Genomic DNA, 57671 nt, shown 5'->3' with positions numbered 1-57671 from the left:
CAGCTTCAATGCGTCCATCTTTCATCACGATAATGTGATCTGCTTTGGAAAGTGCTGCCCTGCGGTGAGAAACTGCGATGCAGGTGACATCCGGCTCTTGGAACAGCCCTTCCCATACTTGTTGTTCTGTCTCCACATCCAGTGCACTGGACAGGTCATCAAAGATAAAGAGGTCCGCCTCCGTCATTAACATGCGTCCTGTGGCCGCGCGCTGAATCTGCCCGCCTGACAGCATCACCCCTCTTGGACCAACCGGGGTCTCAAGCCCCTGATCCAGATGTTTGATATCCTTCTCCATCACAGCCAGACGAATGGCTTTTTCAAGGGCTTGCTCAGTGTTCCCCTGTTTGCCCTGGACGATATTTTCTTTCAACGTATCACTAAACAGTCTTGGCACTTGCGGGGTATACGCAGCTCTAGGCGGCATCAGGAACGTGGCTGGATCAACAGCTGCTCCATTCCAGTGAATGTCCCCTTTTTGCTTGGGTAACAGTCCAAGAAGTGTGCGTACAAGTGTTGATTTACCTGACCCGATCCTTCCCGTAATAACAAGAAATTGTCCACGTTTCAGACGGAAACTGATCTCTTCTATGCCATTTGCAGAATTCGGATATTGATAAGTCAGCTTATTCACCTCAAGAGATTGCAACTTCTCCTTAGGGTCCCTCTGTTCACTTACAAGCTCCGGCGGATCTTCATACAGATAGATTTCCCTCGAATCCATGATCTGGTCTTCTTCCCCCGGGCGGAATAGCTTACGCATACGATCATAGGATACCTTGAGCCTTTTGTGCTGAAACACCATATAACCAAACAGTGAGATGCTAAATCCGATATTGGCCAGATAACTGGTGAATAAGGCAAAATCACCTACGCTAAAGTTCCCTGCTTTCATCTCAGCTGCACACATCAGTAGAATCAATCCGGTACAGATACTTAGAACATGCTGATTCATCGATCTCATCCACTGCTTGAACAGATTGTCTCGAAGTGCAGCCTGGCGACGATCTTCATTCAACTGGTTGAAACGTGAAGAGACATGCTCTTCGGCCTGACCCAGTTTCAGGGCTTGCACTGCTCCAAACGTTTCCGCAATAAAACTGGTAATTCGCCCAGTCGCTTCACGATTAACCTGTGCATACTTCCGAGCCCGATTCCCGGACAGGTTGTTGAGTAAGGTCACGACCACCAATGGCAGCACAGCAACCAATGTGATCTGCCAATTAATGTTCGCCATAATGACGATGGACACAACAGCAAATACAAGTCGTCCCCAGAAGTCCACCCATGATTCTACATACTCGACGACTTCATCGACATCATCCCGAAAGCGACTCATCGCCTCTCCTGGTGAAGCCGGAAGATTACGCCCAGGCCAGCGCATGATCGCTGCGAGCATGTTGGTTCGCAAAATCGCCTGAACATGATACAGATACGTAACCCATGCATAGAAGGCTACAAAAAATGTGCCCACCCGTGCCATTCGGACCAAAGCAATAAAGATAAGCGGCACAGCAAGCCACATGTAGTCATTGGACCCCACTGTTGTGCGATCAAAAAACCATTGCATTCCAATACCAATGGCTAGCGGTAAGGAGTGAAATATACACCATAACAATCCATTGATTACAAATAACAAAGGCCTGAATCGAAACAAACGGCCTATAAATCCTGCTACAGTCATGCCAATTCCTCCTCTCGGCCTGTAATCAGCAGTCTGGCATAGTGAGATGCCGGGTTACTGGCAAGTTCTTCTCTCGCTCCAAATTCCAGTACCTTCCCATCACCTAGCACCATAATCCGGTCCACTTTCTCCAGCGTAGCCAGTCGGTGAGCAATGATGACTCCTGTGGATTGTTTCATTAACTGGTCAATTGCAGATTGCAGCATACTTTCGGTCGCAGCATCCAGACGTGACGAAGGCTCATCCAGAATAACCAGACTCGGTTCGGTCAGGAATACGCGGGTTAAGGCAAATAACTGTGCTTCCCCTGCGGACAATGAAGCCCCACCTGCTGCCAGATACGTATCAAGCCCTTCTGGTTGTGAATTAATCCATTGGCTAAGTCCAAGGCGATCCGTCGTCTCCTTGATCATCTGATCCGATACATCCTCATTGAACAGGGTCAGATTGTCACGCAGCGTGCCATCAAACAATTGCACGTCCTGTGTCACCATGCCAACGCGGCGATAAAGCGCTTGTAATGAAAGCTTTGTGATATCCGTTCCACCTACACGGATCGTGCCCCGATCCAGATTATACAGCCGGAGAAGAACACGACTAAGACTCGATTTGCCGCTACCTGTGCGACCGATGATTCCCAGACGTTCACCAGGCTTAATAGCAAAATTAATGTCCTGCAATACCGGTTTATCCTGGTTATAACTGAAGTGCACCTGACTGAATTCCAATCCAAGCGGTCCTTCCGGCAATTGCTCCTCTGTGCCCTCTTCAATCACACTATACATAGACAACAGCTCTCTGGAGCGCAGCATGCCTGATTTTGCTTTTTGAAACTCCTGTACCTGATCTCCAAGCATCTCAATCGGATCATTCAGCATCTGTGTATATTGGTAGATCAGAAATAATGTTCCGATACTAATTAGACCTTCCATATAATAATGCACACCCAGCAAAAGCACCGCAGTGACCGCCAGAGCAAACAAAACTACAGTGGTATTCCACGGAATAACCCGCAGCAGCCAGGCTTTTCTTCCCTTACGGAATACCGTGCGCATTGTGCGGTAAAAACGGTTCATCACATACGGCACATGACCATTTGCTTGCACATCTTCAATCCCGGCAATGCGTTCTTCAATTAATCCGAACAGGGAAGCACTGGCCGCCCGCTCATTTTTGGAAGAGTCAACTCCCAGATTCCGTATGAACACCATGAACAGGATCGATAACAATGTAAACACGGTCATAACCAAAGCAATGGGCACATTGACACTGAACATGAAACCGAGAATTCCGGCCAGCAGTACAAAACTCCCGATCACTTGCACAATGAACATCGCGAAAAAATTGGAGATACTCGTTACATCACCATCCACACGTTCAATCATCTCTCCAGGTGTTTTCACATTATGAAAACGCATATCAAGACGCAGGCAGTGCTTCAGCAGATCTCCGCGCAGTTGATTCGTGGCCCGCCAGGCCACGTCGTTCCCCAAATAACTGACCGCTACCGTGATGAGTTGATTAAACACGGCAACAACCAGAAATATTCCTGCGAGCTGAACAAGATTGGTGAGGACTCCCCCACTTGCTGCTGTATCGATAAAACGTTTGATAATCTGTGGATTCAAGAGCTGAAGCCCCGTTGATGTGAGCAACATGATTAAAAGTAAGGCCAGCCGTCCTTTAACTGGTTTTAGATAACGCAGCAGCCATGACATGGAGATTTTCTCTGTTTTGGGCACAGGTCCCACCTCTTTATCGGTTTATTTATATCAAATGAAATAAAGAACATTACACTGTAACTATGATGACAGAATAACCTTTCGATCGCAGTTACCCCCACTAGGATGAGTCATACATAATGACATTAAAATCGGGATTTCCCGCCCATAATTGATATGTAGAACATATATTGACCATTGTACATTCTCCTTTTTAACAAGTTAGTTTTTTATAAAATAACGCTCCAAACGCTCCTTTCCATGTGAACGAATTGGGTGGAATGCATGCAAAAAAGCCATAGATGAACTAATGTTCATCTACAGCTTGTAGCCAAAAGAGATCGAATGAAATGCAAAGCATTTCCCGTATCTCCTCTGCATCGCAATAATGATGAGCGTCCACGACAGAGGTGCACAAACATGACTGTCCCAACGCGATCATGCAAAAAAATTGGATTAATGTCACTATGCTCATGCGTATTCAGTTATCGATTCGAAATCTGTATAGGCATAAACATAATCATCATCCCACCCGTTTCACATATTTGTTGTTTATTGTATTCGCTGGACTAACATCCGTCAAGATAATTTTAACTGAATTGTTATTTAATTCATGTCATTAATCTTTTCTATTCTCGCTACATACTTACTGATGTGGACTCGGTTTGCTTCTCTCTAACAACAAGACGTCTATGTGCGATCAGAAGAAAAGGTACTCCCAGGGCAGTCGTCAGTGCAATCGGTAGAAAGACAGCGAGCCCATTCTCCGCTCCAAATTGACTTAATAACACCCCTCCCATGACAGGAGCAATGACACTACCGATATTATTGAATCCGATGGTACCGAAATACGTCCCTTTCCATTCCGGCTTCGCAATCCGGTCAATGAGCATATCCATCATGGTGAACAACAACACTTCCCCAATGGTAAATAGTATGACACTCATCATCATCATGAGTACACCTTCAGCGATTCCAACCATCATCAGACTGGTTGCCACCAGCAGGTTACCCACAATCAGAGGGACAAGCGGTGGGAAGTTTCGGAAGGTTCGCACAAGAGGATACTGAATAATCAGTACCGTCACGGCATTCAGGGAAAGCATGTACGAGAACATCTGACTTCCATTCTCAAAGATCGGACTCCTTGCCAAGTACTGTGCCAACGTGGAACTGAAATGCCCGTAACCCAGCACACAAAATGTGGTACCGATTAATACCGGCAGAAATACCCGGTCGCGACCAGTGGTCATGAGTGCTTCACGCAAACGTGGGGCGGTAGCCTGGTGACGCTCCGGCAGATTGGCATGCTGTAGCTTGAATTGCAGAAATAATACAAGTCCATAGGCTATGTATACCAAGCCGGAGATCACAAACGGAAACGTCGATTCAGATGATCCCAGCTGAAATCCGATAATTGGCCCAAAGACCACGCCGAGATTAATTGCAGCATATCTGAGGTTGAACACCAGCAATTTGTTCTCCGGAGAAGTAATATCCGATAACAGTGCTCTGGAGGTGGGCTCAAATACTGCACGGCATAATCCGTTTAACGTATTGGCAACAAAGAACACCCATAGATGCTCTGCTGCTGAAAAAATGAAAAACACACCTGCCCAGCTAAATACCGAGATTAACATCACAATTTTGCGACCGATCCGGTCCGAAATATAACCTCCATAAAAGCTGACCATGACACCTGCCAGCGAGCTAACGGCCACAGTAATACCGGTCTGGGTCGGTGTAGCATCTAGCACACGTGTCAGATAGATGGATAGAAACGGGATACTCATTGACGTTACAAGACGTCCAAACATGGTTCCGATAATAATTGTCCATGCCAAGGGGTGAATTTGTCTTAAATATTGCTTCATGCGAACTTCTCCTATTCTTTCTAGATGCTTCAATGCGGGGTGATTTAACAGCCTCTTCTAATGAGTGTTCAAAAAGTCCGGTTTTCAGTACCGAGAAGATGGGATGAAGCTAGAAATGGAGTAGCGGAGCGTAGGGAAAACTACGTGAGCAACGGACATTTCGGCTGAATTCCATATTCGATGCTGATGATGCCTTTAGGCATCTTTCGTAATCAAAAGCGGACTTTTTGAACTACATCTTCTAATGTATAATTGTAAGGATAAAAGGGGGAAAGAAAAGTGTAAACATATGATCACACTTTTCACCTTTAATAGAGGAGTCATGGCCATGGATACCCTACATACACACTTTATAAGGCTCGCAGGTGCCGAACAACTTTCATTCAAACTTCATGAACCTGTAGCGGTAACGATTGATAGCCTGTCCGCTGCCTTGTGCTGCACCCCTCGTAATGTGAAATTCATTCTTAGAAAATTGGAGGAACAAGGCTTTATCCATTGGCAGCCCGGGCGTGGTCGTGGACATCATTCGGCGTTAACGATGCTGCGTAGCATGAATGAAGCGCTGGAAGCGAGTTTTACCGAACTTTTAGGTAAAGGCAAAATGAAAGATGCCATTGAACTCATTGGAACTGTTCAGGTGGATGATACATTGCGAGAACAGCTCATGCTTTCCCTCCATCAACAGATGGGATTTCATAGCCACGATGAAACTGCCTCTGGTCAGGATATTCTGCGCATCATGAGGTCACGCCAGTTAGGTGATTTGGACCCAGCCTTTGTGTATACTGCATTTGAAACCTACCTATTAAGCCAGGTCTGTAATACGTTGATCACTTATGATGCCAAGACGGAATCATTCCTGCCAGCACTGGCTCACATGTGGGAGTGCAGCGAGGACCATCGCTTATGGACCTTCTATCTCCGAAAAGGTGTGCGTTTCCACAACGGCCGTGTCATGACGTCCCGGGATGTGCAAGCGACGTTGCAACGATTGATTGATGTACATAGTCCGTCCATCTGGTTATATCGGGATATCGAACGTGCAGAAGTAGCTGGTGATTACTGCATCAAGTTTGTTCTCCATCGTCCTAATCGATTCTTCTTGCATCTGTTCAGTTGTATTCGGATGACAATCCTGCCCTATGATTACAATGTAACCAATACATTAATTGGTACCGGTCCTTTTCTGATCTCTGAGCTGAATGAGGATGTGCTGGAGCTTACTGCTTTTGATGCTTACTACGGCATCCGGCCACATCTGGATCAAGTCCATTTCTGGTTTGTGCCTGACCTGAGTCCGAATGATCGCTATTATGAGCTACCGGGGACAGATCGATTGAGTCTCGCAACAGGCTGTGATCAGACGAACAGTATCAATTATCCGGCGCTGGGTTGTCAGTATATGCTGTTCAATTTTCACAAGGAAGGCATCCATCATCATCCCTCATTTCGACAAGCCCTGCGTATCGTCTATGATGCGGTCGCGCTTGTCCGAGATCTCGGCGGGAATCGGATCACACCGGCCAGCAGCTTTCTGCCGTGGAAAAGTGCAGCCCAAGACTGGACCGTTGCCTCTCTTGAGCATGCTCGTGAATTGCTGCATAACTGTGGGTACCAGGGTGAGACGGTAACATTATCGTATAAACATAATAAGGATGCAGACGTTGCGGAGTGGTTCCAGTGTCGGGCAGAGTCCATCGGTCTGAACATCAGCATGCAGGCCGTTGTGGATTATTTCAACTCAGAGGAAACCACAAACGCGCAATTGATCCTCGCTGAAGAGATCCTGGAGGAAGATTGGCAGTACGGCATGATTCACTTTTTCAAAAACCTGTCCAACCATTTTCATATGTGTATGTCTCCTGTATTCCAGTCTCAATTGGATGACAAACTGGATCATTTCGCAACGCTTCATCGGGCAGACCGTACTGCGCTGCTGGATGAAGCTGAAACCTTGCTACGTGATCACTGCTGGATCTTGCATGGCTGTCACATGAACAAGCAGGCCGAACTGGATCAGAGCATCTTCGGCATGCAGGTAGCAGAATTCGGTTATCTGGACATCTCCAAATTGTGGATCAAAAATCCTTAGAGATTTGTGCATAAAAAAGCTGCTAGCCTATTTATATAAGCTAGCAGCTTTTTGCTCATGAATCCATTTTAGCGCGCTCAGAGGTTATTTTTGATGTAATAGGTCTCCAATGCTTGCATAATGGACTCAATTTTTATCGGTTTGCTGACATACGCATCCATGCCTGCCTTCAAGCAGTTTTCCATGTCTCCTCTTACGGCATTTGCAGTCACCGCAATAATATATGGACAATCCTCAGAGGACTTTAATTCTTTAATCATTTTTGTCGCTTCGAATCCATCCAGTCTTGGCATATGCACATCCATGAAGACAATATCGTATGCATTGTGTTTGACCGCCTCAACCGCCTCAACACCGTCCACGACATGATCCACAACATGTCCTTTTTTCTCGATTATTCTGCTAAGGACGAGTTGGTTCACTTCATTGTCTTCTGCAATTAAAATCCGCAAAGCGGATGTTCTGTTCTTTTTCTGTTGTTGATCTAACCTGTTGCCCTCTTCACCGTTCGTTAATTTAAAGCGTGCAGTAAATACAAATATTGTACCCGGTTCATCCGATTCCTCGATCCAGATATCTCCCTGCATAAGCTCCACCAATTTTTTGCTAATGGCAAGGCCAAGACCCGTGCCCTGAGGTTTGCGAGTCATGAAATTCTCCAGTTGGTAGAATGGCTCAAATAATTGTTGTTTTCTCTCAACCGGAATCCCAATACCCGAATCCTTCACTTTAAAATAAAGCTGTACGGTATTGCCACACTTCTCCTTAATGCCAACGTCAATTTCAACGCCGCCCTCTGAAGTGAACTTAACCGCGTTGCCAATGATATTGGTAAGTACCTGTTTAAGACGGTAAGCATCACCATACACAGGAGTCGGAATGGCGTCATCTACGCACATACGAACATCCAACTTCTTTTCGCGAGCCAGTGGTTTTACGATTTGCACGGTCTCTGTGACGATTTCTGCGAGATCAAAAGGATCATCTACCAGATCGGTTTTGCCTGACTCAATTTTGGAAAAATCAAGAATATCATTAATGATGGCGAGTAAGGAATCTCCGCTCTTCTGGATGATTTCGATATATTCCTTCTGTTCCCCGCTAAGACCAGGGGTATCCAGAAGCAAATCCGTCATCCCAATTACACCGTTCATTGGTGTACGAATTTCATGACTCATCATCGCAAGAAACTCACTCTTGGCCTTATTCATTCTCTCGGCTGTCTCTTTGGCAACTAGCAGCTTCTTCTGCTCCGTAATATCCTTTGCAATCAAGTAGTACCCGACATTAGAGTTATTAATAATGATCGGAGCAAGCGTAGCCAAGACTTCTGTCTCGGTTCCATCCGTATGACGAACAGCATTGATTTCCTTTTCGGCCAACTCATTATTACTGCGCAGGATCAGACCGAGATTACTCGCCCCAATAAATCTGCTTATGCTTGTATCGATCATTTCAGCCACGGGACAACCCGTCAGTTTCACCGCTACTGGATTCGCATTCATAATATTACCATCCATGTTAAACGAGATAATGGCGTCATGATTATATTTCTTAAGTGAAGTGTATCGCTCCACAGATTCCTGCAATTTAAATTCAATACGTTTACGTTCAGTGATATCCTGTAGTGTTCCGTTCAGCTGAACTGGTTGCTGATATTCATCGAGCGTGATCAGCCCGCGTAAGTGAAGATACTTCTCACTTCCATCAGAGCTACTGTGCTTGTATTCAAAATCAAGCGGTTTTCCTTGTTTTACCCATTCCATTTGTTCTTGTAAAGAAGCTATGTCTGCAGCATTCATAACTTTAAAAACATCATTTGCACAGTATGATTTACGGGTGCGCTCAAGCTCAAAAATCTCAAAAATCTGATCGGAAAGCGCGATCTGGTCTTTGACCATATCCCACTCCCAACTGCCAATTAAAGCGATGCGTTCAGCCTCTGCACTGATGTCTTTATGTTTTTTTCGTTCGGATACATCTCGTCCAATCGAAAGAATCTGCTGTCCATGCTCAGCATCACCAAAGACCTTGTATGTGGTCTCGAACCACAGATAATGTCCCTCTTTATGACGGACCCTGATATTCAACAGATTTCCTTTAGTCAAGTCCATCTGTGAGATCCGTTCCACATCTTGTGGGTGAAAATATGCATCATTATTTTGACCAATTACTTCTTCTGGCGAATAACCCAACAAACGTTGGACTGAGGGAGAGCAGAATCGACAAACGCCCTCCTGATCTGCAATATAGATGATCTCCTGAGCATGATCTGTAATAAGTTTGAACATCTCTTCACTATGCAGAAGTTTTTGTTCAGACATTTTGCGGTCAGTTATGTCAACAATATGGCAAATGAAGTAAAGAGGTTCATCCGTAATTTCGCTACGAACTAATGAAACATGCAACGAAATCCATAAGATGTTACCATTTTTATGGATATAACGCTTTTCATATTGATACTCTTTCGATTTACCTTCGAATAGCTCGCAATTATAGATCACATCTTGTGGTGAATCATCCGGATGCGTAATATCCTGGTAGGTGAGCTTCGTTAATTCCTCATACGTATAACCCAGCATACAGCAAAATGCGGGATTCACTTTTCTCCATTCTCCTGTCGGAGCAACGAGTGCAATTCCAATAGGTGCTTGGTTGTATATCTGCTCGAACAATTCGTGATGGTCGACCTTTTGAACCTGCATTGTAAACTCTCCTTTTGGCATATAAACTCATGTTATAAATAGTCGAAAGTTAATTTTAATTGGAAGGAAGTTGTTCCACAAAGGATCGGTTTGTTTTAAAACCACAATACCAGCTTAGTACCCAAAAATTGAGTTATTGAAACATATATTTTCAAAAGTTTGGTGTCTACAAAGTCAAACAAGGCCTGGAATCCATCCAATGGAATCCCGACTTTTGTCATTATATATCATAATAAGTCATATGCAACATGGAATCGTTAGTAAAACAGGTTAGCGCTCGCGACCAATAAGATAATCCAATAAATGTCTCAGGAAGGGAATAGGTTTCGGCATCTCGTTCAATGCATCTGTAGCAAGACAATAATGCTCCCACATCGCTTTCTTCGCGCCTTCATCACCCAGAATAGACACAAAGGTTGAATTGTTGTTCCGCTCATCCTGACCTGAAGGTTTCCCAAGAATGAGGTGATTTCCCTCGAAATCCAGCAAGTCGTCCTTGATCTGGAAGGCGATCCCTGCATGATAAGCGAACTTTTTCAGCGCAGCCATCTCCGGTTCCTTCACTTGGGCAAGTATCGCTGGCATAACCAGGGCAGCTTCGAAGGCAATGCCAGTTTTGTAAAAACAGATCATATTCAACTGCTCCAGCGTCAATGCCTTGCCTTTGGAGTTCAGATCCATCGCCTGCCCCATACACATATCCTCTGCTTTTTCAGCTGAATATTGAATGAGCGTGAGCACGGTGGCCGCATCAAAGCGATTCAATGAGGATTGCTCACCAATTGCCTTCTGAATGAGAAACAGACCCGTGAGCTCCGCTGTGGCGCTATTGTGTACCTGATGCAGCGTGGATCGTCCACGCCTTGTCGAAGCATTATCCTGGGTGGGCAGATCATCAAAGATCAGGGAAGCAGTATGCATGTACTCCAGCGACCTAAGCAGTGGAACGATGGAGGCTTCAGGTAAACCATACTCGCGCACACCCATAACCCAAGTTAATATCGGACGTAGTCTTTTTCCGTCGCCCTGCAAGCTGTAATTGGCCGCATCGATCAGCGTTTCTTTCATCTCATGAAGTCCACCTGGCTTGGCTATCTGCAACTCCACATTAATCTGTTCGCGAACCGTTCGAATGGTCTGCTTGAACTCCTCTTTCTCCTGCTTGTCATTTCTCAATTGAAGCACGACCTGATCCCGTAACAATTTATCGAGGAAATCAACGTCATCCGCTTTTCGCACCATCTGTTGAACCAGTTGATTGAATTCAGGCTGCCCAGAGGCAAAGATCGTCATCACTTCATCATATTTTTGCTGCCCCAACCGTTCTTTACAACGCTTCAGCCCGTTGATGGCACGATCCAGTATAACCTCACGGGTCTTGGCATCCGAGTTGTAAACATCATGGATTAGATGTGAGATGACTGCCCAGTACAATTCATAAGGATTGATCAAGTCGGGACGCAAATCTCGATACTTCAAATAGTACGTATATGGAGTTACTGCCCCTTCTTCCATATCGTCAAACATATCGGCAAAATCATCTGCCAACTGATTATATATTCCGTAATAGAACGTCCGCAGATCAAATCCCTCATCCTCCGGCGCACTGAGAACAGACCGGACGATTAATCGGGAAGAAGAAGATTTGATAATAATCGGAATGTACAATTCTTCATTGCTATAATTCGCATTGGCTAATTTCTTGTTGCGATCGATCTCCTGAGACTGAAAGAACACATAGGATTGCTCTAAAAACGTGCGCTGTTTCTCTGGATGCTGGTAGTTCTTGATGTACTCAAATGCTTCCCGAAGCTCGGAATGTACATATTCAATTACTTCAAGATTGCTGCCTTTCCACTCCACCAGATCAGGGACGACCCCGGTAAGAAGTGCATCGCGTATCATCAGGGAATATTGTTCTTTTTCCTGAACAGTCAAAGCTTGAGAATCCAGCAGATCATCCACAAATGGATACGTCAAACCGTACGAATAACCAAGTCGAATCGCCGCATCAAATCTCCGGGCACGTTCTTCAGGTGGTGTCTGCTCATTCATCTCATCGTCCACATGAAGGACCACGCCGAGAATGATCTTGATGAGCTTCCGCTGCGCCTGCTCTGCATCCAGCTCCTTCGGGATGTTGGATGCTACATTCTTTAATTTGTTCATCACCCAGATGACAGCCGTTTCAATGTGCTCCTTCTGTCCCCAGCGGTACAACGCAGCCAGACTGATATAATCAGGCTGTCCTTTGCGCCCAGTAGCGGAGCCCATAAAGTATTTTTTGGTATTCTGGACAACGTCCTGAATTCGGGCCTGCGTACCCGGAGAATCAAGGGCTTGCCCCAGATCCCGCATATAAATATAGGAGATACTCCGATCCAGGTAATCATCCAGCTTTCCTGTAGTATTCAGCCAGTGGATATATCTATGAACATCCCGGGGATCCGGTTTTCTTTTGCTAGGTGATAAAAAAGAAAGCCAGGCAAAACGATGAATATGTTTTTTTTGCCATACATGAATATCTTGGGTAAGTGCTGTCGTATACGTATTATTCATAAGTTGCTGCCTAAGAGAAGTGAAATACTGAGATGCTTTCTGCTCAGCTAGCCGATATCCTGCATCAGCCTGTTCTGTAAGTACGTTATTCATAGGGTGGATACCTCAACTTCTATTAATGTTAAACATGTATCCATGAAAGGAGATGAGGTGCTCCATGGACGAAAACTGAACTCATTTGATCGTGTATCCAACGCTTCAGCTCATGTTCATAACCTTTATACGGCGATCCAACCGTTTGGTTACGAAATCGTCACTGTTCATTCCCATATACGTGGTTTTACAGAATGGATGACCAGACTTTGACCGCTGTAATGGCGATAAGTACGATTAATGCATATCGAAGTACCCTCACATTGATCATCGAACTAACCCGTGAACCAAGGGATGCCCCGAGCAAACTGCCGATCACCGTATAGATGATGGGTTCCATCGGAATGTCTTCACCCGTAATTTTCCCTATAACGCCGCCGATTGCGGAGATAAATACAATCGCCAGTGAAGAAGCAATCGTCGTTCGTACGGGGATGTTGAGAATCGTCAGCATGATAGGAATAAGGATAAAGGCACCACCCGCACCAACAATTCCTGATACAATACCTACTGCAAAAGCAGTGCCTGCTGCAATCCATCGGTTAAACACCAGTGGAGCTGAGGTATCAAGCTTTCCCTTTCCGGGAATCAGCATAAGCACAATCGCCATGATCGCCAGAATGCCATAGATCAGATTAATAACCCTTCCGTCCAGATGACCGGATATGAACCCGCCGATCAGACTGCCAGCAAGAATGCTGGAGCCCATGTATAGCACCAAACCGCGGTGAACGATCGCCCCACCACTTCTACCCGTTCGTACTTTTCTGCGGAATGCAATCACACCGGCAAGTGAAGCGAAAAACACTTGAAACATACTAATCGACGATACCTGATGTGCTGAGAACGGCTCCAATCCCATCCAGGATGGAACATATAACAGCAGCGGATAATTGATAATGGCCCCACCAATACCCAACAAACCGGAGAAGAATGAACCGACCAGACCCAGTATAAACATGATGACAAAAAGCAGAAGATCCATCGGTTATGCGCTTCCTTTCGTGCAATATAAATCTCATTTCGATACCACTCAAAAGTGCTGTACACAGCGAATATTATCCGTTATAATAAAAACCAAGTAAATTAATCCGAAATGAGTGATTAAGCATGTTTAACGTGTTGAAGACTCTTTTTGAAAATAAATGTCCACAGTGCAACGAAAAATTACAAGTTCATAACGATGCGTTATGTTCGACCAAAACCTGTTCTCAATGTCATTACAAAGAAGAGAGTTATGGCTCTCTTGGCGTTCGAATTGTATATGACACCACAAAATGATAAAAAGCTATAGCCTTGTTAATTGTATCACGATCTCTGAATTTTCGGGATAATTCGACAAACTTATTTCCCTCTCACATGCTACGATTACTTTATAGTGAAAATACAAAAACGGTGCAAAACGAATAAATCGTTCTGCACCGTTTTTTTCTGTTTTTTTGAGATGAGTTTTCTTAACTTTAGAAGGTTATTTATTTGGTTTTGAAGCTGAGGAATCCATCATCCACGGCTACGGTTGTCCCGTTCACTGCGCTGGCTGCATCACTGAACAGGAAGGTAACCACACTGGCTACTTTCTCCGGTTGAATGAGCTCTCCACGCATATGTTGAGTAGCAAGCGCATCCTTCATGGCTTGGTCATCACCCAGAATTGGTGTTTCGATAAAACCAGGTGCTACACCAACTACACGAATTCCATGCTCAGCAAGTTCAAGTGCACCGGATTTGGACATCATAACAACCGCAGCCTTGGCAGCGTTGTAGTTGAAGCTGCCTACTGCAGCAACACTTCCATAGATCGAAGCTGTATTTACAATAGTACCTTGTACATTTAATTCAACCATTTTTTTCGCGCCATAATACATACCGTAGTATACACTGTGCTGATCTACATCAATGACTCTGTGATAAGATTCCGGGTCCATCTCCAGAAATGGCTTCACAAGTCCAATACCTGCGTTATTGAAAATACCGCTCAATGTACCATATTGCTCTACGGTCCAGTCGATCAGGGCTTTGATCTCGTCCCCCTTGGATACATCCACTTTGTACGCGCCCGCTGTTCCGCCTGCTGCTTCAATCTCTGCCGCAAGCTTCTTCGCTCCGTCTTCATTATAGTCAGCGACAACAATAGTCGCACCTTGATCCGAAAGTTGAAGTGCTGTCTCTTTACCAATACCACTTGCTCCACCTGTAATAATGATTACTTTTCCATTGTGTTGAGTCATGACACCGTTCTCCTTTGGCAAAATATATTTAAAGGCAGTTCAGAACTTATAGTAAGTAACTATATTTTATTAACTTATATACTTATCATACGCCTCTGTCCCAACCTTGTCAAACCATAGATCATCTTCACATAAATATGAGATAAATGTCATATACATCTCCTATTTACATGATATAGTCTAGCTCCTGTGATATTAAATATGCATCCGTTTGGGAAATAAAAAAGCGAGCATAACGGTAATTCAATCATTCCGATATCTCGCCCTTATAAAATATTGAAAATTAATTCAACTTATTCACCCTGAAGTCCGCTAAGCGGATCTTTCAAATTATTGATGTTCGTGATCAGTTCAGGAATGCCTGTCTTCTCCCAATTTTCTGCCGTAAAACCTTGTTCTGCAATTGTATTCTCGAAATTGTCCACGACTTCTGTTAATTGTGTATTATAACTAACCAGATTCTCATGAATGCTCTCTCCTATTGCAGGAGCAGTCAACTGAGAAAATTCACTTGCTTCTGCTTGGATCAGATCGATTTTCTCCTGAATCTGCGTTGTAATCTCCGGATTATTCACCGCACCCGATGCGAGCTCTTGCAGATCAGCCCCGGCGTTTGATACCTGTTCTATATAATCAGTAGCCCCACTCACATAATTTAAACTTTGATTAGCTTGTTCCACGACTGAACAGGCTGAAATCAAAAGAATACTTGATGCAATAAGACCTGTCATCATTAATGTGTGCTTTCTTTTTCTTATGAACATGATCATCTCCCTTTCTCCTAATCGGAATCCTTGTTCCAAGTCCATGATACCTGTTCAGACTGCTTCATTGCAAATGGGTCTGCAGCCAGCGTTATTAACATGTATAATAGTAAAATCACACGGTAAAGGGATGTCATGATTATGCTTCAAGCCTTGAACCAACGCTTGAACCGCATCATGCCACTGATTACCCCAATCAGTATTATTATTGGCGTGTTATGCGGGAGTTTTGTTTCTTCTTATACCTTTTTATCCCCTTGGCTTTTTGCGTTCATGACGTTCGCTGGAAGTATCAGTCTGGGGATACGGGATTTTGTGAACGTGCTGAAGAAGCCGTTCCCCCTGTTTGTATGTCTGTTTATTTTGCATTTGGCGATGCCTCTAATTGCTCTTGGTATGGGTCATTTGGTTTTCCCTACAGATGCGTATACCATAACAGGACTTGTTCTGGCAGCCGTGATTCCGACAGGAATAAGCAGCTTCATCTGGGTCAGTATATATCGGGGCAATATCGCACTTACGCTATCCATCATCCTGATTGATACCATGCTTGCTCCTTTTGTAGTGCCAGGAGTGTTATCCCTGTTAATCGGAACCAGTGTCACACTGGATACGGCAGCCATGATGAGCAGTCTGTTCTGGATGATTGTTGTGCCATCCCTGCTCGGTATGCTGCTGAATGAGTGGACCAAAGGCGCCATTGTCCCGGTCTGGGGACCGAGGTTGAATCCGTTGTCCAAATTGTTCATGGCATCAGTCGTCGCGATTAACGGATCTGTCGTTGCACCTTACTTGGCTGATTTCAACTGGAAGTTGGCTGGACTTGCGGTCATCATTATTTTCCTGGCATCAGTCGGTTATGCACTAAGTTACTTCATCGCCCGATTGTTGGGCTGGAATGAGGCTGATCAGGTCGCACTGGTGTTCAATGGAGGGATGCGTAATATCAGCGCAGGTGCAGTACTCGCTGTTTCGTATTTTCCGCCACCAGTTGCTGTCCCGGTTGTGCTTGGCATGGTATTTCAACAGATGCTTGCTTCATTAACAGGTTATCTGCTCGGTCGTCGCTCTCAGCTTCTGCAAAAGTCGGATAAGACATCTGCGGCCTAACAAAATACTGGAATGTAAAAAAACGCCGACACAATTGTCGGCGTTTTTCGTTACTATAACCCTCTACTGTTATCTCTGCTGTATTCTCTGTAGTCTCTTTAATTTAATTCTGCCCATTCTGGTCCCTGCCCACAATAGAAAAAAACCATCAACGAGTGATGGTTATTTTTCTAATCATTTTTTTCAAAAATCTGCTGTTGCTCATGGTACTTAGTACACTTATTTCGGCTGAATATATCCTTCAGCTTTAAGCAGTTCTGCGATCAGAACCGCACCACCTGCCGCTCCACGGAGCGTGTTGTGGGACAATCCCACGAATTTGTAATCATAGAGTGAGTCTTCGCGCAGTCGGCCTGTGGAGACACCCATTCCGCGTTCGATGTCACGATCCAGTTTCGTCTGTGGTCTGTTTTCTTCTTCAAAATACGTAATGAATTGTTTCGGTGCGCTTGGCAGAGCCAGCTCTTGTGGACGGCCTTTGAACTGCAACCAACGCTCCAGAATTTCGTCTTTGCTTGGTTTTTTCTCGAAGTTTACAAACACCGTAGCCAGATGTCCATCCGTTACCGGTACACGAATACATTGTGTTGTAATTAATGGGGCAGATGCTTTGACGATCTGGTTGTTCTCAATGCAACCCCAGATCCGCAGTGGTTCCTGCTCACTCTTCTCTTCTTCGCCACCGATGTATGGAATGACATTATCAAGCATATCTGGCCAGTCCGTAAAGTTTTTACCTGCTCCCGAAATTGCTTGATACGTGGAAGCAACAACCTGAGTCGGATTGAACTCACGCAAAGCGTGCAGTGCTGGCACATAGCTCTGAATTGAGCAGTTTGGTTTTACAGCAATGAATCCGGTTTTTGTGCCCAGTCGTTTGCGTTGAGCTTCAATCACGTCCAGATGTCCCGGGTTAATCTCAGGGATTACCATGGGTACATCTGCTGTCCAGCGGTGAGCGGAGTTGTTGGACACGACAGGTGTGCCTGTTCTAGCGTAAGCTTCTTCGAGCGCTTGAATCTCATTCTTTTTCATATCAACCGCGCAGAAAATAAAATCAACCTGACTGGCAAAAGCCTCTACCTGGGAAGCATCCTGAACAACGATTTTCTTCACCGCTTCCGGAATAGGAACTGCGAGTTTCCATCTGCCTTGTACGGATTCTTCATATGTTTTACCTGCCGAATTGGCGCTTGCAGAAATAGCTGTTACTTCAAACCATGGATGCTGATCAAGCAGGTCCACAAAACGTTGACCTACCATTCCCGTTCCTCCGACGATACCGACTTTCAATTTTGCTGACATTCAATCATCATTTCCTTTCGGTTTGAGTGATTCTTCTCTTGAATCAATATCATAACTCACTAAAAACGTATTATGAAATGGACTCCTTAATTAACACTATTCAGGCAATTCCAAAGCGTGTAGTCACAGCCCCGGAAAAACCAAAAAATCCCATCCCCAAGACAATAAGTCTCAGGGACGAGATTGAACTCTCGTGGTACCACCCAGATTCGCCGATATGTCACCATATCCGCCTCTTCAAGTAAAGGTTTACAACCATGTTGCTAGCTGTAGACCGTTCATACTCTAGCTCTGTAACAGGAGCTCCTGTCACACCATCCCTTAATGCTAAGTTCCGATGTGCTGCTCTGAGTCTTTATTCAATAAAAGATTCTTTACTCCTTTTCAGCTGCCGGAGCTCTCTTTGAAAGAATGAATTTTATCTACTCGTCTCTTCGTCGCATTTGATATTGCGATTATAATATCAAAATTACTGTGATGAAGTAAACACATTTTTTTTAGATCATGGAATTTATATGTTTCCAGCAGAGCTGAACCATTGTTTATCGCAAGAAAACTTCAGCTAAATGCGGTCTGTCTTCTGTGAAAAGTACATGATAGACGTTTTTATTATAATATACTGCAAATAGCTATTTCCTTACTGCTTTTTGGCAACCATCGCATATGTTCCCAGAGGACTCCCAGGCCCCAAGGCATGATGTGTCCTAAGTAATTTCAGTTCGGACAGAAGAAGTGTTTTCACTTTGTCCGGGATCGGGAGCATTTGCAGTTCCACAGGCGCTTCTGCCAGTGTCATTTCGGTTTCCCAGTGACCGTCCTGTAGCTCGGGAGAATGGATCGAAGTCTCTTCCTTAATCGTCCAGCCTGCTGCAGAGACAAGCTCTTGGATATCCTCCGGTGTAAAAAGCGTGCGCACATTGGAGAAGCTGTTCTCCTTGTAACATTCGACCTGGGACTGAATCAGAACGGATAACCAATGTGAGAGCTGGCTCACATCTGTAACTCGCGCATCCCATTCTGCGAAACATAACTGATGCCCCCACGTCCTAACCTTGCTAAGAATCTGGGCGAGTTCGTCAAACGATCTCAAGTACCAAGAACAATGGGAAAGTACGATCACATCAAACTCATTCTCGGCAAATTGAGCCTGATCACTTAGAATGTCGTAGTCATAATCCATTCGAATCCGATCACCCAGTGGAGATCTCCGTAGCTTGGCTGCCGCTTCGCCTACGGTCAGTGGTGCACCATAATCCTCTGGTGCAATATCTACACCATGAACGTACCCATTCTCCCCCACCAGATGTGCAAGCACGGCCGTTGTATCTCCCTGACCACATCCGATTTCCAGAACGCGGCTGCCTTCCTGTATCCCCCAAAAGAGTCCCAGTTTCATCCGATGCTCGGTCTGAATGTATTGAATGGCGGCGTTGTCCTCCACGTCCATATACTTAATAAGGTCCCTGATGATAGATTCATTCATAATTCTTCACCCCTCAAACAGCAACTTAAATTTCTTGCTTATTGTAGCGTTACAGGCTGCATTGCACAATGCTAGAGTCTTGACAGAACCATGGCACAAACGAGATCCCGCCCTACAGTACATCTAAACCTCTACTATATATCAATTCCTATGCCCACTGGGTTGCAAGGCTCTGAAGATATGGTGTCAGCATGGGCTGTAATTCCTTGCGCATCAGTCCGATCTCCAAGATCGCCTGAATATATCCGAATTGATCGCCTATATCGTAGCGATGCCCCTCCAGTTCAAGGGCCAACAGTTCCTCCACCTGACTTACTTCTTTTAAGGCATCCGTTAACTGATATTCCCCTCCAGCCCCTCTCTCGATCTGATCCAGAATAGGAAAGATGGAAGGTTTCAGAATGTATCGTCCCATTACAGCTGTTCGGGATGGCGCTTCTCCAAGGGAAGGTTTTTCGACCAGATTGGTGACCCGGTGAACCCGGTCCTCTGCACCCTTCGAATCTATGATGCCATATTTGCTCACATTTGCCGCGTCTACCTGACGGACACCAATGATCTGGTTGCCTGTCTTTTCATAGAGATGGACCATCTGTGCAAGTGCAGGCGGATCAGACACCATAATGTCATCTCCCAGCAATACAGCGAAGGCATCATCTCCTACAAATTGCCGTGCGCACCCAATGGCATGCCCCAGACCCAGCGGTTCTTTTTGACGAATAAAATGAATATTGGCCATCTCGCTGATAGCCTGCACCTCTTCCAGTAAAGACTGTTTGCCCTTGGCATATAAAGAGTGTTCAAGTTCAACCGATTTATCAAAATGGTCCTCTATGGATTTTTTGTTGCGTCCGGTCACAATGAGGATATTCTCAATGCCTGATTGCACTGCTTCTTCAACAATGTATTGGATGGCCGGTTTGTCAACAATCGGTAACATCTCTTTGGGCTGTGCTTTCGTCGCTGGCAGGAAACGGGTTCCGAGACCCGCTGCCGGAATAACTGCTTTCTTAATTCGCATATCATCATAGACTCCTTTCATATGTTCGTTGTATGAAACACCCAATATCTGCTGGCCATATAGTTCAGAACCATCCCCATCAAGGTCGCCAGGATTTTACTCATCACGAGACTCCAACCCAGCATATCGTGCAAAGTCATCAGTATGAGAGCGGATAACGCGAGAACGATAAGATTGGTGATTAGAAAACGAATAAGTTTCGCTCTATCACTCCCTCCTCGTGCCGTATCTCGAAAAGTCCATCTGCCGTTCAGCCAATAACTGTTCGCAACACCGCAGCTGTACGAGATTACTTGAGCCATCAGAACCGGTACACCGACCACCGCAAGCAAAGCAAACACCACCGCATCCACTGCCGTATTTGCAACACCCACAATACCGAACTTGAAGAGTGTCACCAGACGCTTAGTCATGATGAGCAACTCGGGCTGTCAATCGGGATTGTGCTTGCTGGCCCTCGGCATGAACCACATCTCTCACAATGTATAGTGGACGCGCCTTGGTCTCATCATAGATCCGGCCCACGTACTCGCCCAGAATGCCCAGCATGATCAGGATGAATCCGTTAAACATCAGCATGATACTCACAATAGATGGCCATCCCTTAATGGTTGAATCCGTAAAGATTGCCGAACCAATAACCGTTAACATATAGATAAATCCGCCAACCGACAGGATCGCACCTACATAACCTGCGAGTTTGAGCGGTTTATACGAAAATGAAGTAATACCGTCCAGGCTCAGTTTCAGCATGCGTTTTAGCGGATATTTTGTTTCACCTGCCAGACGTTCATCGCGTTCATATTCAATCGCAGTCTGACGAAATCCGACCCAACTGACCAACCCGCGCACAAACCGGTTTTTCTCCGGAAGACGTTTCATCTCATCACATACTTTGCGGTCAATCAGGCGAAAATCTCCGGTGTCCACTGGAATATCCGTATCCGTCGACGCACGCAGTACACGGTAGAACAGACTTGCCGACCATTTCTTGAAGCGAGTTTCACCGCTTCGTCTGGTGCGACGGGCATATACGACTTCATAGCCCTCTTTCCATTTGGCGATCATATCCAGTATCAGTTCGGGAGGGTCCTGCAGATCCGCATCAATAATAACGACCGCATCCCCCACTGCATAATCCATGCCCGCTGTTATCGCAATCTGATGTCCGAAGTTACGGGCAAAATCAATCAGTTTCACACTCTCGTCCCAACGGGCGTAGTCACGGATCATTAGAGCACTTCGATCCATGCTGCCATCATTGACAAACAACAGTTCATAACTCTCTCCTGTGCTGCCCATGACCTTCTTCAGGCGTCGATAAGTCTCCTCGATCACCGCTTCTTCGTTATACATGGGAATAATAATGCTATATCGGTACGCGTGAGCCATGTTTGTCCCCTCCCTTTTCCCATGGACTTCGTCCGAGATTTTCACTCTATACAAACTGCACACTTCGATGACAGAACAACCCTCCAATCGCTGTTATCCCCAGATTTTTTGATTCCCTTTATAAAGGGAAAATCCGGGGATAGCGTATGCTTCCGATGTAGCTTTCTTGCAGAAAGCTTGTAGGCGAACGCTTCGCTTTTTCAGTTTTTTTCTGTCCTCTCCGTTATCGTGTAAATGATAAGTTCAATTTATATAGCTACAATTTCACTTCGTACAAGGTCGTCTGTCCGCCGAATCCAAATCCAGCTCTGTTTCCGGTGTCTCCGTTATCCGTAGATCCGCTGTCGGTGCCTGTCTGCCATTCTGACGTTGGAATCTCGGTTCCGTGCTCTTTGATCCAATCGCTAATTTCCGAGTTCCCTCCGCGGCCACCCATGCCACCAACCATGAAGTATTTCACTTGCCCGCTCTTGACGAGTTGCTCAAGTTCCTCTGTTGTGTACACCGGGTCTGATCCGGAAAAACCTCCAAGCGTAATGACCGCTGCTCTTTCATCGATAATATAAGGTGCTGCCTGATTATAGTCTGTTGTGGCGAAGAGATACGTTTCGCCTGTATTGTGCTCTTTCAGATAAATCAGTGTAGCTGTATCCACTTCTTCGTTACGGTTGCCCATTCCGCCACGGCCACCCATTGCAGGCATTTCTGTGTCTCCTGCACCGTTACCCATCGGCATACCCATTCCTGCTCCACCAAACATACCATTGGAACCAGTAGGTCCTGCTGCAGGAATCATGCTGTTGCCACCATAAGTAATTGGGGTGAATGCCCAGTAGATTGGACCGATCAGCATCACCATGAATCCCGCGATAATGAAGCTCTGTTTCCATCGATGTGTGCGATGAAGCATAACGATTAGGATAACCGTGATCAGAATGCCTGCGATCAATTCACTAATGGACCAGCCTGCACCAATCGTATCGTTATACACCTGCATGATATACCAGCCGAACAGAGTCGTCAGCAGCAGGGACACCGGAAGCAACCATGCCTGCCATCCATCGCGATCACGATATGATTTCCACATCGCTACAAATCCTGCGCCAGTCAGCGCCGCAATTGGAGGTGCAAGCATAATCAGATAATATTGATGGAAGAAACCTGCCACACTGAAAAAGGCTGCAACGGGAAGCAGCCAGGCTAGCCAGAACAAGGCTTCCTTGTGTTTATTGGTTATATTTCTCCGTCTTAATCCTGCAAATATGGCAATGCATCCAAGCAGCACAACTGGCAACAGCCAGCTAGCTTGACCTGACAGTTCAGTCTGGAACAGACGCAGAGGACCTTTCTCCCCTGTTCCAAACATTCCGCCCATGCCACCGCCGAAATTTCTTCCGTTTGGCATTTCGATATCATTCGGCATCTGCCCGCTCGGGAAATTGCCATTCGGCCCATTCATGCCACCCATGGTGTTCAAGCCATTCGAACCATTCGTATTATCGTTATCCGGTGCATTGACATCTTGCCCAGCACCAGGAACACCACTGCCTGTCTGATTAAGGTCTGAAGACAAGTCTTCTCGATTTCCCCGATTATTTCCCTGTCCCATACCATTTGGCATACCTGCGTTACCTGCAGTATTCTGCTGACCCGTTAGGCGAGCCAGACCATTGTATCCAAAGGCGAGTTCCATGACCGAGTTTGTTTCACTGCTTCCGATATAAGGCCGCTCGTCTTCGGGTATAGAATCCACAGTGACCGCCCAGGATAAGGAAACGACCGCCAGAACCGCTGTGCTGCCGATCAGCAGGATGATCTTCCTTCTCCATTTCGCCTGAAATGCAAGCAGATAAAGCAAGTAAAAAGCCGGGAGAATCATGTAGGCTTGAAGCATTTTCATATTAAAGGCTACGCCTATTAACCCAAAAGCAACCAGAATGCGCCAAGTACTGCCTTGTTTGCTGCCTTTGAACAAAAACCATGAACCCAGCAGTAGTGTAAACACCAGCATGCTGTCAATATTGTTGGTCCGACTGACTGCAGCCACAACTGGCACAGTTGCCATCGCAAGTGCCGAGATTCGTGCTGCTGCAAGTCCATATGTAGGTTTCACCATGAAATAGATCAGGAGCACCGAACCGATTCCCGCTAATACCTGCGGCAAAATAACACTCCATCCGTGCAATCCAAAGACATAGGCAAAGGCCGTCTGAATCCAGAAGACAACTGGTGGTTTATCTACAGTGACCGAGCCTGCTGAGTCTAGTGAAGCATAGAAAAAGTTATGGAAGTTGCTGAGCATACTCCCAACGGCAGTCGTATAATAGGAATTGGCATATTGATCGTTCCAGATACCGTACCCATTCAGAAATGCCGCCAGTAATACAATCGGCAGAAGGACAAGATCCATCCTTCTTTTGGTGTTATTCAAAGTTAATCACTCCTTCAAATTTCTTCATGTCTAGTATTGTGACATGCCAAAATAAAACTGGGATGAGTGCCCGCTGAATGTTGTCTGAGGATAATTCACAATCCTTTCAGCTAAATTTCAGTTTGGCAAGCGATAATACAACATACAGTCCCTCTCCATTGAGGGAGAACTATAGATGGAATCAAGCAAGGAGGAGCGGCACATAATGAAGCTTAGCAGCGGAATTAAAATACTATTGGCTGATGATGAACCGCATATTTTACAATTTCTAGATCTTGGATTAAGCAATGAGGGCTTTGATGTGCGCACCGCACCGGATGGAGCGGCTGCGCTTGAGTTAGCGCTTGAATTCAAGCCACATATGGCTATTCTGGATGTCATGATGCCAGAGATGGATGGATTCGAAGTGGTCGAGCGTCTGCGCAAGACCGGTGCCGAGGTTGGCGTAATTATGCTGACAGCGAAGGACGAAGTCGAGAACCGGGTTAAGGGCCTTTGGTTAGGTGCTGACGATTACATGATCAAACCCTTTGCCTTTGATGAGCTGCTCGCCCGGATTCAGGCCAGACTGCGTAATCAATTTCCTTTATTAATAGGAGCCGTCACCCACGGTCCCTTCCGAATTGATGATCAGCGCAAAGAAATCACCTATCAGAATCAGGTTCTGGAGCTATCTCCTACCGAATACGAATTGCTAAAATTGATTGTGCTTAATCATGGGATTGTACTGAGCAAAGCGACCATTTTGAGTCGGGTGTGGGGGTATGATTTTGGCGGGGAAGAAAATATTGTGGAGGTATACGTTCGCTCCTTGCGTGACAAACTCGGGGATAAAGAGCATAAACTCATCCGCACGCTTCGGGGTGTCGGGTACAGGGTGGATCTTTAATGAACTCTCTGCCTAAGAAAAATAAACTTCGTTTAAGACGTCTCCACCAATGGATCTGGCCTCATTCATTGCGTTCTCAATTGCTCTCACGTTCCCTGTTCGTGCTTGCCGGGCTGTTATTGTTAATCGGTATTCTGCAATTTTGGATCATGGAAAGTTTTCTCTACCGGAATCAGGCGAAAACCATGGAAGAACAGCTTATGTCCATGCCCCCGGTTTGGCTCGGTATCCAGTCCCGTAGTGGCTCTTCCAACAATCCTTTTGGTGGACAGGCAGGAAACGGGTCTGGCAATCGGGTGTTGTTTATTCCAGACCGTTCACTGGCTCTGTTTGATAACCAAGGCACGTTCGAGGATGTTTTTGGAGAAGATGGTCTGAAAGCCCCTCAACTATCAACCGTTGAATATCAGGACATTACAGATGAGTTGAAAGAACAAAAACACATTCCCTACCGGATCGTCACGGATAGCCAAGGGAATGAGCAATTGATTGTATTTGCTTCACCCGGTCCACGCAATCGTGGCTTACCGATGGTCCAGATGGGTACGGCTACGAAGCCACTGAGAGACTTGATTATTAAACAGCTTCTAATCTTCCTCATGTTATCGCTGTTGGCCATGGTAGCCGGTCTTATTCTATACACTAAGGTATTACGCCGGACGCTGGTTCCCCTGTCCAACATGGTGAATAAAGTACAGCAGATCGATGCAGGAAGTCTCGCAGAACGCCTTCCCGTCGTTCAGGGACAAGAGGAAGTGGATCAGCTCGCAGTTTCATTCAACGGCATGCTTGAAAGACTGGAGAACTCGTTTGAAGCAGAGCGGGAATCGAAAGAGCAGATGCAGCGTTTCTTGTCTGATGCTTCCCATGAGCTTCGTACCCCGCTCACCTCCATTCACGGCTTCATTGAAGTTCTGCAGCGGGGTGCAGCGACCAATCAAGATCAATTGTATAAAGCACTGGACAGCATGCACGGTGAATCCGTCCGAATTAACAAGCTGGTTGAAGATTTGCTGTTACTAACCAAGCTGGATCAGGCTCCAAGGCAGGAGCGGGAGGTCATTCAGCTAGATAGTCTGCTGCTCGAAATGCAACCACAACTCGCCATGATGGCTCAGCAAAGATCCATTCATCTTGATCTGACGGCTGAAGTATATGTACTGGCTGACCCTTACAAGCTGAAGCAGGTTGTGCTGAATCTGTTCCATAACGCGGTGCAGCACACCGATCCTGAACATGGAGCCATCTCCATAACATTATATGCCACGCATCATAAGGCTGAATTATCAGTGAAAGATAACGGCACAGGCATTGAACCTGAACATCTGCCCCATATCTTTGAGCGATTTTACCGCACAAGCAGTTCTCGTTCGCGCAAACAAGGTGGCGCAGGTCTCGGCCTAGCCATTACCCGCTCGATTGTGGAGTCGCATGGTGGGAAAGTTACGGTACAAAGTCAGGTAGGCCTGGGAACGGAATTTATGATATTGCTGCCGCTGTATAAGGCTGATGTCTAGACTGAGCGCAGCCTCCAAGTAGGTTGGCTATAAGCAGCTCTACGTAAGATCTACTTGATCATTACTCAAGCTCTAGTCAAGCTCCAAATGCTGCTTTTCTTCCATTTTAATTCCGGCTTTTCATTGCATGACGAATCCCCTCTCATCTCGGTTGAGGAATGAAAGGGGGATTCTTTTTGTATCCGATTAATAGAGTGTAGAGTAGTAGCTCAATTGGTTTCAGGCTTTCAGGCTAATGAATCTGAGACGTCTTATTCAAGCATTTGGAGCGTCCGCAGAGATCTAATGAACCTGAGCCACGTTATATTAGAATAAACAGCCGTTTACTGCGTTTTTCTAAGGGTATTTCGGGAAATAGCGTGTCTGATGTTCCTTACAATTTAAGAAACGTACCGAAAGGCCAATAAGACGTCCTATGTTCGTTAGAAAATTGTCTACCCAATCGTCAGGATCAGCCATCTTGGACCTCAAGACTTTTGAGACCTTGGTATCCATCATCGTATAGCTCGCCTAAGTTTGAATATGAGTTTGAGTTTGAAGATACACGCTAAAATTCATCCTGTTCTATCGTTGCTTTTGGCAACGGCGGACTACCAAGGGTATACGCCATTCTCATCTAGGAACTCCCCATTATGGCGTTTACCATCCGTCGCATAGCGCACAATAATCGCAGCGCCGGCTTCTTTTGATTTACCGCCTTCGGCATTGCCATTAAGATCTGTTGATGTGAATCCGGGCGTTACCGCGAAGACTTGCGCCCTGCTGTTTTTGACTTCATAAGCCATCGAAAGTGTCATGGCACTGTTGGCCGTTTTGGATGAATTATAGTCGAAGGCATTTAAAGTAGATTCCTCATTTTGCATATGATGCAGAGAAGCCATGTCGGTTGATACATTAATGATTGTGCCTTCATTATCTTTGATTAACGGGAACAATCGCTGATTCAAACGGAAGGTGCCGAAAAAGTTCACTTCAAAGGCGTTCCGCAGATCTTCCTCTTTTGTATCCGTGAAGGAATGAGAGAAAGCACCCGGCATACCCGCGTTATTGATCAGAAGGTTTATTGCGGGATAAGTCTTCTGAATCGTATCGGCTGCCTGCTCAATGCTATTCAAGTCGCACATGTCGATCTGTACAAATTCTACATCTAACCCCCTGGAAGTTAACTCGGAAACAGCTCTTTCACCCCGTTCAACGCTACGTGCGCCGAGGAGAACTCTCCAACCTGCTTCACCTAACTGCTTGACGATTTCATATCCAATTCCTTTATTTGCTCCGGTTACAAATACAGTCTTTTTCATGCGAATCCTTCTTTCCATAATTTGATTTATATTTAACAATGTATAAGTTACTATGCTACACTTAGTGTAGGTCAAATTATTTTTATAAAAAGAGGGATTAACATGTTAACGATTGGAGAAGTAGCGAAAAAAGTTGAAATCTCCATTGGAGCGATCCGCTTTTATGAAAGAAAGGGACTGCTGAAACCTGCTGCACGAAATGAGCAGAACAACCGTCTTTATTTGGAGGATGATCTGAACTGGCTGGTTTTTATCAAATGCCTTCGCGAAACTGGGATGAGTGTGGAAGACATCAAAAAGTATTATGATCAGGTCAATGAAGGAACCTCCACGCTGAAGGAAAGAACCAAACTGATTGAGGATCAAAAACAAAAGTTGCTGAATGATATTGAGGAGAAAAAAGCGCAGCTTGTTCATTTGGATAACAAATTGGAGCGCTATTATCGCGGAGAGAATTATTAACATAAGCCTTGTCCAATAAAATAAATACAAAAAAGATCAGGCAGCCAAAGCAATAACTGTCCAACCTGACCCGAAACTTTCATTTTATAGCCTTTCATTATGGGACTACGTTCTATTAAAATTGGCCTTGTTGCTTACGCAGGTGGTAATGGTTATACTTTTCATCCTCGATCTCGATCAAATTTAACCGTTCAAAATTACATTTCTGTATCACCTTATTGGATGCTTGATTGGTAGTCAAAGCGATGGCATTTAACACTTCCACGTTTGTATATTCAAAAAAATACTCCGTCATTCTTTTGAGTGCCTGCGTTGTGTAACCACGGTTTCTGAAGTGTTTCGAAATACCATACATAATCTCCCGATTGGGTGCTGGCAGTTCGTCCTTAATTCCTGAGCAGCACCAACCTATGAACTCATCCTTTTCTTTGAGAACGATAGCCATACGTAAATATAACTCTCCGATATCCCCTCCTGCCATCACAGCTTGTTTAAAACGCTGATTCTCAGGGATTTCATATTCGGTGAGCCACAGGCTCCTGTCTTCAATCGTAGCGTTCCATCCCGGTAGGAATTCATACACCTCAGGTTGCCACGTAATTTCTTGCAGTTTCTCTAAATCTTCAATTCGATACTCGCGCAAATAAATATCCTTGCAATCGATGATTAATTCATCGGTTAGTATGGGTTTGTTCATAGTTCCTCCTACTACACACTTAATTTCAGCTTATTAGCTTTACTTCAAACAAGGCCCTCTTTTTCCATAAACTCATCTTTGGTTAATCCAAAGAGGATCAGATCCTGGTATTTTCCATCCGTATAGATCACTTGGCGGCGCACACCTTCCTGAACACATCCAAGTTTTCTCATCATCGCTGCGGAAGGTTCATTTCCTTGGAGTACATAATCATTAAATTTATTGAGCCTGCGCTCGAAGAAGGCATACTTTAGCAAGATTCGAACGGCTCTGGTTCCGTATCCTTTTCCTCGATGATCCCTGTCAATTTGAATGCCAATGCTAAAGGTACCGTTTCTCTCATCAATGCTGTTCAGATTCACACCTCCGACATTTTCACCATCCATATTTACAATTGTAAACATGATCCGTCCTTTGGCTAAAGAAAAATCAGAGAAGTTTTCCGTGAAACTCTTCGCTTCAACATGGGTTGGCGGCAACTCTACTGCACACTCCAATAACCGACGGGCAGGAGTATCAAAGCGGTTATAATAATGATCTTCCCAATCTTCTTCACGCAAAGCACGTAATCTGATCTTATCATCCTGCCAGAAATATTGACTATAATCGATCTCTCTCATCCCAAGTCCCCCGCATATTTAACCAGATTTTTACTTCGAGCTACAAATATAATAACCCATAATGTGGAATTGGAGGAGAATTATTTTCATTCAACACAACGAAAATAACCCCCGAACAGGACAAAACCTGTTGGAGGCTACGCTCTACTTCATATCAAAATCTAACTACGAATCTTCCGTATATTGAGGCTTGGACACGTTATCCGGAACCGTTTCATCAAAAACATCCTGACCCGGATAATCCCGTACTTCTCCCTCGTGAAGCTCATGATTTTCATAATCAAAACGATGTGCAGACCTCTGATCCACCCGCCACGGAGAACTTTTTCCAAGAGACTCGGATAGTAAAGATGAACCGTAAGGACCCTCCGGGAATTCCTCGAGTGTGATATCGTTTCGCTGCGACTCCACCGTAGACACATCGGTATATTCTTGCCGTTCTTCTCGCAAAAACTTATCTTTCATCGTTTATCCCTCCTGATCCACTTCATATGATCAACGTCCACTTATTGTGAGCGAGGACAAACGCATTTATGCATGACCTTTGGAAAACACTGCGTTTAGGTTTTGATCCATTACCGGATTAATCACGTTAATCATCGCCATCATAATTAGCGAATCCATATTAATAGTACAAAAACAATGAGGCCAGCCGTGCTAATCCAGGTATCACGTTTGGACCATACCAATAACGATGAACGTCCTCCGAGCGTTGAGTGCTCTCTAACTTTACGCATTTCCATCGCAATAGTCATATCCTCCGCACGTTGGAACAGTGCCATTAACAAGGGAATCACCATCGGACCCAGGTCACGAATTCGAACGGTATTTGGTCTTAAAGCTGCCTTTCCACGTGCCCGTACGATCAATGAGAATCGCTGCCACTCACTCCAGATCATCGGGATAAACCGAAAGATTAACGATACAGCAAGAGCAAACGAAGCTACGGGCAACCTGATCTTTTTACCGATACCGAGTACCCAGTTAAGCCCTTCTACCATTCGACCATAAGGTGTCGTCAACGAAAACCAAAGGCTTGCCAATGTGACGATAAACAAACGATACACATTCAGCAAAGTTCCCTCCGCCTGCATCAGAGAAAAGCCAAAGTGCAAACCTCCTCCTTCTGTTGAAAGAGTTGTCCCAGATAACGCCGTTGATATGATGAAAAAGAATAATAATGGCTTCATTAACTTCATACATCCAGCCAAAGTCTGACGCGGGAGCACGGCAAGTGCTGCTACTACCGGCACCAGTGTTAACGTCAATCCCAGCCATCGCTGTTGAAGCATCGCTGCGGTGACCAACAAAATATACAAAATCCATTTCAGACGCGGGTCCATGACGCCATATAATCCGCCTGAATGAGTCAAGGTGTTCGGAAGAAGCTTTGGATCATCTTCAGTTTCAACGGACGACAGCTTCAGTGCTTTTTTTTCATACTTCATTACATCGCTCTTGACTTCCATCGTTACCGTCCCTGATGCTTCTTTCGATCCGTTCTGAATCCCCACCTCAACTAACGTAGACTGAACAATGCATTCAGCCATCTCTTCTGGCGTCATTGCGGTCAATGGCAGCTCAAGACCCGCTGCTCTAAACTGCTGTGTCAGTCTCATCGATGGTGGCAGTCCGATCCCTGTCTGCTCCAGCAGTTCAGGCCTTTTGTGAAGTTCTCTCGGCGTAAGATCTGCGATTAGATGGCCTTCCTGCAACAACAATACTCGATCCGCACAAGGCAAGAATGTATCCAGATCATGGGTTGCTACCACGCCACCACCACCTGCCAGACGATGTTGCTCCAATACATCCAGCAGAAGCCCGACACTTTGCGCTTCCAACCCTGCGCTCGGCTCATCCAGCAGAAGCCAGTGTGGATTGGTCACACTTCCGAGAGCAAGTCCAAGCCTGCGCTTCTCTCCCCCACTTAGAGCAAATGGCGACCTGTCCAGATGAAAACGTCGGTCCAACTCCGAAGATACTGGCGGGTCCCATTGGTTCAGTGCTTTTGTGATCTGCTCTTGTTGCTGTTTCTCTGAAAGTCGATAGGGACGCAGAGAATATGAGAATTCACGCTGAATACTTCGGGCAAACAGTTGTTGTTCCGGAAATTGAAACAATAGTCCCATTTGCAATAAAATCGACTGCGGCACTTTTCCTTCTTTCCAGAAAGGTGTGCCATCCAATGTGATACTTCCTGCATCGGGCGGTCTCAGACCAGCCAACGTCTGTAGTAAAGTCGTTTTTCCTGAACCCGTACAGCCCAGCAGCAAGGTGATTTCCCCGCTGTTCAACTGTACACTCACATCTTCAAGCAGTGCACGTTTGCCTGATTCCGATGCTTCTATACGTATATCGGTTAGCTCAATCTCCAACGTGCGACCTCCTTAGCCAATTGCTCGGGTCGCAGTGGCATGGCTTCTGGCATCATACCTTTTTGCTTGAGCAATAACGCAGTTTTTACAGTGAAAGGAGGGTCCAATCCTATCCGTTCACAGGGGGATAGCTGCTCGTTTTTCCGGGTAGCCTTCTCATTCAATTCTGTTTCATAGAAAAAGGACTCTGGCTCCCCATCGTACACACAACGTCCCTTCTCCATAGCAATGATTCGATCACACAGGGTTGCTTCCTCCAGATGATGCGTAATCCAGATCACCGTTGTCCCACGCTGGGTAATCTTCTGAACGATGGCCTCGATACGGTCTCTTGCTCCCGGATCAAGCATGGCTGTTGGCTCATCCAGAATCAATATATCCGGTTTGGCCGCGAGCGCTACAGCAATATTAAGCAGTTGCTTCTGTCCACCGGATAATTGTGAAATGGCCTTCTCCGGGGGATATTGAAGTCCTACGGTATGTAATGCATCCTGCCTGCGCTCCAATTGCTCTTCTACAGATTCCATTAATGGTGACAGCGCAAAATGAAACTCCTCTTCAATCGTATCGCCAAGTACCTGAGCATCCGGTTGCTGCAGTACACCCCGAACAGTAAGTTCATCCGAGATATTCCGTACTCCTCCCGATAGCGGAATGAATCCGATCAGTAGTCCAGCAAGTGTGCTTTTTCCACTGCCATTCGCCCCTACAATACTAATCCATTCTCCTTGGTGCAGCGTAAGTGAGACCCCATCCAGTGCTTTCCTCACCTGACTACCTTCGGAAGCATAATGCACTCGAACATCTTCTAATGTAATTATAGGCAGGTTGCCTTGCATCGTAAATTAGTCCTTTCCCTTTCTATTGTTATGTGGTACGATCCTAATCGTTAACCACATTTATTTAATTGGTTAACAATCATATTACCAAAATGGAGAGGATTGTTCAAACATGAAATTATCTTTGCGAGGCATTGTATTCAGCGCACTTATGGCCGCAATTTTAGTACTTTTTGGTTACATAAGCATTCCCATTGGCTTCTCCCCAGTACCAATAACATTACAAACTTTGGCTGTCATGCTGGCCGGAGGATTACTTGGTCCACTCTACGGTTTTCTAAGTGTCACGATGGTTGTTCTGCTCACCGCTCTTGGATTCCCCTTGCTGCACGGGACCGGAGGACTTGCAGTACTTCTTGGACCTACCGGAGGATATGTGATGATGTGGCCGTTCTCCGCATTATTGATTGGATTGTTGCTTGCACGAATCAACATCAAAGGTGTAACAGGATTCATACTCGCTTTTGTTGTATTTGAACTATTTGGTTCACTGCTCGTGTATGTCTCGGGGGTCCCTTGGCTTGCCTATGCTTACAAAATGGACATACCTGAGGCCATGATTCAAGGGTTTTATCCTTACATAATTGGGGATCTGATCAAGGCTGTATTTGCTGCCATCATCATTGCGCCAGTGCGCATGGTTTTCCCACCTCAACGCCTCACAGGTAACCTGCATTCCACGGTTATAAAAGCGGATTCTTAATAGAAGCTATATAAGGTAACTGATCTGCCTATCTTTGAAAACGACGAAACCGCCAAAATCACTTTGGCGGTTTTCGTTACTTCTCTTCCTCTAAGGTTGTTCTGTCATCAGAGTGATCCGTGTAAATCTTCTTTAGTTCAGCTTATATATTCACCTGAATTAATTGACGCTCTGTAATCTGAAATTGTTGATCGGCTGTATTTTCAATAAACCTCTGATCATGAGATACATACAGAATTGTCCCTTCGTAGGCCTTGATAAAACGCTCCAACGCTTCCAGTGCATGCATATCAAGGAAATTCGTCGGCTCATCCAACAATAGAATGTTATATTGTCCAAGAAACAAGTGACATAATTGAAGACGAATCGCCTCTCCTCCACTTAATGTCCCCACATTCTTGAGCAAATCATTACCTGTAAACTGCATCGCATGCAACGCACTTCTGAGCTCTGATTCCTCATAATCTGAACGATTTTTCAGAAATTGTAATACGGTCTCTTTTGTTGTGAATCGATAGCTCATTTGCTGAAAATAACCGAGCTTCGCTTTTGGAGACATTGTGATGTGATCTCCAGCATGGAAAACATGGTTAAGCAATGTACTTTTCCCGCTGCCATTGGCTCCGGTTATCGCTATTTTTTGTTTTAATGGAACCTGAAAACTTACATCCTCCAGCAATACGTTACCTTCCACTTCAAGTGTAAGGCGATCTGCCATAATTGGATATCGGTTGTGCAGCTCCAGTGTCTTTGGCTGACGGAAGATCATAGGACGATCCTCTTGCACCGCTTTTACCTCGTGAAGTTGTTGCATTCGCTGTTCAATCGCTTTAGCTGCGCGGTGCACCGCTTTTTGACTGGTGCCTTTGGATTTTGTTTCAACCATACGGTTTGTTTTTGCCTTGGATTCTTTTTTGGACATGCTTCCGGCCTGCGTTATTTTCTCGGCTTTCTTCATCTTTTCCCGAGCGGCCAGCTCCAATCGCCTTTTCTCCTTGGAAAACTGCTCATGGGCCTGGTTTTGTTGTTCACGCTCCAGCCTTTTCTGTGCCTGATAATCACTATAGTTGCCAGAATATACGTGAACCTCACCTTGATGGATTTCCCAGATCGTGGTCACCAGTTCATCCAGAACCGCACGATCATGACTGATCAGCACAAGCGCCCCATAGTAATAACGCAATTCATCCAGCAAAAATGTAATGCCCTCTTGATCCAGATGTGTTGTTGGTTCATCCAGTAACAGTACTTCATGATAATGGGTGAACATTTGAGCCAGTTTCAAACGGGTCTGTTCTCCGCCACTCCATGCTTGGTCGTGTTGAGGTATGGCTAATTTACTCAGTAAAGCCCCATCAACTTCAATACTTTCGTTAGACTGGGGTGGTTCCACTTGTTCCAAATAACCAAACTCAGCATGACGTTTTACCTTTCCAGCGGTTGGCTGAATCTGTCCCGCAATGAGTTTCAATAACGTACTTTTACCCTGACCATTTCCACCTACTACACCAATGCGATCCAGTTGATGCACAGCCAGTCGCTCAATGTTCAGTATTACTTTATCCATATAGGTCATCTCAACCTGTTCTAATTCAAAACATATCTTTTCCATATTCGCTACCTCCGAAATAAGATTTATTTCGTATCGATAGCGAAGCACGCTTCTATCGATACGAGCTTATCGTGCCAGCTCGTATCAATAGAACAGTAACGTCATCATAGCGGTTACCTCCAGTAGTCTGTATTGAGCGCCTTTACCTAATTATTTACTTGATTAAGATAATCAGAAGAAAAAAAACAAAGAATCACAGGCCACGGCCTGTGATTCAACGTAAACGGGAAAGCGAGTATAACACTTATTTTAAGGTCAGGATGATTGAAAATGACAGATTGATCCCGTTTACTCTGAACCAATAGTCAGAGCCTTTGAACGTATTCAATTACCGATTCAAAGGAAGGAAGCGCAGTCTCATCGCATGTGTCATGTTCAATAATCCACCTTTCATTAACATGTATAGATGTACAACTCCAATTATAATTTTCCAATTCCACCCTGTCAACGGAACCATGAAAACACTGTACCATCAGATTAGTACATCAGCATCAATCTACTTTTGTTCCTGACCATTACCGCTACTTAATTTTAATAGAAGCTCTTGGCTACTAACCTGTCCTGTAGCCTGTGGAATTACTTCCTCGTAGTTCGCAGAATTCGTTACGATAATCGGCGTTACCGTGTGATAACCAGCAGCCTTAATCTGTGCAATATCGAACTCAAGCAACAGATCTCCCGCTTGGACCCTGTCCCCTTCCTTGATATGGGAAACAAAATGCTGTCCGTCCAATTTAACGGTATCAACTCCCACGTGAACCAATATTTCAGCACCGGTGTCTGATACTACAGCCAAGGCATGTTTTTTCTTGAATGCAACGGTAACTGTACCATCAAAAGGCGCTACAACTCTGCCCACAGTTGGCTCAATCGCGATCCCTTTACCCATTGCTCCCGATGCAAAAGCTGGATCTGGAACTTCCGACAATTCCACAATCGTTCCTTCGATTGGGCTAAATACATTTTCGTCTGAAGCATTCGTTGCACGAACAGATTGCTGAGCGGATGTCGTAGGTTCGGTTTTTGTTTCTTCTTCGACCGGATCTTTGAAGCCCATGATGTACGTCAGTACAGCCGAAACAACAAAGGATACTACGATACCCAGAATCAATCCTGGGAAACCTTGCCCACCTGGTCCGTAGAAGATTGGCAAGGTCAGTAGTCCCGGTGCGCCAGATGCAAATGCCAATGTGCCCGCTTGACCAATGATAGCTCCACCAACTGCACCACCGATAACTCCTGCAATGAATGGACGTTTCAGTGGTAATGTTACCCCATAGATGGCCGGTTCCGTAATACCGAACAAAGCCGTCAACGTGGATGATCCAGCCAGCGTTTTCAGTTTTTTGTTCTTGGTTTTCAGCATAACCCCAAAAGCAGCACCCGTTTGAGCAAAGATAGAAGCTGTCGCAGCGGGTTTAACGCCATCCTGTCCATACACGGCAACGTTGTTGATAAATACCGGAATAAGACCCCAGTGTATTCCGAAGATAACGAGCAGCTGCCAGCTTGCACCCATAACGGCTCCAGCGAGCAATGGACTGAATCCAAATGCGGCAACGAGTCCGGCTGCAATTGCATTACCAACGTAGACACCAAATGGCCCGAATACCAACAGGGTCAGTGGTACCATAATCACTAGCAAAAATAATGGCGTAACAAAGTTTTTCACACTATCGTGAAGTGTTTTATTAAAGAATTTCTCCAACTTGCTCATCACAATGACAGCCAAAATGATAGGAATAACTGTAGATGAATAGTTCATCAAGATGACAGGGATACCGAAGAAATCCGTTGATGTTCCCTCTGATTTCAACGTGACGATGGACGGATAGATGAGCGCTCCTGCAATCGTCATCGCGACAAACATATTTCCCTGGAATTTACGTGCTGTTGTAACCGCTAACAACAGAGGCAGGAAATAGAAGAGACTATCTGCTGCTGCATACAGGATCGTATATGTTGTTTCTGTCGTTTCCAGCCATCCAATATTGCTCGCAATCAACAATAACCCTTTTAGAATACCGGCTCCCGCCATAACACCCAGAAGTGGTGCAAAGATGCTGGATATGATATCGATAATACCCCCGAGCCCTTTGGCTGCTTTGCGAGGTTTTTCTTTATCTGACGAATCGTCCAGAATGTTACTGATCTGTCCAATGGCACTATAGACTTCAGGCACCTTGTTACCAACAACCACCTGGAATTGTCCTCCGTTTTCTTTGACTGCGATGATGCCTTCTGTTTTCTCCAGTTTGGCTTTGTCTGCCTTGGCATCGTCCTTCAATACAAAACGTAACCGTGTTGCACAATGAACCAGCGATTCCACATTTTTCTCACCGCCAACCAGTTCTACAATCTCTTTGGCCAGTTTCTCTTGACTCATAATCTGCACCCCCACTTTTTCTCAAACAGGCCCTTTACCGATTTTTTTGCACGCAAAAAACCTAAGCCTTGAGCAAGGGGGCACAATGGTCCTGACCTTCTCATGACTTAGGTTTTGCCTGCATAACCAGTAACAATCCCAGTTAAATCGTATTTAATTCCTGTTAATCACATATTATTATAATTAAACCATTTTTGTCAACATTTAAATATTATCGATTAACCACTCGTTCGATATGAACGGTCAGATACAATTTTTCTTCATTGGTCAGCTCATGGTTGTACTCTTTTTTGACAAACAACTCAATTTTCTCCGTACACGCTGCGGCATCCGGATGTTTCTCCTTAATCATGTCATAGAAATGATCATAGTTGTTGTCGTAATGCGTACCACTGAGCACACGCTGGGAGAAGAACTTCAGATGTGTGATAAAGCGAAAATAACTGAGAGAGTCCTCATCAAATTCCATTTTGAAATGATATTTCGCTATATTAATAATCTGCTGGATAAACTTCGTAATATTCATCGTTGTAATAACTTCTTCGTTCATCTCTGCGTTGACAATATGAAGGGCAATAAAAGCGGCTTCATCGGGTGGAAGCTCAATATTCATGCGGGTGTTGATCTGTTCCAGCGTCCTCAGGCCCAGTTCGAATTCGGGCTTGTACAACTGTTTGATCTCCCACATTAATGCGTTCTTGATCTCCACCCCTTCCCGGTAGCGTTCAATCGCGAAGTTAATATGATCCGTAAGGGATACATAGATGTTCTCATTCAGCTTTCGGCCCAGATTCTCACGCGCATACGTGATGATCTCTTCCACAATTTCAATCAGTTCCATCGGAACTTCACGCAGCAGCATTTTGAAATTATCGGATGTTTGTTTGTTTTTCAATGCAAATACTTTCTGGATGCGGGTCTCGTCTACTTTATCCCCCGGCTTTTTCTTAAAGGCAATCCCACGTCCCATCACCACAAGCTCTGCTCCATCCGCTTGATAGATGCTAATGACGTTATTGTTGATAACCTTTGCTATTTTCACTTCAATCCCCCCGTCACGTTCCACTCTCTTGGCAGTTATACATCGTCTTTTGGGCATACAAAAAAAACCTGAAGCATCACAAAATAAACAAGACATGGTGGTCTGCTTTTTTTGGTGCTTAGGTTTTGCCTACGTCGTGTAGTAACAATCCCAGAAACGATATAATTGCGTCAAGTATAGCGCGAACCTGACTATATGTCAACGCTTTCAATGCAGGAACAATCGGAAGTCCCATGGTTATATAAATTGAACTAGATAATATTTACACTAGCTACTCCGATGACAGAACAACCTTCCGATCGCTGTTATCCCCAGCTTTTTTCTGTCCTTTCCGTTTTGTGTAAATGTTTAGTTCAATTTATATAGATGAAACTTCCGATGTTTTATTTCCGTACAAGACCATTTTAATTCAGAAAAATATAAACTACGCGTCACCCAAGTTTGTTCCATTGGATTCGATCACATTTTTGTACCACTCAAAACTCTTCTTCTTCAGCCGTGTCAGCTCACCTTGACCTTCATTATTACGGTCCACGTAAATGTAGCCATAACGTTTTCTCATCTCACCTGAGGATGCACTTACAATATCAATAGGTCCCCAGCTGGTGTAACCAATGATGTTAACTCCATCCTGAATAGCCTCACCCATTTCAGCTACATGTCGTTTCAAGTAGTCAATCCGGTATGCATCATCCACTTCACCTTCCGGTGTAACCACATCATTGGCACCAAATCCATTTTCAACAACAAACAGCGGCTTCTGATAACGGTCATGCAGTTGATTAGCGGTAATACGGATCCCTTTGGGATCAATCGTCCAACCCCATTCGGACTTCGCCAGATATGGATTGGCTACCGAACCAAATACATTACCACTGGTCATATTTTTGATAACTTCCGGATCGGTGCTGGTTGTACGACTTGAATAATAGCTGAACCCGATATAATCTACGGTATGATTTTTCAAGATTTCGGCATCACCCGGCTGCATAACGATGTTCAACTCGTGATCTTTGAAAAAACGTTTGGCGTAACCCGGATATTCCCCACGTGACTGCACATCGATGAAGAAATAGGACTCTCTATCTTTTTCCATGCCCTGGAACACATCTTCCGGATTACAAGTATACGGATAGAAGCTTCCTGCGGCGAGCATACACCCAATCATGGCACCCGGAATAATCTCATGACATGCCTTGACTGCCAATGCACTTGCAACCAGTTGGTGGTGAGCAGCCTGATATTGAATTTCCTTGATGTTATCCCCTTCATTAAACGCCAGCCCCGCCCCAAGGAATGGAAGATGAAGCAACATGTTGATCTCATTAAATGTCATCCAGTATTTCACCTTGTCTTTGTAGCGAGTGAATACCGTTGTAGCGTAAGTCTCGAAAAGAGTTACCAGTTCACGACTTCTCCAGCTGCCACACTTTTCAATCAGATGCACAGGCACATCGAAGTGAGCCAATGTAACCACAGGTTCAATGCCGTTTTTCAACAATTCATCAAACAGGTTATCGTAAAATTGTAATCCCGCTTCATTTGGCTGTGCGTCTTCTCCTGTCGGAAAAATCCGTGCCCAAGCAATCGAGACACGCAGTGCTTTGAACCCCATTTCTGCAAATAGAGCAATGTCTTCAGGGTAACGGTGATAAAAGTCGATCGCTTCATGTGAAGGATAGAACTCGGTAGCAAGCGGCGTAAAAGCCGGAACATTGCCTTTCATAATGCTTCTGCGGTTCTCTCCTGTTGGAAGCAAGTCAACGATACTCAGCCCTTTGCCATCTTCCAGATACGCGCCCTCCGCCTGATTGGCAGCAATGGCTCCACCCCACAGAAAGTCTTTAGGAAACTTAAAATTCGTCATCATCATTCTCCTTCCAAATATGTAATTCAGCTATCCGCTCCAATCGTAAGAAACATTAAAAAGACAAAATATTTAAGTTGAACTACACAATTACACATAAACGGAGAGGACAGAAAAAATCTGGAGAAGCGGAGCGTTCGCCTTTATCACCGGATTTCCCCTTTAAAAAGGGGATCAAAAAATCTGGGGATAACAGCGATTGGAAGATTGTTCTGGCCGCGCAGTCGTCTCGTGTAAAATCGGTTGTTCAACTTAAATAGAAAAAACCCGAACCAGCCTGGATACACGAAATTGTGTAAACAAGCCAGCTCAGGTTATGCCCATATCGGTAACATTCCCAGATCTTGATTATGCGGATTGGATAAAACTTTAGCAAGAATCAGAACAGTTGTCAACTTCTTGAAACCGGTTTAGCTTCGGATTGCCCACTACGATATTTGATAGAACGCAGCACATGTGCCGCCAAGAATCATCTGTTGATCTGATATAGGTAGGGCATTAATGTGACTTACAATGAGACCGTATACTTCAGAATACGTAGCTGAAACGTTGCTCACGGGCCAGTCGGACCCGAACATTAACCTTTCCGCACCAAAGGCTTCTATGGCGATATTCAGATAGGCTGTAAAATCCTTTGGAGTCCAATTTGCCCAGTCTGCTTCCGTCACCATCCCTGAAAGTTTACAGTACGCATTAGGTTGTGCGGCCAATGACTCAAGCGCTTCTTTCCAGGGTGAGATTATACCTGATTTTATGTCGGGTTTGGCTAGATGATCAAGTACAAATCGCTGTTCAGGAAACGTCTTAACCAGTTCCACCGCATAAGGCAGTTGCTCCTTGGATACCAACAGATCATAGGCCAAATCATACTCTTTTAGCAATGAAATTCCGCGCTGAAAGTCTTCTCTCAATACATAATCCAGATCAGGTTCATCCTGTATAACATGACGTACGCCCTTCAGATATGGATTGGACGCGAACAGTTCAAGCTGATTCCGAACTTCATCCGAACAAAGGTCCACCCATCCGACAACACCTTTGATACATTCATGCCGATCTGCCAGCTGCAGAAGCCACTCGGTTTCTGTCAGTGATTGTCTGGCTTGTACCGCAATACATCCATCCAGTCCTGATTGGAGCAATAAAGGTTCAAGATCTTCCGGAAGAAAAGATTTACGAATAGCTTTCATCTCTTCGCCAATCCATCCGTACTCGGCGACATTGTATTCCCAGAAATGTTGATGTGCATCCAGTTTCATATTAGATCCCTCCCAGGGTATTTAAATCTAATTATCATTCAAAAGCAACCTTATAATTTTCATTTCCAATGAAATAAACGCTTACTACACAATCTATTAATATGGCAAAATCACTGATTTTTACATGATTTTTATTCCAATTGTGCAGGTATTGTCCAATATTAAATCATGATATAGTAAATTACGAAAACGCTTTCAGTACATAAATCGGTGGTGATTCCAGTATTACACAAGTGAACTTTTGTTTGCGTTGAGCTCTATTTCCACCCTGCTTAACCGCTATTCATGTTCAACCATTCTCTATTCAAAGGAGACTATATTAATGAAAAAAAACCGCAAATCAGTCTTATCTCTTACGCTCGTGACCGCCATGATTCTATCTCTCTTCTCCTCTGCTATGGCTTCAGCTGCAACTGACAACAGCGAACAGGCCAATACCTCAGCCGCGCCAAGCAAAATGCAGACCTACGTGAACGCCATGGAGCCTGGCTGGAATCTGGGGAACTCTCTGGACGCCGTTGGTGAAGATGAGACAGCCTGGGGCAACCCGCGCATTACGAAGGAACTAATTCAGTCGATCGCTGATGAGGGCTACAACAGTATCCGTATTCCTGTGACCTGGGAAGCCCACATCGGTGACGCACCCAACTACACAATTGATTCCGCTTACATGAATCGGGTTCAAGAAGTAGTAGACTGGGCCCTTGATGCGGATCTCTACGTCATGATCAATCTTCACCATGATTCCTGGCGCTGGATCAGTTACATGGAGAAAGACCATGACAACGTGCTTGCACGTTACAACGCTGCTTGGACTCAGATTGCGGACAAATTCAAAGATGCATCCGATAAACTCATGTTCGAAAGTGTTAACGAACCACGTTTCTCCGAAGGCGGCACAACAGATGCAGCAATTGGATATCTCATGCTGGACGAGTTGAATACTTCTTTTCACAAGATCGTAAGAACTTCGGGTGGAAACAACGAGACACGTCCACTTGTGCTTCCAACGATGCATACCTCTTCCGCTCAGCCTGATCTGGATGAACTGAATAAGACCATTCAAAAATTGAATGACAGCAATATTATTGCAACCGTTCACTACTACGGGTTCTGGCCATTCAGTGTGAACATCGCAGGTTACACCAAGTATAACGAGGAAGTACAAAAGGACGTTACCGACACATTCGATCGGGTATACAATGCTTTCACAGCGAAAGGCATTCCGGTTATCGTCGGTGAGTATGGCTTGCTTGGTTTTGACCAACACACAGGTGTCATTGAGCAAGGCGAAAAACTGAAATTCTTCGAATTTGTTGGACAATATCTGCGTCAAAAACAGATGACCACGATGTTGTGGGATAACGGACAACACTTCGGTCGCACAAGCTTTACTTGGTCTGATCAGGAATTATTTGATACCATGAAAGCCAGCTGGACAGGTCGCTCATCCACAGCCGAAACGGACCTCGTATATCTTAAACAAAATGAAGCCATTCAAGATAAAAAGGTAAGGCTCAATCTGAATGGGAACAAATTCAATTCGTTGAAAAATGGCACCACCCCTCTTGTAAGAGGTAAAGACTATACGATCAAAAAAGATGTACTTACGTTAAAATCCAATCTGTTAACCAAATTGACAGCCTCTGGTGATTTAGGCGTAAATGCTACACTCACAGCTGGATTCAACCAAGGTGCTGACTGGAACTTCAATATTATTAAATATGACACACCTAAGTTGAACGATGCAACAGGTACAACCAGTGCATTTGCCATTCCGACTACGTTTAACGGGAACCAGCTGGCAACGATGGAAGCAACATATGCAAACGGAGAAAACGCCGGTCCACAGAACTGGACTTCGTTCAAAGAATTCTCCTACACATTTAGCCCAGATTACGAACGTAATGTGATTGAACTGAAACCTAACTTCTTCAATGAAACCAATGATGGCGAAGTCACGCTTAAGTTCCATTTCTGGAACGGAGATGTGCTGACGTACAAAATCACGAAAAATGGAACCAGCGTTGTTGGCGTAACTTCCAAATAAGAACTCATCTAACGTTCTGTTCAGAGCTTTAAGCTCTGGCAGAACGTTTTGTTTCACAATTGAGCGAATAACGTACAAGTGGCCCTTCATACCTTTACACTAACTAGGATTGAGGGGGAAATGTCATGTTTAAACGTGTAGACCGTCTTGCCATCGAACTACCCATATCCAATAATCCGGACCCTAATGGAGCTAGTGCAGTTCAGGAGTTGCTTGGTGGAAAGTTCGGGGAAATGTCAACATTAAATAACTATATGTTTCAGTCATTTAATTTCAGAGGCAGATCCAAGCTGCGTCCTTTTTATGACATTGTTGCAAGTATTACCGCGGAAGAATTCGGCCATGTCGAACTTGTCGCCAATACGATTAACCTCATGCTTGAAGGTTCCACTTCACCAGGCGCCCCGGACTCTACCCCGCTACGTGTAGGCAAAGACGCACGGATGACTTCACATTTTATCGAATCGGCTCAGACAGCGCTCCCGTATGACTCCATGGGAAGACCCTGGAATGGTTCATATGTCGTGAGCAGTGGCAATCTGATCTTTGATCTGTTGCATAACTTCTTTCTTGAATGCGGAGCAAGAACTCACAAAATGAGGGTCTACGAAATGACAGACAACAAAACAGCCCGAGAAATGACAGGATACCTGCTTGTACGCGGAGGTGTGCATGTTCTTGCGTATGCCAAGGCACTGGAAATTGCAACAGGTGTGGATGTAACGAAGATGTTCCCTATTCCACGACTGGATAACAAAGCTTTTGAAACGACACGTAAGTGGGAAGCGAAGGGTGAGCACCGCAGGTTGTACACGTTCAGCGACAAGGATTATCAGGGCATTGCCCAGATCTGGAAAGGGACACACCCAACCGATGGCGGTAAACTGGAGGCTTTTGCAGGCTTGCCGGGGTATGGAGGGCCAGTGCCTGAGCTACCTGATCTGCCGGAAGAATTTGCGCCAGGGATATCTGCAGAAGATCTAATGCAGATTGCAGAGCGACTGAAACGGCACGCTGGCCTATAGGATTACGATTAAAGTTTGTTAATTCATCGGGCGTAGATTGGATAATCGTAAAATGGTGCTCTCTTGCGTGCTAACTCACTTGGATTACTTAGATCACCGATGATCTGTTTCTTTAATTTCATACGATTGTACACAAAAAAGGGAAACGGGTGAGATAAATCTCTCCCCGCTTCCCACTTTATACTCCTCTATTGTGGCTCAGTAAAATTCACTACAAGTACCACTTCCCCATTGGCTTGCACACGACCGGTTGAGGTTGCTGTAACAGTTGCTATCGTTTCGTTTCCACTTGGGATCAACACAGGTGTAATCACCGGCAGACCCGCAGCCTGAATGACATCCATGTCAAATTCAATCAACAATTGTCCTGCAGTTACACGATCTCCGCTATTCACATGCGCGGTAAAACCGTTTCCTTTTAGTCCAACCGTATTAATTCCGATATGAACCAGCATCTGTACACCCGTCTCATGCTCCAGAATCACCGCATGTTTACTCTTGTTCATGACATGTGCAATGACACCATCAAACGGTGCGTACACTTTTCCTTCTGATGGCTCAATGGCAATGCCCTCACCCATGTGTTTTTCCGAGAACGCCGGGTCAGGAACCTGCTCCAGAGCAACGACGGTACCGTTCATTGGCGAAGCGATTTCGAGAAAATCTACCTTAGGACGATTGCTTGTAACGGCATCGGTAACTGAATTAAGACGCGGATTAGAGTCCTCTGCTCTAACTTCAGTTGATGTTACTCCACTGTTGTCATTGCTCACCGCTTCTTCTGCAACTGGTTGATCCTTATATCCAAAGAACCAGGTAAGTGCAAATGCAATCGCCATGGCAACTACGTTGGACAAGATATACAACGGCAGTTGGCTGTTCAGATAGAGCAGTGTACCGGGAATAACCGTTACAGCCATGCCTGTACCTTGCAGATGGAACAGGGAAGCGATGAAACCACCCACACCACCACCAACCAGCCCCATAATAAATGGTTTCATATAACGCAAGTTAACTCCAAAGATGGCTGGCTCGGTAATGCCTAGAAATGCGGACAAAGACGAAGGCAACGCGAGGGCTTTGAGTTTCATATTTTTGGTCTTCAGACCGACTGCGAGACAAGCCGCTCCTTGTGCTGCCATGGCACAGGTAATGATGGCGTTGAACGGATTGAATCCCGTTTTCTCCAGTAGCTGAATCTCCAGGAAATTAAAGATGTGATGCACACCGGTAACGACAATAATCTGATGGAAGAATCCAATGATAATACCTGCGATGCCAAACGGAAGATCCAATACAGCAGTTGTTCCATGCAGCACCCACTCTTCCAGGGAATGGAATACGGGACCAATAGCGAAAAGTCCAAGCGTAATCATGACTGTCAACGTAATAAAAGGAGTCAGAATTAAGTCCAGTGCCTCAGGTACCCGTCTTCTTAATACCTTTTCAAACTTGGCTCCAATCAAACCTACAAAGAACGCAGGCAGAACCGATCCTTGATAACCCACGACAGGTATAAAACCGAACATATGCAGCGGCTGTGCTGATCCATCTGCCACCGCGTAAGCATTGGGTAATGCGGGATTGACCAGCATAAGCCCCAGTACAATACCTAGTACCGGACTTCCGCCGAATACACGGAACGCAGACCACGCTACAAGCGCAGGCAGGAATGCAAAAGCCGTATCCGTCAGGATTTGAGTGAACAACAGGAAATTGGCCGAAATATCATCAGGTGTTGCACCGAACAACGCCAGAATTTCATTTTGGGTAAGTAATCCGCGCAATCCCATGAACAGTCCTGTAGCTACCAGAACGGGAATGATGGGTACGAATACGTCACCAAATGTGCGAATAGCCCGCTGAAAAGCGTTTCCTTCCTTTTTCCCCTGACTCTTCACATCATCCTTGGACGTTCCTTCAATGCCCAGCTTCTCAACCTCTTCAAAGATTCGATTCACTGTTCCCGTACCAAAGATAATCTGATATTGACCCGAGTTGAAAAAAGCCCCTTTCACCTTCTCGATGTTCTCGACCGTTTTCTGATCAATCTTTTCTTTATCTTTCACCATGATGCGAAGACGTGTTGCACAATGTGCAAATGATGCGATATTCTCTTTGCCCCCGATGGCATGAATGACTTCCTGGGCAATGCGTTGATTCTCCGACATGTAATCTCATTCCTCTCACGTAATACTTAATAATTCCATTTTGCTGCTTCAAAATCAGCTTTGCCTCCGTGTGCAAAAAAACGAATGTCCACGCTGTCCCGGCTTGGGAAAATGCGGCTGGTAAAGACCTCCTCACCATCGTTTACAAAGACCTCGACTGAAGATGCATCTACGAACAGATGGAACTTAATCACGTCCGCAGTAAGTGTGCACTGTCGTACAACGCCATTCTGCTCTGCCAGCTCGGTACCAGACATCGTCCGATCCAAGACAACTTTCTGCTGAATCCGATCATACAGAAGAACCGTTTTTTCAGTTCCATTTGCCCGGAGTTCGATGCCTACAATCTCTGCATCTACAGGGCTTATCTCACATTTCAGCTCATAGGCAATCCCATTAAAACCAGTGAAAGATCGGCTTTCATTGTCAATCGTTGCGCGAATATGAGTCCCTTCCTCTTGCAGACGCAATTGCACCATCTCTGTAACAGGTAGCTGGATTAGCTTGCCGTCTCGGAGTGACAATTGCCGAGGAATGGTCAGGCAATGAGCCCAGCCACTATCGTCTGTCGGATATTCCAGATCGGGAAGTCCCATCCATCCAACCAGAATACGTCTTCCGTCCGGAGCCAGCATCGTCTGCGGAGCATAGAAGTCGAATCCACGATCCAACTCCTGAAATTCACCATGATTGAACTCTCTTGTCTGGAGATTGAGCGGCTCACCGATCAGATAACCGGATTGAAAAATATTCTGATAATGATCTCCCGCAGCGTCTATGCCTTGTGGGGAAAAGACAAGCACACCTTTCCCGTCCATCTCCATATAATCCGGGCACTCCCACATGTAACCAAAGGAGGTTAATTGCGTACGAATTTCACCAAGAAACTCCCAGTTGTTCAGATCAATGGAGCGATACAGCACTGTACATCCCGTCTCGTCTGTTCTCTGCGCACCAATTACACAATAATACGTGTCTCCTTGTTGCCACACTTTGGGATCTCTGAAGTGTTCCGTGTATCCGTCTGGCACAGATGAGATCACTGGATCATTCAGTTTGGATACTGAACCGCTTTCATCCATAACTGCCAAGCATTGATACGGGTGTCTGACCCAAGCCTCATCCCTCGTATTGCCCGTGTATAGCAAGTGCAACTTGCCGTCTTTTTCAATCGCACTGCCGGAATAAGCTCCGTGTGAGTCATACCTGCCACCCGGTTCGATTCCAATCCCGACATTGTCCCAGTTCACCAGATTCTTCGAGCGGGTATGGTACCAGTATTTCATGCCGTGTTCTGTTCCAAGTGGAAACCACTGATAAAACAGATGATAATAGCCTTGATAATATGCAAAGCCGTTAGGATCATTAAGCAGACCTGTTATCGGCTGAATGTGATAACTCTGTCGCCAAGGACATACGGAGATCTGTGCTTCAAGCTTCGCAACCTCTCCAGGCTCTCCTTGCTCAATTCGTCTGTAGCGTTGCTCTCTAGTCATTTTCATAGCTGTTCTCCATTCTTGCTTATATAAGTTAGACCAAGAAATTTCACACTTGGACTACGATGGCAGAACAATCCTCCGATCGCTGTTATCCCCAGATTTCCTGATCCCTTTTCTAAAAGGTGAGATCCGGTGATAAAGGCGAACACTACGTTTCTTCGAATTTTTTCTGCCCTCTTCGTAAATGTTTTTTTCTTATATAACTTATACGAAAATCAAAATATAGGAACCGGTTCCACTCAAAGCAAAAAAATAATTCCATATGGCATTAGTGCCTGCCCGTGTTCGCATATCCGCATTGGATATTCATAGTGGAACCGGTTCGATGGAATTATCATAAAGGATATTTTTATAATTTGTCAACGCTTTCTCGAGGAATTAGTTCTACGTTCAGTGTTGTTCGTTCCTCCACCGACTCGCCTTTGACCAGACGAATAATGTGATTCGCCGCTACTTTGCCCGCCTGCAAATAATGATATTTCACAGTCGTCAGCGTGGGATGAATCATCTCCGTAATGTCGTATCCGCCAAATCCGGTAACAGACAAATCTTGCGGTATGCGGATTTTATTGGAGAACGCAATCTTCATCACACCCAGTGCAATATTATCCGTAGCCCCGACAATGATCGTTGGTGTGATTTCTTTCAAAATGGCTTCAGCGGTAACGATGGCTTCCGACATCTTAAAGCTGGTCTCATAATACTTAACTTCACATTCTCCACATTCGGCAATTGCACGCTGGAACCCTTGTTTACGATAGATCCCTACCGCCCGATCCTTCTCGCTAACCCCCATATACACGATCTTGCGATGACCCTGTTCGACGACATATTTACCCATCTCATAACCTGCCTGGTCATCATTGTGAACCAGACTATGTAGTTGCTCATGCTGCTGCCCCACCAACAACACGGGGATACGTATGTCCTCCACTGCTTTCAGATGTGCTTCAGTCACTTCAGCAGCCAGCAGAATAATGCCCGATACCTTCTGTCGTGCAAAATCATAGATGGCATCAATCTCGCGCTGCATGTCCTGGCTCGTATTTGCGATAAGCATCTGATACTGATTACTCCGCAGTTCTTCATCAATTCCGATCAATGTCTGGGATGTTGCAAAAGAATCAAGACGTGGCACAACCGTACCAATAATACTGGTCTTCTTTGCCTTTAGACTCTGTGCAAATGTGTTGGGAACATAATTGTATTGTTTGATAATGCGCTCAATCTTCTGGCGTGTATCTTCACTAACCGATCCGCCGTTCAGGAAGCGAGAGACCGTGCTTTTTGCCACACCTGCCATCTGAGCGATATCAGAAATGGTTTTATTCATAAAGACTCCTCTTATTTCTATTAGCTGGTTTACCTTTTATTATACTTCGAATCGCAAACCCATGGCGAATTTGATTCAACTCCATTTATCGTACATCTATTGTACATTTCCGATGTAATAGCAAAAGCCCGATGGCAATGTGACTTCATACCGAAGTATGATCCACATTCATCAGGCTGTTAAGCTTCCATATACACGTTTGCACAGACCATTAAGGCAAGGCTAATCCCTATCCCTGCTGACTCAGACCTCAATAATAATTGGCAAGATCATAGGTCTTCTCTTTGTTTGAGCGTAAATATAGTGACCGATCTCGTCTTTCAGCTTTCTTTTGATCACATTCCACTGATTCACCCCAGCCCCGGTCAACTCATCCATCCGGTTTAGAACAAGCTCATGGATCTCATGCATGAATTCTTCCGAATCCTTAACAAATACAAACCCTCTGGAGATAATTTCGGGTGATGTGACCATCTGTTTTTCCGTTTTGCTCAGTGTAGTCACAATCACCAGCATGCCATCGGAGGACAGTTGCCTGCGGTCGCGAAGTACAATATTGCCGACATCACCCATGATCAGACCGTCTACGAGACTATTTCCTGATGCAATTTTGGGACCCAGCGAAGCAATGCCATCTTTGTACTGGACCATATCCCCATTATTCACGATAAACACATGATCACGCTCTATACCTACGGATTCAGCAAGCAGTCTGTGTTGATACAACATGCGAAACTCACCGTGGATCGGAATCAGATAATCCGGTTTCATCAGGGTAAGCATCAATTTGAGTTCTTCCTGACTGCCGTGTCCCGATACATGCATCCCAGCTGCACCACTTGAACCATATATCACACGTGCTCCAAGAACATACAGGTTATCAATTACATGTGCAAGATTCCGTTCATTACCCGGAATGGCACCGGCAGCAATAATGACCGTGTCCCCGGCGTCAATTCTTACGTGAGGATGTTTACCGGATGCCAAACGTGACAAGGCTGCCATCGCTTCTCCCTGGCTACCAGTGCATAATACAACAACTTGTTCTGGTGGAAACTGATCCGAATCGATAGCTTCAATTATCAATCCGTCAGGAACTTGCAAATACCCCAATTCACTGGCTACCGATACCACATTCACCATACTTCTGCCCAACAGTGCCAGTTTGCGACCCGTCTCGAATGCTGCATTCACAATCTGCTGTACCCTGCTGACATTCGACGCAAAGGTGGAGATGAATACTTTTTGTTTTGCACGGATAAAGGCATCCAGAATGTGGTCTCCCACAACACGCTCGGAAGGTGTAAATCCGGGTCTTTCTGCATTGGTACTCTCGGAAAGCAAAATATGGACACCCTGTTTGCCAATCTCGGCCATGCGGTGCAGATCTGGGAAAGGTCCATGTACAGGCGACATATCAAATTTGAAATCTCCGGTATGCACAACATTGCCTGCTGGAGTCTGAAAAAAGATACCAAGACAATCCGGTATACTATGACTGGTTGCAAAAAAGGAAACCTCGATTCCTCCCAGCGTAATGCTGGAATGAGCATCGATCGTATGCAGGTCCGCCTTGCGCAGCAGCCCATGCTCTTTCAGTTTAAGCTCGATCAGCCCACGAGTGAGCCTGGATGCATACACCGGAATGTTCATTTGTTTTAACAAATAGGGAATGCCACCAATGTGATCTTCATGTCCATGGGTAACCACAAGACCCCTTACTTTATCCAGATTCTCCAGCAGATACGCTACATCCGGAATGATTAGATCAATACCAGGCAATGTCTCATCGGGAAACTTCGAACCACAGTCAATCACGATGATGTCCTGATTGTACTGGATGAAATACATATTCTTCCCTATTTCATTCACGCCGCCAAGTGCAGCGATATACAGTTTGTTGTGGGATAGATTCAACTCCATTATTCCTCCTCTGCGTGGCAATCGTATACGATACAGGTTATATTCTTAGTATGGAAGCAATCGCCTCACTTATGCATTTCAATGTGATTATGCCAAAAAAACCACCACGGAATTTTCATTCCATAGTGGTTTATACGAAACTTAAATACAGTTACACCAATGATTTATCACGCTGTAGTAGTACATCTTGTTCATAGGTTTTGATATCGGTAATCCACTTTTCACGAACTGGAACGCCTTGCTGAGCACAATAGTAGTCCCAGATCGCGCCAAACGGATAGGATTTGAACTCTTCTGTTAAGGCAAGGCGCAACGTGTAATCCCCTTCCAGTTCGGCTTGTTTCAAGGCATCCACCGGTTCGAGCATCGCTCGGAGAAGGGCTTTGATCGTGTTGCGAGTACCCACAACCCATGCAGCTACACGGTTAATACTTGCATCAAAGAAATCCAGTCCAATATGTGTGGTCGCAAGCAGATCATGTCGAACCAGTTCACGGGCAATTTCCAGTAGCTCATCGTCCATAATTACCACATGGTCACTATCCCAACGCATCGGTCGGCTTACGTGAAGCAGAATGCCACTTGTAAACAAAGACAAGGACGACAATTTATTGGAAATAACCTCTGTTGGATGGAAATGACCCGCATCCAGGCAGATTAACGTATCATTTTGCAAACCGTAACCCATATAGAATTCATGAGAGCCCACCACATATGCTTCTGAACCCAGACCAAAGAGCTTACTCTCTACCGCGTCCAGATTGTGCTCTGGATTAAGCGGTTCGGCGAATACTTGATCCAGCGATTCTTTGAGACGTTTGCGTGGTGTCAACCGGTCAACTGGATTATCCTTGAATCCATCCGGGACCCATACATTGGTTACACAAGTCTGACCAAGCTGTTCCCCGAAATAAGCACCAATCTGGCGGGATGCCTTGCAGTGATCAATCCAAAACTTGCGAATTTCAGGATCTGGATGACTGAGCGTGAACCCGTCACTTGATTTTTCATGGGAAAAACATGTTGGGTTGAAGTCCAGACCGAGTCCTTGTTCTTTGGCCCATTTCACCCAGTTCTCATAATGCTTCGGTTCAATCTGATCCAGTTCAACCTGCTCGTCTGTATCCGTGTAGATCGCGTGCAGATTGACCTTATGTTTGCCGGGAATCAGAGCAAAAGCTTGCTCGAGATCGTTACGAAGTTCTGCTGGTGTGGTCGCAGCCCCAGGGTATTGACCTGTAACGGAAATACCCCCTGTTAACTCCCCATCTTTATTCAGAAAACCTTTGACATCGTCGCCTTGCCAGCAGTGTACGGATACTTTGATCTCCGCGAGTTTGTTCAGTACCTCGTCCGTATCAATTCCGTGCTGGGCATACAATGCCTTGGCTGCTTCATACGCTTGCTTGACTTGGTTATCCATCCGCAAGAACCCTCCTATTTTAACGTGTAAATGCTGCCGGTACACCGCCATCAATGGTCATCATACAACCGGTTGTTTTTTCGGATTTCGAAGAAGCAAAGAAGGCAATTCCTTCCGCAATATCTCTTGGATAGATATTCACGAGCAATGTCGTCCGTTTGCGATAATACTCTTCCAATTGATCCGGTTCAATCCCGTATGCCGCTGCTCGTTCATTTCTCCAGGAACCGTTCCAGATCGCTGAACCCTGTAGAATGGCATCTGGAAGAATCGTGTTGACACGAATGCCATACTCTCCACCTTCTGCTGCAATACAACGTGCCAGATGTGCTTCCAGCGCTTTCGCTGAGCTGTAAGCCGAGGCACTTTTACCCGCATACACCGAGTTCTTGGACCCGATAAATACCATGCTTCCACCTATACCCTGCTGTTTCATCAGCTTGAATGCTTCACGAGCCACGAGGAAATACCCTGTGCCCAGTACATTCATGTTCAGGTTCCATTCTTTCAGGGATGTTTCGTCAAATGGGCTGGATGTGGCCAATCCGGCATTGTTCACGATGATATCCACTCCGCCATATTGCACCGCAACATCAGCATAAGCGGATTGAACGGCTTCCTCATCGGTGACGTCCATTTTCAGCGCATAAGCACGATTTGCACCGTACTGATCATTAATTTCCTGTGCTACCTTCTGTGCGCCTTCCAGGTTGAGATCAGCAAGCACCACATGTGCGCCTTCAGATACCAATCTACGTGCTGTTTCACTTCCGATTCCGCCTGCTCCACCTGTGATAAACGCCACTTTACGAGAGAATTCGGTTTCCGCCGGAGCCAGTGACAATTTGTACAATTCCAGCGGCCAGTACTCCACATTGTAAGACTCGTTTGCACTAAGTGATACGAATTGGCCCAAGCTAGTAGCTCCACGCATAACGGCAATCGCTCTGTGATACAACGCTCCGCTTACTTGGGAAAGCGCCCAGCTCTTACCTGTGTTGATCATGCCCACACCTGGAATGAGGATAACGCGTGGTGCCGCTTCGAACATGACATCACCTTCGTTTTTGTTGCTCTCAAAATACTGCTGATATTGCTCTTTGTAGGCAGCCACACCTTCAACCAGCTTGGCTTTTAAGCCTTCGATATCTTCCGCATTGGGTGTCCAATCGATGAACAGAGGTACCACTTTAGTATGTACCAGATGATCCGGGCAAGCTGCGCCCACCTGAGACAATTCCGGGGAATCTGCTCCGCCCACAAAAGCAAGTACGTCCTCTTGATCATCAAAGGACAAAATCATTTTTTTGCTATCCGATACCGCTCCACGAATCGTTGGCATTACACGTGATACGATCTGACGACGAACATCAGCGGCAAGTGCCGGGTGTTTCACACCACCAAACAAACTTTCTTCGTTCACTCGTGCTTCTATGAAATCTTCTGCTTCATTGATAATCTTGATCGTTTGGGCGTAACATTCCTCGGATGTTTCTCCCCAAGTGACAAGTCCGTGTTTTTCCATCAGTACGAGTTCGGCATTGGGATTCGAGAATACGCTTTCAGCAATCATTTTAGATAACGTAAACCCAGGGCGTACGTAAGGCACCCATACAAAACGATCACCGTATATCTCTCTGGCCAATTCCTTCCCGTTATGCGCACAACACAGGCTGATAATCGCATCCGGGTGCGTGTGATCCACATGTTTATATGGAAGGAACGCATGCAGAAGAGTCTCGATGGAGGCGCGCGGGTGCTTGGCATCAATCATGCAATGTCCCAGATATTCAACCATCTCTTCATCCGACATGGATTCACGTTCAATTAATGGTCGAATGTCTTCGAGCCCAAGTCCGGTAAAATGTTTTGCTTCCATGGAACCCAGATCTGAGCCGCTACCTTTCACATACATTACTTCTACATCACGACCACGAAAATCCTTCACTGTCGTTTTGGTAGACGTATTACCACCGTAGATGTTACATACGCTGCGATCAGATCCAATCAGATTGGATCGGTAAACCAACTGCTCAAGTCCTGTTGTTTTCTCAGAAGCCTGCGATGCATCCCATAAACTCTGTACCATTTGTTTCCCTCCGATAATGTTTGTTTTATTCCTAATTCGAGTTTAACATCTTTGTTTTATTTTGAAAACAAAATATTTTAAAACAAAACGGAAATATTCAAAAGTCATCATAGATTGAGCTATTTTATTAAAAAAACACCCTGACGTAACCGTCAGAGTGTTCCTGTTTCATCGGCGGATTAGAAAACCCCCGCTTTTTGAGAAGTGTTTTTAATACCATAGGTATCATTAACTACAGTGTTGCCAAAGCTCGTTAAGCTTCCGTTTGGACCTGTGGCCATGTCCAGATAGTTCAGACCGGAACTGTTTCCGTACCACGACCAGGCAAGCCAACCTACCCCTTTTTCCTGACCATATCTCATGATGGCATACTCGTCCACATCACCGTTTGTGTGATATCCCCCGAATTCACCAATGATCAGAGCCAATCCTTTGTTCAGCACATTCTCCATATTGGCTTTGACCGTTGCAGCATCTTTGCCAGCATACTCATACATATGAATGGAGAAGACCGTATTTTTTTGAGAATCGGCTGCAAATACACTTTGTCCATAATCCACGATGGATTGAGGGAACTGTCCCCATCCGGCTGCATCCACAATTAGCGTATTTTTAATTCCCGCATTTCGAAGTTTCGGAATGGCTTTTTTGTAACCATCAGCCCACGCACTTCCATTCCACGTTCCATACCATTCATTGGCGATGTTAACGATGACCCGATCTTCTTTGCCAATCAAAGCTTCCTTAATGCTAATCCAGTAGTTCACCGCCGCATCCAACGAATTATAGTCATCTTTCCCTGTGGCGTCATGTACCTCGAGTACAGCTATCATTTTATTTTGGTTAACCACATTAATAATATTTTTAACAGCGTTCAGATCATCTTTGGTGTACAGGCTACCATTCGAAAGAACAATGCGTACCGTATTGGCACCTGTTTTGGCGATGGCAGGGATAGCGGTATTCAAATCATTTTTGAACCAGGAATGTCCGTGATTAACACCTCTCATGACAAAAGCCTTACCTGTGGAATCATACAATTTGTTACCGCTTACATAAAAACCTGTAGCAGCAGAAGCTTTGGGGGCTGCACTCCCTAATACCATGAACATAAGAGCAGCAATAACCGTGAAGATTGTACACTTTTTCAGATTAACCATTCGTTTGGAACCTCCTGTATTTGTTTTTTTTATTTCAATTAACCCTGCTCCAGGCAATAAGTTAACTAAAATCGTTGGTAATAGAAGTTCTTTTGTTAGCAAATAAACAACTAATAACTTTATTATAGTTACGTTATTTAGTTTAAATAAACTTTATCGTTAAGGTTATGAGGTTATAATAAATTGAAAACGCTTACCAGTCAAGATCTTTTTACTATGATTAGGAATCATTTGTTTTTACATAACACAGCAAAAAGGGCTCTCTCCCCTCACAATCGTTCGGAGAAAGAACCCTCTGTATTATTAACGAAAGTTAACTGTTGTTTAAGTCTTGTTTATCTGTTGTTTAACTCCTGATTTAGACTAAGTGTCTTCTCTAACTCCCGACAATACTAACCCAACTCGGTACTGTGATCTCACCCGAATCTCATTAAACTTTCCAATCTCCACGCCCTCAAACCGCTCCACATAAGCCTGATTCACATAACTCTCAGTCGTCCCTTTTCGAATTGGAGTTATAGACAGACGAAGCGCGTGATCAGCCAGCAAATGACGGGATTGTTTCAAACCAAGCATCCAGCTGTGTCCATAGTGAATATGATCCGTTAACATCTGATGATGAATATGTGCTGTTGCAACGTCTCCTTCATAATCAATCTCAACCCACACGTCGTCTACTTGTTCCGGCCACGCTGTGTCCAATCTCAGTGTTGCTGCATACTCTTTGGGAGAATCAACCTCTACAGCAGGCTCGTAAGACGAAACTTGGAATGTATACGTAACGAATATTCCCGGCTTCGACTGTGATGACACAGCATATTTAGAAGCTGAAACATGCTCTGGAGCCGGATAGAAGGATACCTCCATCTCTGGTTGCTCCACGGATGTACATAGGAGCATCTCATTCTGTACATACAGATGACTGCTGCTAATTACAAGCCTTTCTTCTCCGCCCACACGGAAA

41 protein-coding genes and 1 other annotated feature (2 of these 42 only partly in view) are annotated in these 57671 nt (G+C 45.1%); of the genes, 8 read left to right on the top strand and 33 right to left on the bottom strand.

Annotated features, from left to right (window positions below):
• The 3 genes from ACE04G_RS15335 to ACE04G_RS15325 form a co-directional block, all read right to left on the bottom strand.
• Positions 1-1684, bottom strand: partial view of an ABC transporter ATP-binding protein gene (locus ACE04G_RS15335; RefSeq protein WP_339184750.1) — the 5' portion only. 86 nt of this gene lie to the left of the window's left edge; 1684 of the gene's 1770 nt are visible here — the first part of the coding sequence; its start codon is at positions 1682-1684; its stop codon lies beyond the left edge, outside the window.
• A complete protein-coding gene (locus ACE04G_RS15330) occupies positions 1681-3426 on the bottom strand; it encodes an ABC transporter ATP-binding protein (protein ID WP_339184748.1) in 1746 nt (581 codons plus the stop codon). The genes ACE04G_RS15335 and ACE04G_RS15330 overlap by 4 nt, the downstream gene beginning before the upstream one ends.
• 617 nt (positions 3427-4043) lie before the next feature.
• Positions 4044-5279 carry an MDR family MFS transporter gene (locus tag ACE04G_RS15325; RefSeq protein WP_339184745.1) on the bottom strand — a complete coding sequence of 412 codons (1236 nt, stop codon included), beginning with the start codon at positions 5277-5279 and terminating at the stop codon, positions 4044-4046.
• Positions 5280-5607: 328 nt separating this feature from the next.
• Between ACE04G_RS15325 and ACE04G_RS15320 the strand changes: the two genes are divergently transcribed.
• The gene (locus ACE04G_RS15320) at positions 5608-7374 is read left to right on the top strand and encodes an ABC transporter substrate-binding protein (RefSeq protein ID WP_339184743.1); all 1767 of its coding nucleotides are present in this window, start codon (positions 5608-5610) and stop codon (positions 7372-7374) included.
• Between the two features lie 77 nt (positions 7375-7451).
• Here the strand turns inward: ACE04G_RS15320 and ACE04G_RS15315 are convergent, their stop codons facing one another.
• The 5 genes from ACE04G_RS15315 to ACE04G_RS15295 form a co-directional block, all read right to left on the bottom strand.
• A complete protein-coding gene (locus tag ACE04G_RS15315; protein WP_221819521.1) occupies positions 7452-10079 on the bottom strand; it encodes a PAS domain S-box protein in 2628 nt (875 codons plus the stop codon).
• 270 nt (positions 10080-10349) lie between these two features.
• The gene (locus ACE04G_RS15310; RefSeq protein ID WP_339184740.1) at positions 10350-12731 is read right to left on the bottom strand and encodes a polyprenyl synthetase family protein; all 2382 of its coding nucleotides are present in this window, start codon (positions 12729-12731) and stop codon (positions 10350-10352) included.
• Positions 12732-12918: 187 nt separating this feature from the next.
• On the bottom strand, positions 12919-13716 hold the full coding sequence (locus ACE04G_RS15305) for a sulfite exporter TauE/SafE family protein (RefSeq protein WP_339184738.1): 798 nt from the start codon (positions 13714-13716) through the stop codon (positions 12919-12921).
• Between the two features lie 487 nt (positions 13717-14203).
• Positions 14204-14959, bottom strand: coding sequence for an SDR family NAD(P)-dependent oxidoreductase (locus ACE04G_RS15300; RefSeq protein ID WP_047842788.1), 756 nt, complete (start codon positions 14957-14959; stop codon positions 14204-14206).
• A gap of 293 nt (positions 14960-15252) precedes the next feature.
• A complete protein-coding gene (locus ACE04G_RS15295) occupies positions 15253-15729 on the bottom strand; it encodes a DUF6376 family protein (protein ID WP_047842787.1) in 477 nt (158 codons plus the stop codon).
• A 135-nt stretch (positions 15730-15864) separates the two neighbouring features.
• Between ACE04G_RS15295 and ACE04G_RS15290 the strand changes: the two genes are divergently transcribed.
• A complete protein-coding gene (locus ACE04G_RS15290) occupies positions 15865-16833 on the top strand; it encodes a bile acid:sodium symporter family protein (RefSeq protein WP_486094550.1) in 969 nt (322 codons plus the stop codon).
• Positions 16834-17052: 219 nt separating this feature from the next.
• Here ACE04G_RS15290 and asd read toward each other — a convergent pair whose 3' ends face one another.
• The 6 genes from asd to ACE04G_RS15260 all read right to left on the bottom strand — a co-directional run bounded on the left by asd (position 17053) and on the right by ACE04G_RS15260 (position 24444).
• Entirely contained in the window at positions 17053-18138 is a 1086-nt protein-coding gene (asd, locus tag ACE04G_RS15285) for an aspartate-semialdehyde dehydrogenase (protein ID WP_449004489.1), read from the bottom strand.
• Positions 18139-18308: 170 nt separating this feature from the next.
• Positions 18309-18585, bottom strand: a binding site (T-box leader).
• 190 nt (positions 18586-18775) lie between these two features.
• Positions 18776-19621, bottom strand: coding sequence for a class I SAM-dependent methyltransferase (locus tag ACE04G_RS15280; RefSeq protein WP_449004488.1), 846 nt, complete (start codon positions 19619-19621; stop codon positions 18776-18778).
• 148 nt (positions 19622-19769) lie between these two features.
• A complete protein-coding gene (gene galU, locus ACE04G_RS15275; RefSeq protein ID WP_449004487.1) occupies positions 19770-20642 on the bottom strand; it encodes a UTP--glucose-1-phosphate uridylyltransferase GalU in 873 nt (290 codons plus the stop codon).
• Between the two features lie 17 nt (positions 20643-20659).
• Positions 20660-21055 carry a GtrA family protein gene (locus ACE04G_RS15270; protein ID WP_449004486.1) on the bottom strand — a complete coding sequence of 132 codons (396 nt, stop codon included), beginning with the start codon at positions 21053-21055 and terminating at the stop codon, positions 20660-20662.
• Entirely contained in the window at positions 21048-22034 is a 987-nt protein-coding gene (locus tag ACE04G_RS15265; RefSeq protein ID WP_339184724.1) for a glycosyltransferase family 2 protein, read from the bottom strand. The genes ACE04G_RS15270 and ACE04G_RS15265 overlap by 8 nt, the downstream gene beginning before the upstream one ends.
• Before the next feature lie 256 nt (positions 22035-22290).
• A complete protein-coding gene (locus ACE04G_RS15260) occupies positions 22291-24444 on the bottom strand; it encodes a glycosyltransferase family 39 protein (protein ID WP_449004569.1) in 2154 nt (717 codons plus the stop codon).
• Between the two features lie 226 nt (positions 24445-24670).
• Between ACE04G_RS15260 and ACE04G_RS15255 the strand changes: the two genes are divergently transcribed.
• Together ACE04G_RS15255 and ACE04G_RS15250 are read left to right on the top strand one after the other, a co-directional pair.
• Positions 24671-25354, top strand: a complete 684-nt coding sequence (locus ACE04G_RS15255; RefSeq protein ID WP_449004568.1) for a response regulator transcription factor — start codon at positions 24671-24673, stop codon at positions 25352-25354.
• The gene (locus ACE04G_RS15250) at positions 25354-26871 is read left to right on the top strand and encodes a sensor histidine kinase (protein WP_449004485.1); all 1518 of its coding nucleotides are present in this window, start codon (positions 25354-25356) and stop codon (positions 26869-26871) included. The genes ACE04G_RS15255 and ACE04G_RS15250 overlap by 1 nt, the downstream gene beginning before the upstream one ends.
• Positions 26872-27461: 590 nt before the next feature.
• On the opposite strand, the gene ACE04G_RS15245 is transcribed toward ACE04G_RS15250, so the two are convergent.
• Entirely contained in the window at positions 27462-28172 is a 711-nt protein-coding gene (locus ACE04G_RS15245; protein ID WP_449004484.1) for an SDR family NAD(P)-dependent oxidoreductase, read from the bottom strand.
• Positions 28173-28274: 102 nt separating this feature from the next.
• Here ACE04G_RS15245 and ACE04G_RS15240 point away from each other — a divergent pair, with 102 nt between their 5' ends.
• A complete protein-coding gene (locus ACE04G_RS15240; protein ID WP_076249478.1) occupies positions 28275-28634 on the top strand; it encodes a MerR family transcriptional regulator in 360 nt (119 codons plus the stop codon).
• 115 nt (positions 28635-28749) lie between these two features.
• On the opposite strand, the gene ACE04G_RS15235 is transcribed toward ACE04G_RS15240, so the two are convergent.
• The 5 genes from ACE04G_RS15235 to ACE04G_RS15215 form a co-directional block, all read right to left on the bottom strand.
• A complete protein-coding gene (locus ACE04G_RS15235; RefSeq protein WP_449004483.1) occupies positions 28750-29331 on the bottom strand; it encodes a GNAT family N-acetyltransferase in 582 nt (193 codons plus the stop codon).
• 44 nt (positions 29332-29375) lie between these two features.
• Positions 29376-29951, bottom strand: a complete 576-nt coding sequence (locus ACE04G_RS15230; RefSeq protein WP_338708705.1) for a GNAT family N-acetyltransferase — start codon at positions 29949-29951, stop codon at positions 29376-29378.
• A 165-nt stretch (positions 29952-30116) separates the two neighbouring features.
• A complete protein-coding gene (locus ACE04G_RS15225) occupies positions 30117-30416 on the bottom strand; it encodes a hypothetical protein (RefSeq protein WP_289392336.1) in 300 nt (99 codons plus the stop codon).
• A 146-nt stretch (positions 30417-30562) separates the two neighbouring features.
• Complete coding sequence (locus tag ACE04G_RS15220) at positions 30563-32326, bottom strand: ATP-binding cassette domain-containing protein (protein WP_449004482.1); 1764 nt, start codon at positions 32324-32326, stop codon at positions 30563-30565.
• Positions 32311-33165, bottom strand: coding sequence for an ATP-binding cassette domain-containing protein (locus ACE04G_RS15215; RefSeq protein ID WP_449004481.1), 855 nt, complete (start codon positions 33163-33165; stop codon positions 32311-32313). Before ACE04G_RS15215 ends, ACE04G_RS15220 begins: the two co-directional genes overlap by 16 nt.
• A gap of 112 nt (positions 33166-33277) precedes the next feature.
• Here ACE04G_RS15215 and ACE04G_RS15210 point away from each other — a divergent pair, with 112 nt between their 5' ends.
• Positions 33278-33868: a biotin transporter BioY gene (locus ACE04G_RS15210; protein ID WP_221819537.1), complete on the top strand. Its 591-nt coding sequence runs from the start codon at positions 33278-33280 to the stop codon at positions 33866-33868.
• Between the two features lie 142 nt (positions 33869-34010).
• Here the strand turns inward: ACE04G_RS15210 and ACE04G_RS15205 are convergent, their stop codons facing one another.
• The 5 genes from ACE04G_RS15205 to ACE04G_RS15185 form a co-directional block, all read right to left on the bottom strand.
• Complete coding sequence (locus ACE04G_RS15205) at positions 34011-35480, bottom strand: Msr family ABC-F type ribosomal protection protein (protein ID WP_449004480.1); 1470 nt, start codon at positions 35478-35480, stop codon at positions 34011-34013.
• A 496-nt stretch (positions 35481-35976) separates the two neighbouring features.
• Positions 35977-37866 carry a beta-glucoside-specific PTS transporter subunit IIABC gene (locus tag ACE04G_RS15200; RefSeq protein WP_449004479.1) on the bottom strand — a complete coding sequence of 630 codons (1890 nt, stop codon included), beginning with the start codon at positions 37864-37866 and terminating at the stop codon, positions 35977-35979.
• A 211-nt stretch (positions 37867-38077) separates the two neighbouring features.
• Positions 38078-38908, bottom strand: a complete 831-nt coding sequence (gene licT / locus ACE04G_RS15195) for a BglG family transcription antiterminator LicT (RefSeq protein WP_215075086.1) — start codon at positions 38906-38908, stop codon at positions 38078-38080.
• 424 nt (positions 38909-39332) lie between these two features.
• Positions 39333-40775, bottom strand: coding sequence for a 6-phospho-beta-glucosidase (locus ACE04G_RS15190; RefSeq protein WP_449004478.1), 1443 nt, complete (start codon positions 40773-40775; stop codon positions 39333-39335).
• Between the two features lie 428 nt (positions 40776-41203).
• On the bottom strand, positions 41204-42034 hold the full coding sequence (locus ACE04G_RS15185) for an amidohydrolase family protein (RefSeq protein ID WP_339184696.1): 831 nt from the start codon (positions 42032-42034) through the stop codon (positions 41204-41206).
• A 322-nt stretch (positions 42035-42356) separates the two neighbouring features.
• Here ACE04G_RS15185 and ACE04G_RS15180 point away from each other — a divergent pair, with 322 nt between their 5' ends.
• Together ACE04G_RS15180 and ACE04G_RS15175 are read left to right on the top strand one after the other, a co-directional pair.
• Complete coding sequence (locus ACE04G_RS15180; RefSeq protein ID WP_449004477.1) at positions 42357-44084, top strand: cellulase family glycosylhydrolase; 1728 nt, start codon at positions 42357-42359, stop codon at positions 44082-44084.
• Between the two features lie 125 nt (positions 44085-44209).
• Positions 44210-45109 carry a manganese catalase family protein gene (locus ACE04G_RS15175; protein ID WP_101313990.1) on the top strand — a complete coding sequence of 300 codons (900 nt, stop codon included), beginning with the start codon at positions 44210-44212 and terminating at the stop codon, positions 45107-45109.
• 188 nt (positions 45110-45297) lie between these two features.
• Here the strand turns inward: ACE04G_RS15175 and ACE04G_RS15170 are convergent, their stop codons facing one another.
• From ACE04G_RS15170 to ACE04G_RS15135, 8 genes are all read right to left on the bottom strand, one after another.
• Entirely contained in the window at positions 45298-47280 is a 1983-nt protein-coding gene (locus ACE04G_RS15170; protein WP_449004476.1) for a sucrose-specific PTS transporter subunit IIBC, read from the bottom strand.
• A gap of 26 nt (positions 47281-47306) precedes the next feature.
• Positions 47307-48782: a glycoside hydrolase family 32 protein gene (locus ACE04G_RS15165; RefSeq protein ID WP_449004475.1), complete on the bottom strand. Its 1476-nt coding sequence runs from the start codon at positions 48780-48782 to the stop codon at positions 47307-47309.
• Positions 48783-49128: 346 nt separating this feature from the next.
• Positions 49129-50112 carry a LacI family DNA-binding transcriptional regulator gene (locus ACE04G_RS15160; RefSeq protein WP_405132185.1) on the bottom strand — a complete coding sequence of 328 codons (984 nt, stop codon included), beginning with the start codon at positions 50110-50112 and terminating at the stop codon, positions 49129-49131.
• A gap of 243 nt (positions 50113-50355) precedes the next feature.
• Positions 50356-52035: a ribonuclease J gene (locus ACE04G_RS15155; RefSeq protein ID WP_405132184.1), complete on the bottom strand. Its 1680-nt coding sequence runs from the start codon at positions 52033-52035 to the stop codon at positions 50356-50358.
• A gap of 151 nt (positions 52036-52186) precedes the next feature.
• Positions 52187-53458 (bottom strand): L-rhamnose isomerase, encoded by a 1272-nt coding sequence (gene rhaA / locus ACE04G_RS15150; RefSeq protein ID WP_221819547.1) that lies wholly within the window; start codon positions 53456-53458, stop codon positions 52187-52189.
• A 19-nt stretch (positions 53459-53477) separates the two neighbouring features.
• Positions 53478-55547 carry a bifunctional aldolase/short-chain dehydrogenase gene (locus tag ACE04G_RS15145; RefSeq protein WP_449004474.1) on the bottom strand — a complete coding sequence of 690 codons (2070 nt, stop codon included), beginning with the start codon at positions 55545-55547 and terminating at the stop codon, positions 53478-53480.
• Positions 55548-55726: 179 nt separating this feature from the next.
• Positions 55727-56659 (bottom strand): glycoside hydrolase family 5 protein, encoded by a 933-nt coding sequence (locus ACE04G_RS15140; protein WP_397376245.1) that lies wholly within the window; start codon positions 56657-56659, stop codon positions 55727-55729.
• 411 nt (positions 56660-57070) lie between these two features.
• On the bottom strand, positions 57071-57671 hold the end of the coding sequence (locus ACE04G_RS15135; RefSeq protein WP_221819550.1) for a beta-galactosidase. Its footprint extends 1739 nt past the window's final position; only the last 601 of its 2340 coding nucleotides appear in the window; the start codon falls outside the window, past its right edge — the gene reads right to left on this strand; it ends in the stop codon at positions 57071-57073.

The organism is Paenibacillus sp. AGC31 (genome assembly GCF_057334655.1).
The sequence above is the reverse complement of the archived record's forward strand: the minus strand, read 5'-3'. Positions and strand labels throughout refer to the sequence as shown.

What these genes read in the sequence shown, in the direction of transcription:
- ACE04G_RS15325 (WP_339184745.1), bottom strand. Translation starts at nt 5,279, where the DNA reads ATGAAGCAATATTTAAGACAAATTCACCCCTTGGCATGGACAATTATT.
- ACE04G_RS15320 (WP_339184743.1), top strand. Translation starts at nt 5,608, where the DNA reads ATGGATACCCTACATACACACTTTATAAGGCTCGCAGGTGCCGAACAA.
- ACE04G_RS15315 (WP_221819521.1), bottom strand. Translation starts at nt 10,079, where the DNA reads ATGCAGGTTCAAAAGGTCGACCATCACGAATTGTTCGAGCAGATATAC.
- ACE04G_RS15310 (WP_339184740.1), bottom strand. Translation starts at nt 12,731, where the DNA reads ATGAATAACGTACTTACAGAACAGGCTGATGCAGGATATCGGCTAGCT.
- ACE04G_RS15305 (WP_339184738.1), bottom strand. Translation starts at nt 13,716, where the DNA reads ATGGATCTTCTGCTTTTTGTCATCATGTTTATACTGGGTCTGGTCGGT.
- ACE04G_RS15300 (WP_047842788.1), bottom strand. Translation starts at nt 14,959, where the DNA reads ATGACTCAACACAATGGAAAAGTAATCATTATTACAGGTGGAGCAAGT.
- ACE04G_RS15295 (WP_047842787.1), bottom strand. Translation starts at nt 15,729, where the DNA reads ATGATCATGTTCATAAGAAAAAGAAAGCACACATTAATGATGACAGGT.
- ACE04G_RS15290 (WP_486094550.1), top strand. Translation starts at nt 15,865, where the DNA reads ATGCTTCAAGCCTTGAACCAACGCTTGAACCGCATCATGCCACTGATT.
- asd (WP_449004489.1), bottom strand. Translation starts at nt 18,138, where the DNA reads ATGTCAGCAAAATTGAAAGTCGGTATCGTCGGAGGAACGGGAATGGTA.
- ACE04G_RS15280 (WP_449004488.1), bottom strand. Translation starts at nt 19,621, where the DNA reads ATGAATGAATCTATCATCAGGGACCTTATTAAGTATATGGACGTGGAG.
- galU (WP_449004487.1), bottom strand. Translation starts at nt 20,642, where the DNA reads ATGCGAATTAAGAAAGCAGTTATTCCGGCAGCGGGTCTCGGAACCCGT.
- ACE04G_RS15270 (WP_449004486.1), bottom strand. Translation starts at nt 21,055, where the DNA reads ATGACTAAGCGTCTGGTGACACTCTTCAAGTTCGGTATTGTGGGTGTT.
- ACE04G_RS15265 (WP_339184724.1), bottom strand. Translation starts at nt 22,034, where the DNA reads ATGGCTCACGCGTACCGATATAGCATTATTATTCCCATGTATAACGAA.
- ACE04G_RS15260 (WP_449004569.1), bottom strand. Translation starts at nt 24,444, where the DNA reads ATGGATCTTGTCCTTCTGCCGATTGTATTACTGGCGGCATTTCTGAAT.
- ACE04G_RS15255 (WP_449004568.1), top strand. Translation starts at nt 24,671, where the DNA reads ATGAAGCTTAGCAGCGGAATTAAAATACTATTGGCTGATGATGAACCG.
- ACE04G_RS15250 (WP_449004485.1), top strand. Translation starts at nt 25,354, where the DNA reads ATGAACTCTCTGCCTAAGAAAAATAAACTTCGTTTAAGACGTCTCCAC.
- ACE04G_RS15245 (WP_449004484.1), bottom strand. Translation starts at nt 28,172, where the DNA reads ATGAAAAAGACTGTATTTGTAACCGGAGCAAATAAAGGAATTGGATAT.
- ACE04G_RS15240 (WP_076249478.1), top strand. Translation starts at nt 28,275, where the DNA reads ATGTTAACGATTGGAGAAGTAGCGAAAAAAGTTGAAATCTCCATTGGA.
- ACE04G_RS15235 (WP_449004483.1), bottom strand. Translation starts at nt 29,331, where the DNA reads ATGAACAAACCCATACTAACCGATGAATTAATCATCGATTGCAAGGAT.
- ACE04G_RS15230 (WP_338708705.1), bottom strand. Translation starts at nt 29,951, where the DNA reads ATGAGAGAGATCGATTATAGTCAATATTTCTGGCAGGATGATAAGATC.
- ACE04G_RS15225 (WP_289392336.1), bottom strand. Translation starts at nt 30,416, where the DNA reads ATGAAAGATAAGTTTTTGCGAGAAGAACGGCAAGAATATACCGATGTG.
- ACE04G_RS15215 (WP_449004481.1), bottom strand. Translation starts at nt 33,165, where the DNA reads ATGCAAGGCAACCTGCCTATAATTACATTAGAAGATGTTCGAGTGCAT.
- ACE04G_RS15210 (WP_221819537.1), top strand. Translation starts at nt 33,278, where the DNA reads ATGAAATTATCTTTGCGAGGCATTGTATTCAGCGCACTTATGGCCGCA.
- ACE04G_RS15205 (WP_449004480.1), bottom strand. Translation starts at nt 35,480, where the DNA reads ATGGAAAAGATATGTTTTGAATTAGAACAGGTTGAGATGACCTATATG.
- ACE04G_RS15200 (WP_449004479.1), bottom strand. Translation starts at nt 37,866, where the DNA reads ATGAGTCAAGAGAAACTGGCCAAAGAGATTGTAGAACTGGTTGGCGGT.
- ACE04G_RS15190 (WP_449004478.1), bottom strand. Translation starts at nt 40,775, where the DNA reads ATGACGAATTTTAAGTTTCCTAAAGACTTTCTGTGGGGTGGAGCCATT.
- ACE04G_RS15185 (WP_339184696.1), bottom strand. Translation starts at nt 42,034, where the DNA reads ATGAAACTGGATGCACATCAACATTTCTGGGAATACAATGTCGCCGAG.
- ACE04G_RS15180 (WP_449004477.1), top strand. Translation starts at nt 42,357, where the DNA reads ATGAAAAAAAACCGCAAATCAGTCTTATCTCTTACGCTCGTGACCGCC.
- ACE04G_RS15175 (WP_101313990.1), top strand. Translation starts at nt 44,210, where the DNA reads ATGTTTAAACGTGTAGACCGTCTTGCCATCGAACTACCCATATCCAAT.
- ACE04G_RS15170 (WP_449004476.1), bottom strand. Translation starts at nt 47,280, where the DNA reads ATGTCGGAGAATCAACGCATTGCCCAGGAAGTCATTCATGCCATCGGG.
- ACE04G_RS15165 (WP_449004475.1), bottom strand. Translation starts at nt 48,782, where the DNA reads ATGAAAATGACTAGAGAGCAACGCTACAGACGAATTGAGCAAGGAGAG.
- ACE04G_RS15160 (WP_405132185.1), bottom strand. Translation starts at nt 50,112, where the DNA reads ATGAATAAAACCATTTCTGATATCGCTCAGATGGCAGGTGTGGCAAAA.
- ACE04G_RS15155 (WP_405132184.1), bottom strand. Translation starts at nt 52,035, where the DNA reads ATGGAGTTGAATCTATCCCACAACAAACTGTATATCGCTGCACTTGGC.
- rhaA (WP_221819547.1), bottom strand. Translation starts at nt 53,458, where the DNA reads ATGGATAACCAAGTCAAGCAAGCGTATGAAGCAGCCAAGGCATTGTAT.
- ACE04G_RS15145 (WP_449004474.1), bottom strand. Translation starts at nt 55,547, where the DNA reads ATGGTACAGAGTTTATGGGATGCATCGCAGGCTTCTGAGAAAACAACA.
- ACE04G_RS15140 (WP_397376245.1), bottom strand. Translation starts at nt 56,659, where the DNA reads ATGTTCATGGTATTAGGGAGTGCAGCCCCCAAAGCTTCTGCTGCTACA.